63 protein-coding genes, 4 tRNA genes, 1 rRNA gene and 1 riboswitch are annotated in these 55,008 nt (G+C 52.4%); of the genes, 57 read left to right on the forward strand and 11 right to left on the reverse strand.

The features are described 5' to 3' along the window. The 26 genes from rrf to ACFCTO_RS08045 all read left to right on the forward strand — a co-directional run. A 5S ribosomal RNA gene (gene rrf, locus ACFCTO_RS07920) occupies window positions 1-111 on the forward strand; the annotation flags it as partial. A gap of 5 nt (window positions 112-116) precedes the next feature. Beyond that, window positions 117-192, forward strand: a tRNA-Trp gene (locus ACFCTO_RS07925). 37 nt (window positions 193-229) lie between these two features. Further along, window positions 230-306, forward strand: a tRNA-Arg gene (locus ACFCTO_RS07930). 226 nt (window positions 307-532) lie between these two features. Next, window positions 533-940 carry a UPF0158 family protein gene (locus tag ACFCTO_RS07935; protein ID WP_020310833.1) on the forward strand — a complete coding sequence of 136 codons (408 nt, stop codon included), beginning with the start codon at window positions 533-535 and terminating at the stop codon, window positions 938-940. A gap of 12 nt (window positions 941-952) precedes the next feature. Further along, the gene (gene thiL, locus ACFCTO_RS07940) at window positions 953-1,930 is read left to right on the forward strand and encodes a thiamine-phosphate kinase (protein WP_499876682.1); all 978 of its coding nucleotides are present in this window, start codon (window positions 953-955) and stop codon (window positions 1,928-1,930) included. A gap of 12 nt (window positions 1,931-1,942) precedes the next feature. Further along, window positions 1,943-2,413: a tRNA (adenosine(37)-N6)-threonylcarbamoyltransferase complex ATPase subunit type 1 TsaE gene (gene tsaE / locus ACFCTO_RS07945; protein WP_499876683.1), complete on the forward strand. Its 471-nt coding sequence runs from the start codon at window positions 1,943-1,945 to the stop codon at window positions 2,411-2,413. Beyond that, window positions 2,397-3,107: a tRNA (adenosine(37)-N6)-threonylcarbamoyltransferase complex dimerization subunit type 1 TsaB gene (gene tsaB, locus ACFCTO_RS07950; RefSeq protein WP_020310830.1), complete on the forward strand. Its 711-nt coding sequence runs from the start codon at window positions 2,397-2,399 to the stop codon at window positions 3,105-3,107. The genes tsaE and tsaB overlap by 17 nt, the downstream gene beginning before the upstream one ends. After that, window positions 3,098-3,571 (forward strand): ribosomal protein S18-alanine N-acetyltransferase, encoded by a 474-nt coding sequence (gene rimI / locus ACFCTO_RS07955; protein WP_499876684.1) that lies wholly within the window; start codon window positions 3,098-3,100, stop codon window positions 3,569-3,571. The genes tsaB and rimI overlap by 10 nt, the downstream gene beginning before the upstream one ends. 17 nt (window positions 3,572-3,588) lie before the next feature. Beyond that, the gene (tsaD, locus tag ACFCTO_RS07960; RefSeq protein WP_020310828.1) at window positions 3,589-4,599 is read left to right on the forward strand and encodes a tRNA (adenosine(37)-N6)-threonylcarbamoyltransferase complex transferase subunit TsaD; all 1,011 of its coding nucleotides are present in this window, start codon (window positions 3,589-3,591) and stop codon (window positions 4,597-4,599) included. A 27-nt stretch (window positions 4,600-4,626) separates the two neighbouring features. Then, window positions 4,627-6,039, forward strand: coding sequence for a sensor histidine kinase (locus ACFCTO_RS07965; RefSeq protein ID WP_294025570.1), 1,413 nt, complete (start codon window positions 4,627-4,629; stop codon window positions 6,037-6,039). 3 nt (window positions 6,040-6,042) lie between these two features. Beyond that, window positions 6,043-6,633 (forward strand): ANTAR domain-containing response regulator, encoded by a 591-nt coding sequence (locus ACFCTO_RS07970; protein ID WP_292261793.1) that lies wholly within the window; start codon window positions 6,043-6,045, stop codon window positions 6,631-6,633. 136 nt (window positions 6,634-6,769) lie between these two features. Then, the gene (groES, locus tag ACFCTO_RS07975) at window positions 6,770-7,051 is read left to right on the forward strand and encodes a co-chaperone GroES (protein ID WP_020723787.1); all 282 of its coding nucleotides are present in this window, start codon (window positions 6,770-6,772) and stop codon (window positions 7,049-7,051) included. 58 nt (window positions 7,052-7,109) lie between these two features. Next, the gene (gene groL / locus ACFCTO_RS07980; protein WP_292261791.1) at window positions 7,110-8,741 is read left to right on the forward strand and encodes a chaperonin GroEL; all 1,632 of its coding nucleotides are present in this window, start codon (window positions 7,110-7,112) and stop codon (window positions 8,739-8,741) included. A 187-nt stretch (window positions 8,742-8,928) separates the two neighbouring features. Beyond that, entirely contained in the window at window positions 8,929-10,125 is a 1,197-nt protein-coding gene (locus ACFCTO_RS07985; RefSeq protein ID WP_481325221.1) for a sugar transporter, read from the forward strand. Between the two features lie 74 nt (window positions 10,126-10,199). Further along, window positions 10,200-10,275: transfer RNA gene (locus tag ACFCTO_RS07990), tRNA-Asn, on the forward strand. A 1-nt stretch (window position 10,276) separates the two neighbouring features. Continuing rightward, a tRNA-Glu gene (locus ACFCTO_RS07995) sits at window positions 10,277-10,352 on the forward strand. 364 nt (window positions 10,353-10,716) lie between these two features. Continuing rightward, window positions 10,717-11,937, forward strand: coding sequence for a threonine ammonia-lyase (gene ilvA / locus ACFCTO_RS08000; RefSeq protein WP_292299174.1), 1,221 nt, complete (start codon window positions 10,717-10,719; stop codon window positions 11,935-11,937). A 13-nt stretch (window positions 11,938-11,950) separates the two neighbouring features. After that, on the forward strand, window positions 11,951-13,384 hold the full coding sequence (locus ACFCTO_RS08005) for an amino acid permease (protein WP_481325220.1): 1,434 nt from the start codon (window positions 11,951-11,953) through the stop codon (window positions 13,382-13,384). Between the two features lie 81 nt (window positions 13,385-13,465). Next, window positions 13,466-13,852, forward strand: a complete 387-nt coding sequence (locus ACFCTO_RS08010) for a RidA family protein (RefSeq protein ID WP_020309912.1) — start codon at window positions 13,466-13,468, stop codon at window positions 13,850-13,852. A gap of 341 nt (window positions 13,853-14,193) precedes the next feature. Then, complete coding sequence (locus ACFCTO_RS08015; protein ID WP_481325219.1) at window positions 14,194-14,664, forward strand: CBS domain-containing protein; 471 nt, start codon at window positions 14,194-14,196, stop codon at window positions 14,662-14,664. 19 nt (window positions 14,665-14,683) lie between these two features. After that, the gene (locus ACFCTO_RS08020; RefSeq protein WP_499876685.1) at window positions 14,684-15,202 is read left to right on the forward strand and encodes a CBS domain-containing protein; all 519 of its coding nucleotides are present in this window, start codon (window positions 14,684-14,686) and stop codon (window positions 15,200-15,202) included. 104 nt (window positions 15,203-15,306) lie between these two features. After that, on the forward strand, window positions 15,307-16,842 hold the full coding sequence (guaA, locus tag ACFCTO_RS08025) for a glutamine-hydrolyzing GMP synthase (protein ID WP_499876686.1): 1,536 nt from the start codon (window positions 15,307-15,309) through the stop codon (window positions 16,840-16,842). 1,271 nt (window positions 16,843-18,113) lie between these two features. After that, a complete protein-coding gene (locus ACFCTO_RS08030) occupies window positions 18,114-18,440 on the forward strand; it encodes a hypothetical protein (RefSeq protein ID WP_444321583.1) in 327 nt (108 codons plus the stop codon). Between the two features lie 224 nt (window positions 18,441-18,664). Then, the gene (locus ACFCTO_RS08035) at window positions 18,665-19,114 is read left to right on the forward strand and encodes a PPC domain-containing DNA-binding protein (protein WP_370843355.1); all 450 of its coding nucleotides are present in this window, start codon (window positions 18,665-18,667) and stop codon (window positions 19,112-19,114) included. 112 nt (window positions 19,115-19,226) lie between these two features. Beyond that, window positions 19,227-19,329, forward strand: a riboswitch (SAM riboswitch). A 103-nt stretch (window positions 19,330-19,432) separates the two neighbouring features. Further along, entirely contained in the window at window positions 19,433-19,903 is a 471-nt protein-coding gene (locus ACFCTO_RS08040) for a hypothetical protein (RefSeq protein WP_370843356.1), read from the forward strand. Between the two features lie 106 nt (window positions 19,904-20,009). Continuing rightward, window positions 20,010-20,225: a hypothetical protein gene (locus tag ACFCTO_RS08045; RefSeq protein ID WP_370843357.1), complete on the forward strand. Its 216-nt coding sequence runs from the start codon at window positions 20,010-20,012 to the stop codon at window positions 20,223-20,225. Window positions 20,226-20,276: 51 nt separating this feature from the next. On the opposite strand, the gene ACFCTO_RS08050 is transcribed toward ACFCTO_RS08045, so the two are convergent. After that, on the reverse strand, window positions 20,277-20,630 hold the full coding sequence (locus ACFCTO_RS08050; protein WP_292301079.1) for a helix-turn-helix domain-containing protein: 354 nt from the start codon (window positions 20,628-20,630) through the stop codon (window positions 20,277-20,279). Window positions 20,631-20,779: 149 nt separating this feature from the next. Between ACFCTO_RS08050 and ACFCTO_RS08055 the strand changes: the two genes are divergently transcribed. The 3 genes from ACFCTO_RS08055 to ACFCTO_RS08065 are packed head-to-tail and all read left to right on the forward strand — an operon-like array spanning window position 20,780 to window position 22,238. Next, a complete protein-coding gene (locus ACFCTO_RS08055) occupies window positions 20,780-20,992 on the forward strand; it encodes a DUF739 family protein (protein ID WP_292301081.1) in 213 nt (70 codons plus the stop codon). Between the two features lie 31 nt (window positions 20,993-21,023). Beyond that, complete coding sequence (locus tag ACFCTO_RS08060; RefSeq protein WP_292301083.1) at window positions 21,024-21,752, forward strand: hypothetical protein; 729 nt, start codon at window positions 21,024-21,026, stop codon at window positions 21,750-21,752. 18 nt (window positions 21,753-21,770) lie between these two features. After that, entirely contained in the window at window positions 21,771-22,238 is a 468-nt protein-coding gene (locus tag ACFCTO_RS08065) for a hypothetical protein (protein ID WP_370843358.1), read from the forward strand. A 189-nt stretch (window positions 22,239-22,427) separates the two neighbouring features. Here ACFCTO_RS08065 and ACFCTO_RS08070 read toward each other — a convergent pair whose 3' ends face one another. Further along, the gene (locus tag ACFCTO_RS08070; protein ID WP_481325217.1) at window positions 22,428-22,661 is read right to left on the reverse strand and encodes a DUF739 family protein; all 234 of its coding nucleotides are present in this window, start codon (window positions 22,659-22,661) and stop codon (window positions 22,428-22,430) included. Between the two features lie 1,162 nt (window positions 22,662-23,823). Here ACFCTO_RS08070 and ACFCTO_RS08075 point away from each other — a divergent pair. Continuing rightward, a complete protein-coding gene (locus tag ACFCTO_RS08075) occupies window positions 23,824-24,777 on the forward strand; it encodes a lactate/malate family dehydrogenase (protein ID WP_499876687.1) in 954 nt (317 codons plus the stop codon). A gap of 129 nt (window positions 24,778-24,906) precedes the next feature. Here ACFCTO_RS08075 and ACFCTO_RS08080 read toward each other — a convergent pair whose 3' ends face one another. From ACFCTO_RS08080 to ACFCTO_RS08100, 5 genes are all read right to left on the reverse strand, one after another. Next, window positions 24,907-25,554 carry a class I SAM-dependent methyltransferase gene (locus tag ACFCTO_RS08080; protein ID WP_481325215.1) on the reverse strand — a complete coding sequence of 216 codons (648 nt, stop codon included), beginning with the start codon at window positions 25,552-25,554 and terminating at the stop codon, window positions 24,907-24,909. A 130-nt stretch (window positions 25,555-25,684) separates the two neighbouring features. Beyond that, complete coding sequence (locus tag ACFCTO_RS08085; protein ID WP_499876688.1) at window positions 25,685-27,136, reverse strand: DUF2249 domain-containing protein; 1,452 nt, start codon at window positions 27,134-27,136, stop codon at window positions 25,685-25,687. A 75-nt stretch (window positions 27,137-27,211) separates the two neighbouring features. Continuing rightward, complete coding sequence (locus ACFCTO_RS08090; protein ID WP_499876689.1) at window positions 27,212-27,643, reverse strand: hypothetical protein; 432 nt, start codon at window positions 27,641-27,643, stop codon at window positions 27,212-27,214. Further along, window positions 27,627-27,956, reverse strand: a complete 330-nt coding sequence (locus tag ACFCTO_RS08095; protein WP_499876690.1) for a hypothetical protein — start codon at window positions 27,954-27,956, stop codon at window positions 27,627-27,629. The genes ACFCTO_RS08090 and ACFCTO_RS08095 overlap by 17 nt, the downstream gene beginning before the upstream one ends. Before the next feature lie 291 nt (window positions 27,957-28,247). Then, window positions 28,248-29,363, reverse strand: a complete 1,116-nt coding sequence (locus tag ACFCTO_RS08100; protein ID WP_499876691.1) for an RNA-guided endonuclease TnpB family protein — start codon at window positions 29,361-29,363, stop codon at window positions 28,248-28,250. A 212-nt stretch (window positions 29,364-29,575) separates the two neighbouring features. On the opposite strand from ACFCTO_RS08100, the gene ACFCTO_RS08105 reads away from it, so the two are divergent. The 10 genes from ACFCTO_RS08105 (at window position 29,576) to ACFCTO_RS08150 (ending at window position 37,521) form a co-directional block, all read left to right on the forward strand. After that, the gene (locus ACFCTO_RS08105) at window positions 29,576-30,124 is read left to right on the forward strand and encodes a TetR/AcrR family transcriptional regulator C-terminal domain-containing protein (RefSeq protein ID WP_481325210.1); all 549 of its coding nucleotides are present in this window, start codon (window positions 29,576-29,578) and stop codon (window positions 30,122-30,124) included. A 135-nt stretch (window positions 30,125-30,259) separates the two neighbouring features. Further along, a complete protein-coding gene (locus ACFCTO_RS08110) occupies window positions 30,260-30,586 on the forward strand; it encodes a cupin domain-containing protein (protein ID WP_014016268.1) in 327 nt (108 codons plus the stop codon). A 75-nt stretch (window positions 30,587-30,661) separates the two neighbouring features. Next, entirely contained in the window at window positions 30,662-31,306 is a 645-nt protein-coding gene (locus ACFCTO_RS08115) for a flavodoxin family protein (RefSeq protein ID WP_481325209.1), read from the forward strand. 28 nt (window positions 31,307-31,334) lie between these two features. Then, window positions 31,335-31,838 carry a flavin reductase gene (locus tag ACFCTO_RS08120; protein WP_118023021.1) on the forward strand — a complete coding sequence of 168 codons (504 nt, stop codon included), beginning with the start codon at window positions 31,335-31,337 and terminating at the stop codon, window positions 31,836-31,838. Between the two features lie 131 nt (window positions 31,839-31,969). Beyond that, a complete protein-coding gene (locus ACFCTO_RS08125) occupies window positions 31,970-32,449 on the forward strand; it encodes a low molecular weight protein-tyrosine-phosphatase (protein ID WP_481325208.1) in 480 nt (159 codons plus the stop codon). 261 nt (window positions 32,450-32,710) lie between these two features. Then, on the forward strand, window positions 32,711-33,286 hold the full coding sequence (locus tag ACFCTO_RS08130; RefSeq protein WP_418518308.1) for a lecithin retinol acyltransferase family protein: 576 nt from the start codon (window positions 32,711-32,713) through the stop codon (window positions 33,284-33,286). A gap of 377 nt (window positions 33,287-33,663) precedes the next feature. Further along, window positions 33,664-34,257, forward strand: a complete 594-nt coding sequence (locus ACFCTO_RS08135; protein WP_499876692.1) for a class I SAM-dependent methyltransferase — start codon at window positions 33,664-33,666, stop codon at window positions 34,255-34,257. A gap of 106 nt (window positions 34,258-34,363) precedes the next feature. Continuing rightward, a complete protein-coding gene (pepT, locus tag ACFCTO_RS08140; protein ID WP_499876693.1) occupies window positions 34,364-35,605 on the forward strand; it encodes a peptidase T in 1,242 nt (413 codons plus the stop codon). A 267-nt stretch (window positions 35,606-35,872) separates the two neighbouring features. Further along, window positions 35,873-37,183: a C1 family peptidase gene (locus ACFCTO_RS08145; protein WP_499876694.1), complete on the forward strand. Its 1,311-nt coding sequence runs from the start codon at window positions 35,873-35,875 to the stop codon at window positions 37,181-37,183. Window positions 37,184-37,197: 14 nt separating this feature from the next. Further along, window positions 37,198-37,521 carry a winged helix-turn-helix transcriptional regulator gene (locus tag ACFCTO_RS08150; protein WP_499876695.1) on the forward strand — a complete coding sequence of 108 codons (324 nt, stop codon included), beginning with the start codon at window positions 37,198-37,200 and terminating at the stop codon, window positions 37,519-37,521. A 41-nt stretch (window positions 37,522-37,562) separates the two neighbouring features. Here the strand turns inward: ACFCTO_RS08150 and ACFCTO_RS08155 are convergent, their stop codons facing one another. Further along, a complete protein-coding gene (locus ACFCTO_RS08155; RefSeq protein ID WP_444321334.1) occupies window positions 37,563-38,024 on the reverse strand; it encodes a nuclear transport factor 2 family protein in 462 nt (153 codons plus the stop codon). 127 nt (window positions 38,025-38,151) lie between these two features. On the opposite strand from ACFCTO_RS08155, the gene ACFCTO_RS08160 reads away from it, so the two are divergent. The 6 genes from ACFCTO_RS08160 (at window position 38,152) to ACFCTO_RS08185 (ending at window position 43,331) form a co-directional block, all read left to right on the forward strand. Continuing rightward, a complete protein-coding gene (locus tag ACFCTO_RS08160) occupies window positions 38,152-38,619 on the forward strand; it encodes a macro domain-containing protein (RefSeq protein ID WP_499876696.1) in 468 nt (155 codons plus the stop codon). 14 nt (window positions 38,620-38,633) lie between these two features. Continuing rightward, entirely contained in the window at window positions 38,634-39,044 is a 411-nt protein-coding gene (locus tag ACFCTO_RS08165) for a peptide deformylase (protein WP_499876697.1), read from the forward strand. Window positions 39,045-39,359: 315 nt separating this feature from the next. Then, window positions 39,360-40,043 (forward strand): TVP38/TMEM64 family protein, encoded by a 684-nt coding sequence (locus tag ACFCTO_RS08170; RefSeq protein ID WP_292301023.1) that lies wholly within the window; start codon window positions 39,360-39,362, stop codon window positions 40,041-40,043. A gap of 36 nt (window positions 40,044-40,079) precedes the next feature. Further along, a complete protein-coding gene (locus ACFCTO_RS08175; RefSeq protein WP_302485723.1) occupies window positions 40,080-41,402 on the forward strand; it encodes an SPFH domain-containing protein in 1,323 nt (440 codons plus the stop codon). 10 nt (window positions 41,403-41,412) lie between these two features. Further along, the gene (locus ACFCTO_RS08180; RefSeq protein WP_292301896.1) at window positions 41,413-42,531 is read left to right on the forward strand and encodes a TFIIB-type zinc ribbon-containing protein; all 1,119 of its coding nucleotides are present in this window, start codon (window positions 41,413-41,415) and stop codon (window positions 42,529-42,531) included. Window positions 42,532-42,545: 14 nt separating this feature from the next. Then, complete coding sequence (locus ACFCTO_RS08185) at window positions 42,546-43,331, forward strand: TPM domain-containing protein (protein ID WP_499876698.1); 786 nt, start codon at window positions 42,546-42,548, stop codon at window positions 43,329-43,331. Between the two features lie 17 nt (window positions 43,332-43,348). Here the strand turns inward: ACFCTO_RS08185 and ACFCTO_RS08190 are convergent, their stop codons facing one another. Together ACFCTO_RS08190 and ACFCTO_RS08195 are read right to left on the reverse strand one after the other, a co-directional pair. Beyond that, entirely contained in the window at window positions 43,349-44,122 is a 774-nt protein-coding gene (locus ACFCTO_RS08190) for an alpha/beta hydrolase (RefSeq protein ID WP_292261838.1), read from the reverse strand. 292 nt (window positions 44,123-44,414) lie between these two features. After that, a complete protein-coding gene (locus tag ACFCTO_RS08195; protein ID WP_292301987.1) occupies window positions 44,415-44,717 on the reverse strand; it encodes a twin-arginine translocase subunit TatC in 303 nt (100 codons plus the stop codon). Between the two features lie 39 nt (window positions 44,718-44,756). Here ACFCTO_RS08195 and ACFCTO_RS08200 point away from each other — a divergent pair, with 39 nt between their 5' ends. The 4 genes from ACFCTO_RS08200 (at window position 44,757) to ACFCTO_RS08215 (ending at window position 47,658) form a co-directional block, all read left to right on the forward strand. Then, window positions 44,757-45,083, forward strand: coding sequence for a hypothetical protein (locus tag ACFCTO_RS08200; protein ID WP_302485721.1), 327 nt, complete (start codon window positions 44,757-44,759; stop codon window positions 45,081-45,083). A 69-nt stretch (window positions 45,084-45,152) separates the two neighbouring features. After that, window positions 45,153-45,305 carry a hypothetical protein gene (locus ACFCTO_RS08205; protein ID WP_292301983.1) on the forward strand — a complete coding sequence of 51 codons (153 nt, stop codon included), beginning with the start codon at window positions 45,153-45,155 and terminating at the stop codon, window positions 45,303-45,305. A gap of 114 nt (window positions 45,306-45,419) precedes the next feature. Next, on the forward strand, window positions 45,420-46,751 hold the full coding sequence (brnQ, locus tag ACFCTO_RS08210; RefSeq protein WP_499876699.1) for a branched-chain amino acid transport system II carrier protein: 1,332 nt from the start codon (window positions 45,420-45,422) through the stop codon (window positions 46,749-46,751). 130 nt (window positions 46,752-46,881) lie between these two features. Further along, complete coding sequence (locus tag ACFCTO_RS08215) at window positions 46,882-47,658, forward strand: ZIP family metal transporter (RefSeq protein WP_499876700.1); 777 nt, start codon at window positions 46,882-46,884, stop codon at window positions 47,656-47,658. A 14-nt stretch (window positions 47,659-47,672) separates the two neighbouring features. Here ACFCTO_RS08215 and ACFCTO_RS08220 read toward each other — a convergent pair whose 3' ends face one another. Then, the gene (locus ACFCTO_RS08220) at window positions 47,673-48,530 is read right to left on the reverse strand and encodes a type 1 glutamine amidotransferase domain-containing protein (protein WP_499876701.1); all 858 of its coding nucleotides are present in this window, start codon (window positions 48,528-48,530) and stop codon (window positions 47,673-47,675) included. A 115-nt stretch (window positions 48,531-48,645) separates the two neighbouring features. Between ACFCTO_RS08220 and ACFCTO_RS08225 the strand changes: the two genes are divergently transcribed. The 7 genes from ACFCTO_RS08225 to ACFCTO_RS08255 all read left to right on the forward strand — a co-directional run bounded on the left by ACFCTO_RS08225 (window position 48,646) and on the right by ACFCTO_RS08255 (window position 54,993). Then, complete coding sequence (locus ACFCTO_RS08225; protein WP_292300116.1) at window positions 48,646-48,996, forward strand: winged helix-turn-helix transcriptional regulator; 351 nt, start codon at window positions 48,646-48,648, stop codon at window positions 48,994-48,996. A gap of 10 nt (window positions 48,997-49,006) precedes the next feature. Then, the gene (locus tag ACFCTO_RS08230; RefSeq protein ID WP_499876702.1) at window positions 49,007-50,083 is read left to right on the forward strand and encodes a CdaR family transcriptional regulator; all 1,077 of its coding nucleotides are present in this window, start codon (window positions 49,007-49,009) and stop codon (window positions 50,081-50,083) included. Window positions 50,084-50,196: 113 nt separating this feature from the next. Then, window positions 50,197-51,342, forward strand: coding sequence for a glycerate kinase family protein (locus ACFCTO_RS08235; RefSeq protein ID WP_499876703.1), 1,146 nt, complete (start codon window positions 50,197-50,199; stop codon window positions 51,340-51,342). A 45-nt stretch (window positions 51,343-51,387) separates the two neighbouring features. After that, complete coding sequence (pyk, locus tag ACFCTO_RS08240) at window positions 51,388-53,136, forward strand: pyruvate kinase (protein WP_499876704.1); 1,749 nt, start codon at window positions 51,388-51,390, stop codon at window positions 53,134-53,136. 19 nt (window positions 53,137-53,155) lie between these two features. Further along, entirely contained in the window at window positions 53,156-53,953 is a 798-nt protein-coding gene (locus ACFCTO_RS08245; protein ID WP_499876705.1) for an MBL fold metallo-hydrolase, read from the forward strand. 355 nt (window positions 53,954-54,308) lie between these two features. After that, window positions 54,309-54,602 carry a nucleotidyltransferase family protein gene (locus ACFCTO_RS08250; protein ID WP_499876706.1) on the forward strand — a complete coding sequence of 98 codons (294 nt, stop codon included), beginning with the start codon at window positions 54,309-54,311 and terminating at the stop codon, window positions 54,600-54,602. Continuing rightward, a complete protein-coding gene (locus tag ACFCTO_RS08255) occupies window positions 54,586-54,993 on the forward strand; it encodes an HI0074 family nucleotidyltransferase substrate-binding subunit (protein WP_499876707.1) in 408 nt (135 codons plus the stop codon). Before ACFCTO_RS08250 ends, ACFCTO_RS08255 begins: the two co-directional genes overlap by 17 nt. The last annotated feature ends 15 nt before the right edge of the window (window positions 54,994-55,008 follow it).

A 55,008-nucleotide genomic window follows, 5' to 3' on the forward strand; every position in this document is an offset into this window, starting at 1 on the left:
GGCGATAGCTGCGGGGATCCACCTGTTCCCATGCCGAACACAGCAGTTAAGCCCGCAAACGCCGAAAGTACTTGGGGGGAGGCCCCCTGGGAGGATAGGAAGCCGCTGATTTTTGTAGGGGTATAGCTCAACTGGTAGAGTAGTGGTCTCCAAAACCATTGGTTGAGGGTTCGATTCCTTCTGCCCCTGCCAGAAAAAACGGAATGAAGGTCCGCCTTCATTCCCACATGACTCGGTAGCTCAGCTGGATAGAGTGACTGACTACGAATCAGTAGGTCTAGGGTTCGAATCCCTACCGGGTCACCATAGGAAAAAGCTCACGCATTTTGCGTGAGCTTTTTTTATAGTTTGTAGTACGGAGTTTGTAGAAGGTGGCTTTAAATTTAAAAACCTTCACTACAAACTACAAACTGTAAACTTAAAACCCAAAAAGAGGCTGTCGCACGAAGACAGCCTCTTTTGCCCACTTTAGGCCCGGCCCTATCCATGCTATAATAGAGACATCGCAAATTGTGAAAAGGAAGTGTAAGCTATGACAGTACAGCTCGAAGAATTATTGAAAGCCTTTGAACTGAATAATCCCTATCTCAAGTTCTATTTAAATAAAAATGACGGCCATATGGCCTTGGTCACGGAAATCCCCGGTGACGACAAGGCGGAAAATGAAGTCACAGCCAATCCCGATGCGTATATCAAGCTGCCGACCCAGGCCGACCTGGATCTGCCGGAAATGATCAAGGGCTTCGTCCCCATGATGAAAGACCCGAAGCAGAGGGCGGCTTTTCAGCAGTCCATCGAAGCAGGCAAGACCGTTTCCCAGCTGGAACGGGAATTGAAGGACATGGGCCTGGTCCAGTTCTGGTATACCTTCCAGCGCATGGAATTCCGCAAAATCGCCAAGAAGTGGTGTGAAGACAACCACATTGATTATGAAGAATAGGGGAGCTCGGAAATGACGAAGATTTCAGATATCGGTGAATTCGGATTCATTGATGCTATTAAAGAGCATACCCTCTTCCATCCGGAAAACGTCGCCGTCGGCATCGGCGATGACGGTGCCGTCTACACGACGACGCCGGGCTGGCAGCAGGTGGCTGTCATCGACACGATGGTCCAGAACAGTCATTTCATCATCGGTCAGACGGCGACCTGGCATGACGTCGGCTTCAAGGCCGTAGCCTCGAACCTCAGCGACATCGCCGCCATGGGGGCCGTGCCGACCCATATCGTCCTGTCGACAGCCCTGGCGCCGCAGATGGACGTCGATGACGTCATTGACATGTACCGCGGCATCAAGGATATTTGCCGCACGTATGAAGTCAATATCCTCGGCGGCGATACGGTCATGTCCAAAGAAGGCGTCGTCATCACTGTCGCTGCCTTTGGCGAAATCGAAGCCGGGAAGGCCCTGCTGCGCAGCGGAGCCCAGGCCGGCGACGTCATCGCCGTATCCCATACGATCGGCGATTCGGCAGGCGGCCTCGACGTCCTCCTGGCCGGACAGGACGGCTATGAACATTTGAAGAAAGCCCACCAGTATCCGGAACCGCAGATTTCCCTGGGACGCTTACTGGTACAGCATCATTGCCACAGCCTGAACGACATCAGCGACGGCCTGGCCAGTGAATCCAATGAAATTGCCAAGGCCAGCGGCGTCGAACTGGTCATCGACCTGGACCAGGTTCCGACGAGCGCTGAGCTGAAAGCCTGGGCTGCGGCATCGGGCAAGGATATTTGGAAATTCGTCTTTAACGGCGGCGAAGACTATGAACTGGTCTTTACCATGGCGCCGGACGATTTCCAGGCTTTGCAGGCCGTCTATCCGGCTGTGACGCCTATCGGGACGGTCCGCCAGGGGCCGGGCCGGGTCCTGCTCCGCCACGATGGGGGCGAACAGGTCCTGCCGCCGACGGGCTGGACCCATTTTTAGGAGGAGGATATCATGAGCTTTGATGTAGCAACTCATTCAGAAGCGGACACCATCGCTTTGGGCAAAGCCCTGGGGCCGGTCCTCAGCGACGGCGATGTCCTGGCCCTGCGCGGCGACCTCGGCGCCGGCAAGACCCATTTCGTCCAGGGCATCGCCCAGAGCATGGGCATTGACGACGTCGTCGTCAGTCCGACCTTTACCATCCTGAATTATTATGAAAATACTATTCCTCTCCAGCATTTCGATTTTTATCGCTTGGAAGAGGAATATGAATTAGACGATTTGGGATTTGACGACTATCTCGAAAGCGGCGTGACCGTCATCGAATGGTCGGAAAAATTCCCGGACCGCCTGCCTGACGATGCGGCTGTCGTCACCATCGAAAAGACGAGTCCCACGGACCGCCTGTTCCATTTTGACTTCCACGGCAGCCGTTGGCAAGCTGTAGAAAATGAGGTAAAAAAATATGCTCTTAGCCATTGAAACATCGAGCCTCGTATCGAGTGTCGCCTTGCTCCATGACGACACGCTGCGGGCTGAACTCACCATCCAGGCACGGCTGACCCATTCGGAACAGCTCATGCCCCATATTGCCGACATGCTCGACAAGGCGTCGGTCAAGAAAAGCCAGATCGACGGCGTCGCCGTTGCCGTCGGCCCCGGTTCCTTTACGGGCCTGCGCATCGGCCTGGCCACGGCCAAAGGCCTGTCCTTTGCCTGGAACGTGCCTATCGTCGGCGTCACGACGCCGGTCAGCCTGGCCTGGAACTTCGTCGGCGTCTCTGACCGCATCTGCACCCTCATCGACGCCCAAAAAGGCAATGTCTATGCCGGTGTCTATCGCTGGGACCGGACGACGCTGACGACGGAAAAAGAAATCTACATCGCGCCGCGGACGGAAGTCCTGGATACCTTGGAAAGGGAAGGCCAGCCCGTCGTCTTCTGCGGTGACGGCTCCCTCAAAGGGCGCCGGGATATCGAAGGCCGGAGCCCCTTATTCCGCATGGCGCCGCCGACGATGGTCATTCCCCGTGCCGGCAGCGTCGCCCTGGCAGCCAATGTCCGTTTTGCCGCCGGTGACTACGACGACTGCATGACCCTGACGCCGTCGTACCTGCGCCGAAGCGAAGCCGAAGTGCTCTGGGAAAAACGCCACGGCGGTGCCCCATGTCAGTAACGGTCCGTCAGGCCTGCCGGGAGGACCTGCCGGATATCATCGCCATCGAAGAGGCGTCCTTTTCCGTGCCCTGGTCCCATCAGTCCCTGGCGGCGGAACTGGACAATCCCGTAGCCCGCTATTATGTCCTGGAAAAGGAAGACGGGAGCGTCGCCGGTTATGCCGACGTCTGGCTCATCGCCGATGAAGGCCAGCTGGCCAACATCGCCATCCATCCGTCAGCACGGAGCCTGGGCTATGGCGAGATTCTCCTGCGAACGGCCATGGAAGCCCTCTTCCGGGAAGGCTGCACGAGTTTCTTCCTGGAAGTCCGCCAATCCAACGCGCCGGCCCAGGGCCTGTACCGCAAGCTGGGTTATGAAGCCGTTGCCGTCCGCAAGGACTATTATTCCCAGCCTGTGGAAGATGCGTGCATCATGCATTGTCAAAAAGAGAAGTATCAATGGCTCGGCCATTCACTATAGAAAAAAGGATGAAATCTATGTATACCTTAGCTTTAGAAACGAGTTGTGACGAAACGTCGGCTGCTGTCCTCAAAGATGGCCGCCACATCTGCTCCAACATCATATCGACACAGGTGCCGATCCACCGGAAATTCGGCGGCGTCGTACCGGAAATCGCGTCGCGCCAGCACATCGAATACGTCATGCCCATCATCAAGGAAGCCCTTGATACGGCTGGCGTCACCTTGGCAGATATCGACCATATCGGCGTCACTTACGGTCCCGGCCTGGTCGGGGCCCTGCTGGTCGGTGTCGCAGCGGCCAAGGCTATCAGCTTTGCTGCCGATAAGCCCCTGGTCGGCGTCAACCACATGGAAGGCCATATCTTTGCCAACTTCCTCAGCCATCCTGATTTGGAACCGCCGTTCCTGGCTCTCGTCGTGTCCGGCGGCCATACCCAGCTGGTCCAGATCAATGGCTATAATTCGTTCAGACTCATGGGCCAGACCCGCGACGATGCCGCCGGCGAAGCCTTCGACAAGATCGCCCGCGTCATGGGCTATCCCTATCCGGGCGGTCCGCAGATCGACAAACTGGCCAAAGAAGGCGATCCCGACGCCATCGCCTTTCCCAAGGCCCTCCATGAAAAGCACAATTTCGAGTTCAGCTTCAGCGGCCTCAAATCGGCAGTCCTCAACTACCTGCACACACAGGAACAGCGGGGCCAGTCCTATAATGCCGCCGACGTGGCGGCCAGCTTCCAGAAGACCGTCGTCGAAACGCTTGTCGAAAAGACCATGGATGCCGCGGCCTACTGCGGAGCCAGGAAAATCGCCGTCGCCGGCGGCGTCTCGGCCAACAGCGGCCTGGCTGCGGCCATGAGTGCGGCCTGTGCCGACAAGGGCTATGCCTTCTACCGGCCGGAACCGATACTCTGCACCGACAACGGCGCCATGATTGGCTGCCGGGCATATTATATGGCCCTGGACGGCCGCTTTGCCGACTTGACCCTCAACGCCAAGCCGGCCCTGCCGATTACATCGGACTAATCCTGAGAAGAGATGGGGGAATCTTCTATGGCTACACTCGAAGCGGTCTGCCGGACAAGGAGCACCTTGTCGCCCGTGCAGATCCATATTTTACAGAACAGTGAAGAACTCTTGCAGTTCGCCAGCGACTTGTCGCACCGGGAACTCTTCGTCTATGTGCCCGGGCGGGAAGCGGGGACGCTGGTCCTGGCCGCGCACCGGACGCCGCTCCTGCAGAAGGGGAGGCAGACGGAGGCGACTGATCCTGGCGCTGCCTTTTCCCGTTATGAAGAGCCGCTTAATTATCAGGTCTTCCAGGCGGGAACAGCCATGCGCGGTGAGAAAGAAATCGAATACGGCCGCATGGCGCCCATCGTGGCTTATCCCTTCGTCGATAACGGCGGCGGGACGATTGCCGTCATTTCCTTTGTCGGCACAGTCGAAGACAATCGGGAGATTTTGACGGAAACAGCCTTCTTGTCCTTGCAGGTGCCCATGGATTTCCATTCCATGTACCGGCCCTTATCCATCCAGGATGGCGTCGTCCTGGTCAACTGCAACGGCGTCGTCATCTATGCCGACGATATGGCCGACAGCATCCTGCACATGTGCGGCCAGCGCGGGGCCATTACGGGGACCAATATCTATAATACACGCCTCGACCTGACCGGTGCCAAGAAAGCCCTGTCCCAGGCTGAGGGATTGGCCGATGACGTGACCTTAGGCGATGCCGTCGTTTCCCGCCGGGTCATCCCTATCCTGCAGCGCGGCAAAGTGCGCCGGGTCATTTCCATTCTGACTGAGCGGACGGAACTGCATCGCAAGGAAGAAGAACTCATGGTCAAGACGTCGGTCATCAAGGAAATCCACCACCGCGTCAAGAACAACCTGCAGACCATTGCCAGCCTCCTGCGCATGCAGATGCGGCGCACGACGAGCGACGAAGCGCGGGATGTCCTCAACGAGAGCCTGAACCGGATTCTCAGCATTTCCCTGGTCCACGAGACGTTGTCCCATCACGATGAAGAGAACATCGACATTTCCGACGTTGCCCAGAAACTGCTGGGCCTCCTGGCGCACAGCCTGGTCAGCAAGGACTGCCACGTGGAGACGAAGTTTTCCGGCGACACCCTGCCCATGCCGTCTGATGCGGCGACATCCCTGGCCCTGGTCCTGAACGAACTCATTACCAATGCCATCATCCACGGCTTTGAAGGCCGACGGGAAGGCCTCCTGGCCGTCACCATCCGCCGCGACGGGCCGGACGGGGTCATCATCGTCTGTGATGACGGCGTCGGCATGTCCCACGCACCCGTCGATACGGGGCGCAAACATCTGGGCATGGCCATCGTGCGCACGCTCATTGAAAAAGATCTGCAGGGGACGATTGATTTCGATGACGGCGTGCCTGAAGGGACCGTCGTCACCATCCGTTTTCCGTTACCAGAGAGGGGAGAATAACCAATGGGATATCGCGTTGTAATAGGGGATGACGAATCGATCATCCGTATGGATTTATGTGAAATGCTGGAAGATGCCGGCCATACCGTCGTCGGAGAAGCCGCCGATGGCGTCGAGGCCCTCGATTTAGTGCGCAAAGAAAAGCCGGACATCGTCCTCCTGGACATCAAGATGCCCCGCCTGGACGGCATCCACGCGGCCCGCATGATCGGCCACGAAGGGCTGGCACCGGTCCTGCTGCTCACGGCGTACAGCCAGCAGGATATCGTCGACAAGGCCAAGGACTCCGGCGTCCTGGGCTACCTGGTCAAACCGGTCAGTCCGGTCAATCTCTTCCCGGCCATCGAAATCGCCATTTCCCAGTTCCGCCACCAGCGCGAAGTGGCACAGCAGCTCGATGACATGAACGAACGCATCGAGACGCGCAAAGCCGTCGACCGGGCCAAGGGCTGCCTCATGGACCTTTATCATATACCGGAACACGAAGCCTACCGCCGGCTGCAGCAGTACAGCATGAAGAACCGGAAATCCTTGAAAGCCGTGGCCGAGGCGGTCATTGCCAGTGCGGAAAAGATAAAAAGTCAAAAAAAATAAAACGTTTGATGAAAAAGTCAGGGTGAAAGCCTTGACTTTTTTACCTTTAATGGCTAATATATATATTGTAAGTTAGCACTCGGAAGTATGGAGTGCTAATAAAGAGTAGCAACTTACTTTTAAGGAGGAATATAAAATGTTAAAACCGTTAGGAGATCGCGTAGTTATCCGTGTATTGGAACAGGAAGAAAAAACTGCAAGCGGTATTTTTTTACCGGACACTGCTAAAGAAAAACCGAGCCAGGGTGAAGTCGTAGCCGTAGGTCCGGGCAAACTGCAGGACGACGGTAAACGCGTTGCTTTGGATGTCAAAGTAGGCGACAAGATTATTTTCTCCAAATATGCCGGCACAGAAGTCAAGTTCGAAGGCACTAAATATTTGATCGTCAGCGAACGCGACATCTTGGCTATCATCTAATAAATCATTTCGAATCAAACTAAAAAATACTTAACTTTCACATAGGAGTGTGTTCAACATGGCTAAACAGATTTTGTTCAACGAAGATGCACGCCGCGCTCTCGGCAAAGGCGTAGACGCTTTGGCAAATGCCGTAAAAGTTACCTTAGGGCCTAAAGGCCGCAACGTCGTTCTCGACAAGAAATTCGGCGCTCCGACCATCACCAACGATGGTGTCACCATTGCCCGCGATATCGAATTGGAAGACCCCTTTGAAAACATGGGCGCTCAGCTCGTCAAAGAAGTCGCAACCAAGACCAACGACGTCGCTGGTGACGGCACGACGACAGCTACTATCCTGGCCCAGGCCATGATTCAGGAAGGCATGCGCAACGTCGCAGCCGGCGCTAACCCGATGATCCTCAAACGCGGTATCGAAAAAGCCGTCGCTAAACTCGTCGAAGAAATCAAGAAACGTTCCATCGCCGTATCCGACAAGGCTTCCATCGCTCAGGTCGCTTCCATTTCGGCAGGTGACGAAGAAGTCGGCGGCCTCATCGCTGACGCTATGGAAAAAGTCGGCAAAGACGGTGTCATCACTGTCGAAGAATCGAAGACCATGGGCACACAGCTCTCCGTCGTCGAAGGCATGCAGTTCGACCGCGGCTACATTTCCCCGTACATGGTAACGGACCCGGATAAAATGGAAGCTGTCATGAGCGAACCGTACATCCTCATTACGGACCGCAAGATCGCTTCTATCCAGGAAATGCTCCCGGTTCTGGAAAAAGTCGTCCAGGCTGGTAAAGAACTCCTCATCATCGCTGAAGATGTCGAAGGCGAAGCACTGGCTACCTTGGTCGTCAACAAACTCCGTGGCACCTTCAAAGCCGTCGCTGTCAAAGCTCCGGGCTTCGGCGACCGCCGCAAAGCAATGCTCCAGGATATCGCAACCCTCACGGGCGCTACGGTCATCACGGAAGATGTCGGCCGTAAACTCGACAGCGTTACCATGGAAGACCTCGGCACTGCCCGTCAGGTCCGCGTAACCAAAGATGAAACGACTATCGTCGAAGGCCACGGCGATCCCCAGGCCATCAAAGACCGTGTCGCTCAGATCAAAGCTCAGATTGCGGAAACGACGTCTGATTTCGATAAAGAAAAATTGCAGGAACGTTTGGCTAAGATGTCCGGCGGCGTAGCTGTCATCGAAGTCGGCGCTGCTACGGAAGTCGAATTGAAAGATAAGAAATATCGCCTCGAAGATGCCCTCAACGCTACGCGTGCAGCTGTTGAAGAAGGTATCGTAGCCGGTGGCGGCACGACCCTCATCGACATCCTCCCGGCTCTTGACGAATTCGACGAAGACGGCGACGTACAGACCGGTATCAACCTGGTTAAACGCGCTATCGAAGCTCCGCTCCGCCAGATCGCTGAAAACGCTGGCCTCGAAGGCTCGGTCATCGTCGCTAAAGTCAAAGCTTCCGAAGACGGCGTAGGCTTCAACGCCCTCAAAGAAGAATACGTCGACATGGTCAAAGCTGGTATCGTCGACCCGGCTAAAGTAACCCGTACAGCTCTCCAGAACGCAGCTTCCATCGCAGCCCTCGTCCTCACGACGGAAACCCTGGTTGCTGATAAACCGGAACCGGCTCCGGCAGCTCCGGCAGCCCCGGCTGGCATGGGCGGCGGTATGCCCGGCATGATGTAAGATTAGTGTATAGTTTGTAGTTTTCAGTTTGTAGAAGATGGTTTTAAATTTTTAGTCATCCACTACAAACTACAAACTCCAAAAGGCTTGTCGTATAACGACAAGCCTTTTTTTTGCCCTCTTGACTTTTTCCCGGGGACAGCGTACGATGGAATCGTTCTAAATCTATGCAAAGGAAGAATGAATCATGTTTCACGCTATTCCCCTGAAATATGTATTGCCCCTCCTGGGCCTGACTGTGTCGGCGTTCATCTTCAATACGTCGGAATTCATGCCTATCGGCCTGCTCATGGACATTTCTCAGTCCTTCGCGATGACCGAGTCCCAGACGGGCATTATGATCACTGTCTACGCCTGGGTCGTGGCCCTGCTGTCCCTGCCGCTCATGCTCCTCGTCTGCCAGATGGAGATGCGGCGCCTCCTGCTGGGGACGATGGGGCTCTTTGTCCTGGGACAGCTGGCATCGGGGCTGGCCCTGAATTTTCCCATGCTCATGGCAGCCCGCATCGGCGTCGCCTGCGCCCATTCTATTTTCTGGTCCATTGCGGCCCCGATGGCGACGCGCCTGGTCACGCGGACTCATCGGCCCCTGGCCTTGAGCATGATCGTCACTGGCTCGGCTGTCGCCATGATCTTCGGCCTGCCCCTGGGACGGGTCATCGGCCTCTATGCCGGCTGGCGCATGACTTTTCTGGTCATTACGGTAACGGCCCTGGCCGTGCTCATCTATTTGGCCTTTGTCTTTCCCAAGCTGGCCAGCGACGCCTCTTTTTCCCGCGACGACTTGCCCAAGCTGCTCAAGAATCCCGTCGTCATCAGCGTCTATGTCCTGTCCGTCCTGTTTGCGACGGCCTATTTCACAGCGTACAGCTATATCGAGCCCTTTCTCAAGACCGTTGCGGCCTTTAGCGACCAGGGCATCACGTCGACGCTCATGCTCCTCGGCGTCAGCGGCCTCCTGGGGAGTTTCGTCTTTTCCCGGTTTTACAATCATTTCCGCTATGGCGTCATCCGGGCCGGTCTGTTGGGCCTGGTCATCCCGTTCCTCCTGTGGCAGGCCGCTGCGGGCAGGGCAGGGACGATGGTCGCCACCTGCCTGGTCGTCGGCTGTGCGTCGACGCTGTTCAACGTCACCTTCCAGGCCGAACTCATCCGCCACGTCCCGATGGGGGCAGCCCCGGTGGCCATGTCCATCTTTTCAGGCATCTTCAACGTCGGTATCGGCGGCGGGACCTGGATCGGCGGGCAGGTCACGGCCCATGGCCTGCTGCCGTATATCGGCTATGCCGGCGCAACTATCGGCTTAGTCGCTGCCGTATATTGCTTTACGGCCTATTTCCATTTCCTGGGCAGGGTCGGAGAAAGTCATCAAAAAAATTCGTAAAAAAGACTTGCATTTTTCTATCTCTTCAAGTATAATATTAATTGTTCCGATTCGGAACGAGCTTGAAGTGATATTCCTCAATAGCTCAGTTGGTAGAGCAATCGGCTGTTAACCGATTTGTCGTAGGTTCGAGTCCTACTTGAGGAGCCATGGCCCCTTGGTCAAGCGGTCTAAGACATCGCCCTTTCACGGCGAGAACATGGGTTCAAATCCCGTAGGGGTCACCATACGAAAAGGTCCTGTCGCATATGCGACAGGACCTTTTGTTGTTCGTGGCTAGTGATTAGCAAAGTGCTTACGAGTTACTAACGGCTGACTGCTAACTGCTAACTGCTTACGGTTGACTGCTGATTACAAGTCACGAAGAAACTGCCATAAAGGAAACTTCTTCCTTTCGCATCGTTCGATGCCAGCTTATGCAAAATAAGCAATGATGGTTTCTGGTTCAGTAAACACGAATCTCTTTACAACGGACAAATACGCAAATACTCTATTGACAATGGACAGATAAAGGCGTATAGTAAAGGCATAAGCAAACCGTATTTATTCTAACTAACGAAGGAGGGACGCTGCTATTTAGCAGCACATACCATGAGTGAAGAAAAAGTAACCTTACAAATGATCAAAGATGCCCAGGAACGCTTGAAGGGCGTCGCCCAGAAGACAGGCTTGTCGTACAGCAATTCCGTCAGTGACCTAGCAGGCTGTGAAGTCTATTTGAAGCTGGAAAACCTCCAGCGGACAGGCTCCTTTAAACTGCGCGGTGCCTATAACAAAGTCGCATCCCTGACACCGGAAGAACGGGAAAAAGGCGTCATCGCCGCTTCGGCCGGCAACCATGCCCAGGGCGTTGCCCTGGCAGCCAGCGAATACGGCTGCCAGTCCGTCATCTGCATGCCGAAACACGCTCCCTTGAGCAAGATTACGGCAACCCGCGGCTACGGTGCCAACGTCGTCCTCTACGGGGACTTCTTCGACGAAGCCGCTGCCAAAGCCGTTGAATTGACGACGGAACACGGCTACACCTTCGTCCATCCCTTCAATGACCCGGAAGTCATCGCCGGCCAGGGGACGATTGCCCTGGAAATCATCGAACAGCTGCCTGAAGTCGATGCCATCGTCGCACCGATTGGCGGCGGCGGCCTCATTTCCGGCCTGGCCGTAGCAGCCAAGAGCGTCAATCCGAAGATTAAAGTCATCGGCGTCCAGACGGAAAATATGCCGTCCATGAAGGAATCCGTCGAAAAGGGGCAGGTCATCACCTACAACGGCAAGGCTACCCTGGCCGATGGCATTGCCGTCAAGACACCGGGCGACCTGACCTTTGATATCTGCAAGAAATATGTCGATGAAATCGTCACCGTCGATGAATCGGAAATCGCCAGCGCCATCCTGCTCCTCCTCGAACGGGGCAAGACTGTTGCCGAAGGGGCCGGTGCCGTACCGGTAGCAGCCCTCATGAGCGGCAAGATTTCCGGCATCCGCAACAAGAAAGTCGCAGCCCTCGTCAGCGGCGGCAACATCGACGTCAATAATATGACCCGCGTCATCAACCAGGGCCTGATCAAGTCCCAGCGCAAGATTTTCTTCCAGACCGTCATCCCCGACGTACCGGGCGAACTGGTCAAGCTCCTGACCCTCATTGCCGGCACCAATGCCAACGTCCTTTCCATCACCCATGAACGCAGCCAGCACGGCATCGACATGGGCATGACCGCTGTTTCACTGGAACTGGAAACGGCTAACGAAAAGCACGTTGAAAAATTGATGACTATGCTCAAAGACCATCATTATTTTGTTACCTTGAAGTAGTGGAGGCCTGATCATGGAACAGCAGAAAATGGAACGCGGCCTGAAGCCGCGTCACGTAGAGATGATCGCTCTTGGGGGGACGATTGGTGTCGGCCTGTTCATGGGGTCGGCCAACACCATTCAGATGGCGGGACCGTCGGTATTGCTCTGTTATGCCGTAACGGGCGTCGTCATGTTTTTCATCATGCGCATCATGGGGGAAATGCTTTATCAGGAACCGGTTACGGGCTCCTTTGCCACGTATGGGCATAAGTACATCAGTCCTTTCGTCGGCTACCTCACTGCCTGCTCCTATTGGTTCTTGTGGGTCGTCGTCGGCCTGTCGGAAATCACAGCCGTCGGCATCTATGTCCACTACTGGTTCCCATTGCTGCCGCAATGGATATCGGCCCTGGCCGGCATGGCCATCGTCGCTGCGGCGAATATGGCGGCCGTTAAATATTACGGCGAATTTGAATTCTGGTTCGCCCTGATCAAAGTCGTCACCATCATCGTCATGCTCATCGTCGGTGCGGCGGTCATCCTCTTTGGCTTCGGCAACGGCGGCGTCCCCGTCGGCATCAGCAACCTCTGGGTCAACGGCGGCTTCATGCCTAACGGCTGGGGCGGTATGCTGGCGGCCATGTGCGTCGTCGCCGCGTCCTTCCAGGGCGTCGAACTCATCGGCATAACGGCCGGCGAAGCCCAGGACCCGAAACATACTTTGAAGAAGGCCGTCAACAATATCGTTTGGCGTATCCTCATCTTCTACATCGGCTCGATTTTCGTCATCCTCTGTATCTATCCCTGGAATGAAGTCAGCTATATCGGCAGTCCCTTCGTCATGACCTTTGCCAAAGTCGGCATCTCGGCAGCGGCAGGCATCATCAACTTCGTCGTCCTCACGGCGGCCCTGTCCGGCTGCAACAGCGGCATGTACAGCTCAGGCCGTATGCTCTATACGCTGGCCCAGAACGGCCAGGCGCCGAAGATTTTCGCCAAATTGTCACCGACCGGCGTGCCGCGCAACAGTATTGCCGTCACCATCGTTGTCCTGGCTATCGGCGTCATCCTCAACTATCTCATTCCGGACTCCAAATTGTTCCTCTATTTATACAGTGCCTCCGTTTTTCCGGGCATGGTCGCCTGGTTCGTCCTGGCCTATGCCCAGAAAAATTTCCGCAAGGCCTGGGGACCGGAAGTCATGGCGAAACATCCTTTCAAATCGCCGCTCTATCCTTATTCCAATTACTTCTGCATCATTTTCCTGATTCTCGTCACCATCGGCATGATTTACAATCCTGATACGCGCATGTCCATCTTCTCGTCGTGGGTCTACATCGCCGCCGTCATCATCGCCTGGTTCGCCTGTGGTCTGAACAAGAAACAGTACGATAAAGAAGGGCACCTCATCGAAGGGGCTGGAGGAGATGCGGCGACGGTCGCCAAAACTGAATCGGAATCGTGATTATCTGTCGCAGGTCTATGGCTTTCCCTGGGCCTGCGATGTATAATACAGTTAGATTAAAATTAAGGAGATGCATCTATCATGGCAGTTAATGTTATCAGCACGACCAAAGCTCCGGGCGCAGTAGGCCCGTATTCCCAGGCTATCAAAGCCGGTGATTTCCTCTTCGCATCCGGTCAGATTGCCATCAACCCGGAAAAAGGCAAGATCGTTTCCGGCGGTGTCGTCGAACAGGCTGAACAGTGCATGAAGAACGTCGGCGCTATCCTCGAAGAAGCCGGCCTCTCTTACGATGATGTCGTCAAGACGACGGTTTACCTGACGGACATCAACTTCTTCGGCGCCGTCAACGAAGTCTATGGCAAATACTTCCAGAAGAACCTGCCGGCCCGTTCGTGCGTCGAAATCAGCCGCCTCCCGAAAGACGTCTTCGTAGAAGTCGAAGTCATCGCCTATTGCGGGAAATAAGCTGGATTTAGTGGCTCGTGATTCGTGGCTCGTTGTTCGTAGGGCGGCCCGCTGTGCCTTAAATTTAAAACCATCCGCTAACCACTAACAACTAAAAGGGACTGTCGCATGAAGGCTTCTGCTATCATGCAAAATCCTTTAGACTTAAAATTTTTTCGTTCGTAGTTCATCGTTCATCGTGATAGGTTGATATTTTTCATCCCGTACGACAAACGATGAACGACCTACGACCAACGTAAAAAAGCGCTGTCTTCATGCGACAGCGCTTTTTTTACCTCCCAAGCAGGAAATCGGGGGTCTCACGTCTAATACTTATAATATAAGGAAAAGGAGTGATAACTATGTCTAAACGTACGGCATCGGATATTATGGAAAAGAATTTCGTTACGGCAACACCGGAAACGTCGGTCTTCGATTTGGTCAACATGTTCGTCAAGAACCACATTACGGCCATTCCCATCACCAATGAAAAAGATGAGCTCGCCGGCATCGTCACCGATGCGGATTTGCTCTACAAGAAGGTCAAACCTCATGTCCCTCACTATGTCAATCTTTTGGGAGCCAGCATTTATTATAACGGCATCAGCGAATACGACAAGGGGTTCAAGAAACTCATGGCCTGCACGGCGAAAGATATGATGACCAAAGACGTCATCATTGCCGCACCGGATGCGGAAGTCGAACAGATCGCCGGCGTCATGGTGGCTGAACATCTGAAGGTCATTCCTATTGTCAAAGAAAAACACATCGTCGGCATCGTCACCCGCGGCAACATCCTCGATGAATTGTACCGTGAATATGGCGACGACTAGGGAAAAGGGGGGATAGACAATGGCTGAAAACATCAATAAAGGTCCGGGACCGGGCGAAGACAAGGAAGCGGAACGCCCTGTCGTCCGCGTCAAAGATGTCATGGAAAAGGTTTTCGTCTCGGTGACACCGGATATTCCCATCCGCGACGTCTTCCGCATCTTCATCAAGCATCGCCTGCTGGCTGTGCCCGTCGTCGATGAAGAAGACCACCTCATTGGCCTCATTTCCAGCGCCGACCTCATGTACCGCAGCTCGAAGCCGCATATTCCGCGCCTGCCCTTCATCGGCACCAAGATTTATACCAGCCGCGTCGGCAAATACGCCAAGGAATTCAAGAACCTCCTGGATCAGTCCTGCGAAAAATTGATGACCAAGAACGTCATGATTGCGACGCCCAAGGCCGACGTAGAACAGGTCGCAGCCGTCATGATTCTGGAACACTTGAAGGTTCTTCCTGTCGTGGACAACAAGCGCGTCGTCGGCATGATTACCCGGGCCTGCATCCTCAAAGATTTGTATCGGGAATGGAAGTATTAGACCTTTGTGACTAGTCACTCTCTGCCTCGTGTGCTATAATATTATAATCGAATGATTTAGGCAGCGGCCGCTGCCGCAGAAAGTATTTCACGAGGAGGCACTTAATGGATACCAAAGAACTCGTCATCGTTGTCGATTTTGGTGGTCAGTATAACCAGCTCATTGCACGGCGCGTCCGTGAAAACCACGTATACTGTGAAGTATACCCGTATCACAAAGCAGTTGCAAAGATTAAAGAACTTCAGCCCCAGGGCATCATCTTTACCGGTGGTCCTGGCAGCGTCTATGAAGATAATGCGCCGAAGATCGAAGAGGAAGTCTTCCATCTCGGCATCCCCGTCCTCGGCCTCTGCTATGGCATGCAGTTCATGGCTCAGACCTTAGGCGGCGAAGTCAAACACGCCGACATGCGCGAATTCGGCAAGACCGAAATCGATGTCAATACGGCTTCGCCTTTGTTCAAAGGCCTGCAGGAAAAAGAAATCGTCTGGATGAGCCATCAGGACTACGTCGCTTCCATCCCGGAAGGCTTTGAAATCGTAGCCTGCACGGCCAACTGCCCGGTCGCTGCCATGCAGAACCCGGCTAAGAAGCTCTATGCCATGCAGTACCATCCGGAAGTGCTCCATACGGAACACGGTAAGGAAATGCTCCATAACTTCCTCTTTGAAGTCTGCGGCTGCACCGGTTCGTGGACCATGGCCAACTATGCCAAGACGGCTATTGCCAATATCAAAGAAACCGTCGGCGACGGCAAAGTAGTCCTGGCCCTTTCCGGCGGCGTCGACAGCTCTGTCGCAGCAGCCCTCATCTCCAAAGCCGTTGGCAGCCAGCTGACCTGTATCTTCGTCGACCACGGCCTGCTCCGCAAGAACGAAGGCGACGAAGTCGAAGCGGCCTTCAAGGACAGCGGCATGAACTTCATCCGCGTCGATGCATCGGAACGCTTCCTGAAGAAACTCGAAGGCGTCAGCGACCCTGAACGGAAACGGAAAATCATCGGCGAAGAATTCATCCGCGTCTTTGAAGATGAAGGCCGTAAAATCGGTTCCGTCGATTTCCTGGCCCAGGGGACCATTTATCCCGACGTCATCGAATCCGGTGCCGGCGATGCAGCCGTCATCAAGAGCCATCACAACGTAGGCGGCCTTCCGGCTGTCGTCGATTTCAAAGGCCTCATCGAACCGCTCCGCAACCTCTTCAAAGACGAAGTCCGCGAACTCGGTGCCGAACTGGGCCTGCCGGAATACCTCGTATGGCGCCAGCCTTTCCCGGGACCGGGCCTGGCTATCCGCGTCATGGGTGAAATCACCAAAGAAAAACTGGCCATCCTCCGCGATGCCGATGCCATCTTCCGCGAAGAAATCGCCAATGCCGGCATGCAGCGCGATATCAACCAGTACTTCGCCGTCCTGACCAATAACCGCTCTGTCGGCGTCATGGGCGACTTCCGTACCTATGACTACACCTTGGCCCTGCGCGGCGTCACCACGACTGACTTCATGACGGCTGACTGGGCGCGTATCCCATACGACGTCCTCGATAAAATTTCCAGCCGCATCGTAAACGAAGTAGACCACATCAACCGCATCGTGTACGACATCACCAGTAAACCACCCGCAACGATTGAATGGGAATAGTTGCAAATTGCCTCACAAATCGCTTAACCAAGCCGTTTGTGAGGCTTTCTTTTTTTCAAAAGTTCCAAAAGTGTACCAAAAAATTAAAAAAAACTTTTTTGGGGGCCTATTTTTGCCAAATTTCTCGAACAAAAAAAGTGCATTTTTATACGTATGAAATAAAATGGTTACAAAAGCCGAGTAGATTTGCAATGTAAAAATATACACGGCCAACGGCCTTGTGCGTAGGGGCTGCCCCAGACAAGGCGGCCCGCTGTGAGATTTAAATATAGCCTGTTCTGATATAATGGCAGGTCTTTATGAATTTGAAATGGACAAAGCAAACAGGCGCTGTCTTCGCGTGACAGCGCCTGTTATACTAGATTTTTGATGATTGAATTTTTCAAGTAGACGGCAATGTCTGCCTGTGATATACTGAATCCGAGGTTTTGCCTAAAACGGTAGGCGGTTGGTCCCTTGCTTTTCCCGGAGGGACTTTGTGTGCCCCTCCAATCCAAATGGAAAGGAGGGGAGGACAATGACTTTAACGGTGGATCTGTTTATCAGTATACTATCTTTCGGTATGGCCGCATTTGCAATTGGTTATGCCCTAGGTCAGAGTTCAAATAAAACACAAAAATAGCCGCCAGAGACCCCCATCTTAAGCGACTATTTTTGTTGACTTATCGGGGCCAACCGTCTATCGGCAGGACCTCTTTTCATGTCTATTATAACGTCATTTATTTATCTTCGTCAAGCGGATACTATGTGATGGATTTAGGCAGTTAGCCTTTACTGTACAGTTGTGGAGTCGGACTCATATGCGGCTTAGCCGCGAGATACTCAAATCGTATTACGAATATGTGCCACTCGTCATAAATTCCGGCTATGCACAAAATTCATGCGGCCTTTTTGGCCCGTCAGGCGCCGACCATAAGAAGGCGCCTGACGGTTGCCAAAACGGACAGTTGTGGCTGTCCGCCTTTATCAGGATGGCCCCTACAGAATCGTAGCCAGGCGATGAAAAAGGAACGTCGGTTACCGATTACAAAAAAATATACACGGCCAACGGCCTTGTGCGTAGGGGCCGACCCGGACAGGGCGGCCCGCTGTGAGATTCAAACATAGCCTATTCTGATATAATGGTAAGTCTTTACGAATCACGAATCACATGACGTGTCATTAATTCTGAATTTACAAACTTCCTTTGCAGGACTTTATAAGTTTTTTGTAGAATCTATATAGCATATCTTGAGATTGAGAGGTAAGCTTTTTTAAGGAGGATGAGGCATATGATGAAACGAATTGTAAGTATGTTGCTATTTACTGGAACTTTATTGATAGGAAATACAGTGTTTGCCTTTTATGCAGATGAAAGCTCTGCTGTTAATCTTGGGATGGTTCAATCCTATAGCCGTTCAGCAATCAACGTTATTGATGATGACGGCACGGCGTATACTTTTGTTTATGATAATAGGCCTCATTCGGACTTAGGTTTTTGGAAACTTGAAAGCGAAGACCAGTGGCATCAATGGGAATTCGGCTTGCAACAACAATCTCACATGGAACAATTGGCTAGCTGTGGTTTCTATGCGTTGAAGACTCTTGGAAAATTGTAAGCGCTTGTGAAACGGGAAGGGCGTTATTATGAAGAAATTACTTATTTTCACTCATCCTTCGGGAATGTGTGGATTGAGCTTTGGTGTGGAGAATGGTAAAATCGTTTCGATTACAGCCTATATGGATCAATAGAGAGGGTACTCTACAAACGAACTAACAAGTCTCTTTTCTGGTGCCGGTCTTACAGTGGCAGTAGGTTATGATGTTACAGGAGGAATGACGTATGGATTATCGCAAATTTGGTGAAACTTATTATATTCGGATGGACAAGGGGGATGAAATCATCAGCACGATTCTGGGAATTTGTCAGAAAGAACAGATTGCATCGGCCATTTTTTCGGGCATCGGCGGGTGCCGTTCGGCAGAAATACAGACGTTCATCCCAGAAACGGGCAGTTTTGAAGTTCAAGAGCTGAAGGGGATGCTGGAGCTGGTTTCGTTGACAGGCAATATCGTCAGCGATGATGATGGAACTTATTTTCATCATACTCACGCTGCTTTTTCTTATAAACAGGATGGGGAACATCACGTTGCGGCAGGGCACATCAAATCGATAGAAGTACTGTACACGGCAGAAATCGAATTGCGCCCCGTTATAGGAGGACGGATTCGGCGGAAATATGACCCAGAAACGGGGACCGGCTTTTGGGATTTCGGGCCAGAAACGGATTAAGCTGGCCACTGTCTTGTACCTCCCGATGGTCGGCACTTCTGAGGATATTTTCACTTTATACCTAATAGTGTACTATTTGAGTAAACATTTTATATGTTTGATGAATGAATATCAATCATCCAGAGCAGTTGAGGGACTGGCCCTATGATGCTGCGGCAACCTCCGTGGGGACGGAAGGTGCCAATTCCAGCGGGAGTTTTCCCGGCAGATGAGCGAGAAATGGAAGGGATTTTGCGCGTCATCTGTAGCTGATGGCGCGCTTTTTTTATGGCTTTGTCATCGGCACGTCTTTATTTATTTTGTAAAAGGGGTGTTCGTATGAGTAACGAAGTATCTGCACAGGCCGTCAACCGGTCGGGCCTGTTGCGAAGCGAAGACTGGTGGGCCGTATGGCTCGGATTATTTATCGTCGTCCTCGGTGCCGGACAGATCTGGCACGTCGATTTGCTCGGCTGGGCTGCTAAGTTCGGTGTCTGGATTATCGTCTGGTTCATTTACCATCTCAATGACCCGCGGGCAGCCGTCGCATCCGGGGCTGGCAAGGTTTCCAAACGGGAAATCTGGGAACGCTTCCCGAAATTCATCATTGGCTTCGTCCTGGCCCTGGTCGTCATTTTTGCAGCTGGCTGCAGCCGGGCATCGTCGACGCTGCGAAAGCCGGCGCCGGACAGGCTAACCTCCTGCGGGCCGTCTTCTTTGGCCTCTGCTTCTTCTCTATCGGCCTGGTCACGAATGTACGCAAGCTCTGGAAATCCGGCCTGGGCCGTGTCATCGGCGTCTATGCCGTAGCCCTCGTCGGCTTCATCATCTGGGTCGGCCTGTTCATTTCTTACATCTTCTATCACGGCATTGTTCCGCCGACATTATAACTTCATCATAGAAAGGATTGATTGCTATGGCATCGCGAATCACTTCTGCCGCTTCGACGGCTGACGAATATTACTACAACCAAACCGTAACCCCGACAGACGCTGCGACCCATACGGGCCAGCTCGAACGGGATGCAGACGAATATTTCCCCTTGCAGCCCATCGAAAAGAAACTCTGTGCCTATTCCCTGGGATTGGGCCTGATGGCCTTGTTCATCGTCATCTTTGAAGTCTTCGGCTGAGGCTTATTATGGAAAAAGGGCTTGTCGCATGTGCGATAAGCCCTTTTTTATTTATTTTTCGTTGTCGAGATTTTTGAAGCGGACGAAGTCGAGGACGGCCTTCTTATTGGCATCGTCTAAGGTACGGTAGAGGGATAACAGCTGGGTTTCGTCAGGCGAGAGCGTACTGGTCAGGGAATCCGTGTCCGGTTCCATGCGCACGTCGTACCCCATGAGCCAGGATTCGGAGACATGGAGGGCACGGGCTATGAGCATGACATTGGTTTGTTTTGCTTTCCAACGTCCATTTATGTAGGAACTGATGATACCGCGGGTCAGGCCGGTTTTGCGGGCCAGGTCTACAGCGCGCATTTGACGGTATTCAAGGGCTTGTTTCAGGCGTTTTCCAAAAATATTATTTTCCATGGGGTAACCTCCTTTTTCTTCCACAAGTATACAATAAACGTTTAGAAATCTCAACATTTTGTGCAAAAAGCCTTGACGATAGGCTGTTTTTATAGTACTATTTTTTTGTGAAGAAAAGTACAGATTTCAAATCAAAAAAGGAGGACCCTATGACGTATGATTATTCTAAACTCTACGGCCGCATGGCAGAGATGGGCATTACCCGTGAAGAATTGGCAAGACAGTTGGAAATAAGCCGCTCTACGCTGTATTCTAAGCTGACTTCGCGGACTGAGTTCACGCAGGATGAAATCCGTAGATGTGTAGAGATTTTACGTCTGGATGTACGCGATTTGTCACTGTATTTTTTTAAGACTAAATAGTTTCGATACCAAATCAACAGGAGGGAAAAAGATGCTGAAAAAATGGATTTCCACAGGTGTATTTCTATTGTGCCTGATGTGCAGCCCTATGGCTTTTGCCTATGTCGATGATGCCGGTGTCATGAACCAGTTCGACTATGACAATGCGACACCCCTTTGGGATTACATCAATGCCAATGGTTATCGTTTCTATGGACAAAGCTCGATGGATGACCAGTACATCAAGACCGATAACAGCATGTTCATCACCATCAGCCGCGGCGGCTTCTTGGGCGATTTTTACAGTTATCCTGCTGGGACGCTGACACAGTTGATTTTCTTGAAGCCCGGCCCGATGACCGATAAGGGCATCCAGGTAGGTGACAAGGCGGAAAAGGTCATCAAAGTGTATGGGCAGGCATATCCTGCTGACCGGAAAGACGTGTACAGTCATGATCCGAATACCGGGTTCTGGGTACAGGGGACGAGTAATTACAAGACGAACTATGGCGACCAGCAGAAATTCCACTATATGGTCCTTACCTATTATGACCGCCAAGGTCATCACCTGCATTTTCTGGCCGATAAACATTCGGAACGCATCAAAGCCATCATTTACTGGAAAGGCCGGCCTAATTTAGGAGAAACGACGTATGCGCAAGGTATCATGTATGGGCTGTCGAACTTAGGACTGACGCGGTTCGTTTTAGAAAGTGAAATGAAAGAACATCCGTTGAAATCAGGATGGCGCGCTATAACCGATGCTTGGCACGGGATTTAAGATAAGGAGGAATTTGCTATGAAATGTTATAATCATCCGGACCGGGATGCAGTAGGGACGTGTGTGGATTGTGGAAAGGGATTGTGCCAGGAATGTATGGACCTTTGGACCATTCCAGTCTGTACGGATTGCAATTTGAAGCGCTGGCAGGCCACGAAGCATGAGGTATTCAAAGAATTTGCCATTACAGCGGTCTTCGCCATCATCGGTCTTGTCTTTGCGTTCCATGGATATAATGGGCTGTTCAACGCCATCGCAGTCATTTGGATGATGGCCGGAGTTTATCCGGGCTGGAAGATGCTGACCCGGATTACGCCGAATGTTTTCTTGATATTGCCGCTCATCGGCTGGGTCTTATACTTTTTCGTAAAATTCTTTATAGCCATGCTGATTGGCTGGATTTGCCTGCCTGTCCGGCTGTTTAAGAATATACGGACCTTGAAAGAGGCCAAAAAGGTAGAAATGGCGGCGGCTTCATTAAAATAAATGCAGCTTAGGGGACTATCGCATGAAGGCTGGTTCCATCGTGCGAAGTCCCGTTCTCTTTAAAGGTTGTAGTACGGAGTTTGTAGAAGAGAGCTTTAAATTAAAAAAACATTTACGAAAAACTACAAACTGTAAACTTAATGCTCAAAAAAGGCTGTCTTTGTGCAACAGCCTTTTTTTGCATGTGTGTTAAATTTGCAGAACCGTGAAGAAATAGTGGGCTATTTCTTCTGGCGGGATGTGGAGTACAGATACGATTTTTCGGATTTCATCCTGCGTGAAGTCACTTTGGGAACGCAGTTTCTTGGCGAGTGATTCAGGACTGATGGAGATTCTTCTGGCCAATGCTGGAATTGTCAGTGAACGGCTTGTCATGAGGTCTTGTAAGGCGCTGTAATCGTAGATGTCGTTTCTTTGTTTCATGAGAGCTCCTCCTTCCATGTTTTCTTTTTTTTTGCGCCTTACAAGGAAACCGCCTGCGGCCAGGGAACAAGGGCGGCGTAGCCGTGCTATTTACCCTTGTTCCCTGGCCGCAGGTGGTTAGGCTCTTAAGCAAAAAAAATTCCGTTAGGTCTTTTTATTTTCGTTAGGACTCTTTTCGGCCGGCGCACGTTAGTGCGTACGGCCGCGATTTTTTTAGGCAATTGTTAACCCCATCTCGATGAGATTATGGTCATGTATCATTCGTTATCTCATACAGGCGATAGGAAAAGAACACAGGCCGAAAAAAATCATGGCCAGTGGTCTTGTGTGTAGCGGCCAAAGCCTCCCATGTTAAGGGGAGGGGGACCACGAAGTGGTGGAGGGGTTCTTTACGGCAGCCCGCCAGAGAGAGTTCATCACATCTCATTCGAGTATAACGGCAGGTTTTTACGAGCTACAAGCCATTTGTCATGAAAACTGGGTATACACAGGCTTTACGGCGGGACGGCTTTTATCCGTCCCCTACGGAATCGCAATCAGGCGATAGAAATGAACGAAGGTCCCAGACGGGGCATTTTTTACGAGCCGAGGGTCACTCGAGGCGATGTCGTTATTCTGAATATGTTGCCGCAAAGCGGCATCTGAGTCCGAGGCGGCCTGCGAACTGCGGTCTGCGACCGGCGGGGCCGTCGGCCCCGAAATTCGATGAACGACTTTACGCCTGGCCGTCAGGACTCTATCAAAGTTAAAAGGACTAGCGCATGAAGGTTTCGGCCATATCATGTGCTAGTCCTTTTTTTGAGGAGATAATCGGATTTTACCGCGTCTTATATCCCTGGTATTTGTCTTTTAACGTAGTTCGGCGAATCTTTGCCGTAAGCCGCGATGAAGTCGTTGATTCCCTGGCGGACTGTAGCGTCCCAGCGGGGGCTTTGGACGGCTTGGGCTTGTCATGATTCCTGGCCTCCTGTACCGTAGTTGACATTTTTACATACTGCATTATAGGCCCGGATTTTTTTGGATTTGTATAAAGTATGAAATAAATAGGTAAAATTGAGAGCCTAGGGATTGTTGTAATTACAACGGACAAAGAGGGTGTTTTTTTGATATAATATATAAATAGACTTTTTCTATATGCTATAGTGAACAGGAGGCGTTTTGTATGGCTTTTAAGAAACGTGTGGTAGGGGTCATCGGCTTAGGTCATGTCGGGGCTCATGTAGCTTTTATTTTAGGGGTCCTCGGGATTGCCGATGAAGTCAAGTTATGCGAAGTGAAGTCGGAAAAACTGGTCAGTGAACGGCAGGATATGATGGATGCCGTCATGTTCATGCCTCATCGTGTCAATTACACGATTGCCAGCTATGAAGAATTGGCAGACTGCGACGTCATCGTCAATGCTATCGGCGACATTACGCTCTGCGCATCGGGGAACCGCGACGATGAAATGCATTTCACTGTGCCTCAGGTCGCTGATTATATCCCCAAGGTCATGGCCGGCGGTTTCCAGGGCATCATCATCAATATCACCAACCCTTGCGACGTAGTTACGGACCTCATCGCTAAGAAGAGCGGCCTTCCGAAAGGCCATGTTTTCGGTACCGGCACGGGGCTGGACAGCTCGCGCCTGGTCAGTGCCATTTCCCAGCAGACCGGCCTGGATCATCATTCCTTCTCGGCCTACATGATGGGGGAACACGGCAATTCCCAGATCGTCCCCTGGTCGCTCATCAAGTTCGGCGGCAAATCCCTGGCAGAACTGGAACAGAATCCGGCCTATGTCTTCGATAAGGCCCGCGTCCAGGATGAAACCATCCATGCCGGCTGGGTCACCTATTCTGGCAAGCACTGCACGGAATACGGCATCAGTATGACGGCAGCTACCATGGTCCGGGCCGTCCTGCGGGATGAACGGAAAATCATGGCAGCCAGCGCGCCTTTAGATGGTGAATACGGCGAAACGGGCATCTTCTGCGGTGTCCCGTCGGTCATCGGCGCCAATGGCATCGAAGAAGTCATCGAATATAACCTGCCGGAACAGGAAATGAAGGACTTCAAGGCCTGCTGTGCTACGATTCGCGCCAACATCGCCAAAGCCGAAGAATTTTGGAAATAATGTGGGTATTTTAAGCTGTTAGTGGCCAGCTGATGGATTTAAATTTAAAATCATTCACTGAAAACGACAAATGATGAACGACCTACAACTAACGTAAAAAGGCGCTGTCTTCATGCGACAGCGCCTTTTTTATCGCCCTTCGACGCAGATCCAGCGGTGGTCTTTTTCGATGTGGACCTGGACGGAAGAGAAGCCGGCATCATGGAAAATGGTTTCAAAGGTTTCCGGCGTCGGGTTATAGAGGTGGTAGCGTTCGATGTTTTCCCGGACGTCAGCGCTGAGGCCGTCGTGGCCGTAGATTTCGGCGATGAGCAGGAATGTGCCGCCTGGTTTCAGGACGCGATGGACTTCCTTCAGGTTTTCCGGTGGATTGGGCCAGAAATAGAAACTTTCGACGGTCGTGATTTTGTCAAAGGTGTGGTCGGCAAAGGGCAGGGCTTCGACAGAACCTTCGCAGACTGTCATTTTTCCGGCAGCTATATCGTCAGCATTCGTCTGGCGTGAGGTCTGGACCGACGTCGCTGAATAGTCCACGCCAGTCAGATGGCCCGTCGTGATGTGGGCGCTCATGCGATGGAGATTGGCCCCGCCGCCGCAGCCGATGTCCAAGACCGTTTCATCGCCGTGCCAATGGAAATGAGACAGGCCCCATGCTGTGAGGGCGGCATGGCTCTCATTCATGCGCGCCAGCATCTGCTGCCCCGCTTCCCCGGTCGGTTTGGCCGGATTGCCGGCCGTCGTAATGGCTTTTTGCCGTTCTTTTTCTGTATTGGTCATGATGATAACTCCTTTCGTAATCCTATCATCAAAATCATACCACGATGTCACAGTCAGAGAAAGGGTCGGCGGGCCAGAATTGGAAAATGTGCAGAACTTTGGCTGACTTCATGCGCCAGACTCTTTCCTTTTACTTGCATCCTCCTTTTTTATCGGAGAATTTTTCTCTTAGCATCTGGTTGATTTCATTTCTTTCTTTTCCCTGTTTTTCCATTTGTTTGATCAATTTATACGCATGAAACAGTGGGGACGGAGCGATTTCAGAACTGAAGAAGCCGATGCCCATGTTCCAGGCCAGTTGTTCGAATACGTCGTCCAGGGCTCTGGAGTCCAGGCCATTGGCATAGGCTTTCAGCAGTTCCCGCATGGCCTGCCGCATCCGTCCGGCACCGACGGCATTGGCCAGCGAAAGCAGGAGGCGGATGTTATAATCGAGATATCGTTTTTCGCTTTTCCAGGTCATATCCCAAAATTCGACAGCCAGTTCGCCCAGCTTTTCATCGATCATGGGATAGTTCGTGATGACCGCCGGCCGTTCTGGCGCATCTTCTACGTTCCCTTTTTCCTCGGTCCGATAGAAATAAGCGTGATATTCATGTTCTGCTGTTTTTTCTGTATAATGCTCATATCCCAGCATTTCCATGATCTCATAGAGGGGGATTGGTTCAAAACTTTGAATGACTTCCATCCCTTCGCCGACGGGAAGCTTGGCTGCCTGTTTTTTCAGCCCATCAAGGAAATTACCGGCGATGCCGCGCACATCAATTTTTTTAAAACTTGCCACTTTATCTTTCCATTCTATATTTTTCATGAGGTCTGCCCCTTTCTGTTGCCTGTTCATGATACGGTCATTACAGGCATTTTTTATTGTTTTCTTCGTCTTTCTGGAATGAGTATAGCATGGCAGGGGAGACAAGTATGTTGGTTTTATAACATAATTCGATAATAAACCGCACTCATGCTGAACTCCATTCTGATAAATAAAAAAATAGCCCGGCAAGGATACATCATCTTGCTGGACTATTATGCGCAAATTTGTAAAAACTAGAGAAACGTTGTGTACTGAACGGTACGCACGGTGGTGGGAGAGGTCGGGATTTAAAATAAAAAATCCCGATTTATTATTTACCCATAAGCCTTCATTTTTTCCATTACCGGCAATCCATACTGGATCTATGGTTTTCACTGAATAGGATATATCATAATAATTCTTATCCATTCCATCACTGTCCCTGATTTTTATTGGCCCGTCAATTCTATTAATTGTATAATCAAAAATTTTATTTTTAGTGAACAATCTTTCAGATTTATAATGGTCAAATTCACGAATTAATATTTTATTAACAATTTCTTTTTCTGATAATCCTTCTGCATCTGATACTGCTATACGATTACATTGAATCGGTTCTACTAGTATGGAGTCATAAGAATAGAATATTAAATATACAACTCCTATTAGTATAATTGCTATATTTTTTCTTCTCCCTTTCTTTGTCCGGATGTATTTATAAAAGGAAACTGCCGCCACAAAAAAAGCAAAAATATATAAGATAAATAAGGCATCACTTATAAATGTAATCATCTTAATCCCTCCGGATTATTGAAAGACGGAAATCCCGATAAATATAAACATTAAAATTATATTTATCCTGGTAATCTATTTTTCTGCTAGTAAATAACTCAAACTTCCCACATGAAAAACACAGTCATCTTCTTCGCTAAGGTTCATATCGGTGCTGATGAGGGCAATCCAGTCCTTGCGGTTATGCCGGTTACGCACACAAACAATTTTGGCCATCGCTGTTTCTTCGCTGACGTCTTCTTGCTTCACATGAATTTTCACGGGGACGGACAGCAGGTATTTGGAACGGCCGCGGCGCTTCTTGCAGGCTGCAAAAATCTGCTTGACCGTCATGCGCTTTCCCTCAAATTCGTAATAGCACTTAGCACTCCGCTTGATCATGGCAATTGCATGGAGTTTAAGACCCAGGATATCGAGTAGCTGCCTCGGGTTAGAGAACCAGCTGTCGAAGAGGACATACTTGGCAGAAATCCCTTCACCAAGCGCTTCCTTAAGTAGGCGAATCATGACCGTAGTCCCTTTTTCCTTGAACATCTCCTGTCGCTTGTGCGAGAGTGTCCGATGGTCGAAGGAAGGTTTCTTGATACGTATTCCTGGAGAAACGTTTCTGCCATTTGGAATCTCGTTGCTGCATATAGAAACTGGAAGCACGAAAGACATTGCTGAGAATGTAGGCAAAAAGACATTCAACGGAAATTCCTTTGGCTTTATCGCCACCACAGGCACGAAATAAGCGGATTACCTGAAAATTTGAAAGAAAGTTAGAAATAGAATGAGAAATCTGGTTTTCATTGAGGCGATTTGATGATAAAATAGACATAGCGTAAAGCTCCTTTCGAGTAGTGTTGCCTATATCTATTTTCGACAAGGATAGGTTTTACGCCTTTTTTTGCTTCAAAAATCTTTTATAAATCATAGTTGACTAGCATTTGAGATGTGGGAAGTTTGAGTATAGGAAAAGAACCACTGTTGTGAACGTACTCCCGCCTATAGAGGCGGGAGCTTCCTGCTTCAACGAGAACAGCGCCACGGACTCCAAAGAGTTGCGGCGGCTTACACTCTCTCCACAGGCGTAGATTCCCGTGCGCCCCACGGTATGTTATGGATTATGTCAGGCAAATATCCGCCTGGCTTCTTCCCGAATATTGATGGCCGCGTTTTTATCGCGGTTATGGTGACTGCCACATTTAGGGCAATCCCATTCCCTTACAGATAAGTCCTTGGTTTCGTGATTCTGATATCCGCAAACATGGCACAGCTGGCTGCTTGGATACCACTTGTCTATCTTGATAAGCTGTTTGCCTTGCCAAGCCAGTTTATACTCCAGCATGTTCGTGAACATATTCCAGCCATTGTCGGCTACGGATTTGCCAAAGCTGAACTTGCCACCCTTTTTCCGCTTGGCCATCGCTTTGACGCTAATATCCTCAATGCCAATGGCATCATAGCGATCTGCAAGGTAGCGAGCCTTCTTATGCAGGAAATCCTGACGTTGATTGGCCACTTTCTCATGAAGAATAGCTACGCGCAGTCTTTGTTTTTCTCTGTTGTGACTTCCTTTCTGCTTTTTGGATAGCTTTCGCTGTGCCTTAGCCAATCTTTTCTCTGCCGTTCTCAGGAAATCGGGATACTTAGCATCCGCCTCATCGGAAGCCACATACAAGCCGTGCATCGCAAAATCTAGCCCCAGGAATGTCTTCGGTATGACCGGGAGTATTTGGTTTTCATACTCCACCAGCATACTGATATAGTACTTTCCTGATGGCGTCTTGCTGATGGTTACGGTCTTTATGATACTGTTTTCCGGCAAGGGACGATGCTGACATAATTTCACCCAGCCTATTTTCGGCAGTTTCACCTTATGGCCCTCGATTCGGACAGAGCCTTTCTGGTTGTTCGTGGAATACGAAGCACGACAACTCTTCTTGGACTTGAAGCGCGGCTTGCCGAAATGCTGGCTGTCATTCCAAAAGTGGCTGTAAGCCTTATTGAGGTTCATTTGGGCATTGGCAAGGGCTAAACTATCTACTTCCTTTAGCCAAGGGAATTCTTCCTTGTACTGCGCAGGCGTGTTATTCAGCTTTTGGCCGGTTTCTTTATAATAGTCAATGCGGTCACTCAGCATCTTGTTGTAGATGAATCGGACACACCCAAAGGTCTTGGCAAACATAATTTTCTGTTCCGTTGTCGGATAGATTCTGTATCGGTATGCCTTATTCACTATCATCACCTGCCTTGACTTTCCCAATCCTTTCACTCTTACTATTGATTATACTGCAAATCAACTTGTGAAACCATTGCTTTTCTGATGGCATCGAGCCCTCAGAAAAACCTGCAATTCATCTCACCGCCTAAAGAGGCGGGAGACTTCTTGCAGAATCAGGTTAAATTATATTTGATTGTAATCATATTTCATCCATGAATGAAGGGGAGACTTTTATGATTGAACGGCCTACCACGAAGCAGTTATTGGCTGCTTCCCTCATTGAACTTGCTGGGAAGAAATCCGTTGACAAGATTTCGGTCAAAGAAATTGTCACCAACTGCGGCATGACAACGACAACCTTTTATAATCATTTTGCGGATAAATATGTACTACTGGCTTCTATCTATAACAAAGAAATTGAGCCGGCTTTCAGCCAACTCGGCAGCAAAATCATCTGGCGTGATGCGTTGCGCATATTCTGTACTACCCTTTCGGATAAACAGTCGTTTTTTCTAAATGCGTTGAAAAACACATCAGGGCAGACCTCCTTCCGCTATGCGACTAATGACTACGCCATCGATTTACTGCGTGAGCGCCTGCGTATTTTAGGTAAAGAAGATGAACTTCCCATAGAAATTGATTTTTTGGCTAAGTATTATATGCGTTCTATCTCTGAGATGATTCAGGACTGGTTTATTGGTGGGCAAAAAATTGCTCTCGATAATTTTATCGAACTACTTGTCCTCGCCATGCCAGAACCATTAAAGAAGCATCTGCTTTAATGGCAGGTTGGCGTTCTGCACAAAATGACAAGTTCGTTTAGAAACACACGATTTTCTAACGAGATTCTGCCTTCCTCCCGTGCTATAATAATTCAGTCGAAAAAAACAAGAAACCTACTCAGGAGGATTATCCATATGTCTGTTTTTCCAGAAATCATCCGCCATATTCCACAACGTGACTATGGTATAGAAGGGCTGACGGTTCGCGTGGACCATACGTCTACAGGCACGGTCTACTTCGTCAGTGCGGAAAAAGAAGTCCATTTCCCAGAGCATGCCCATGCGGAACAGTGGACAATTGTTGTCAGCGGTAAATGCCTGTTGACAATGGATGGCGCAACCAGGACGTATCAGCAGGGCGATACATACGTCATCCCAGGCAATAAGAAACATCAAATCACACTTTGCGCTGGCTATGCGGAAGTCGATTACGTCGACGATCCGTGTGACGGCGAAGCATAATCTATTTTTGCGCGGCCTGCGGTTATGAGTACATTGGCGATATCAACAAAAAATCATAGAGGAGGAGAGATTCCTATGAAAAAGATACTGATACTGAATGGTGGCCCCCGGAAGAACAACAACACTGCAAAACTCCTGGCATCTGCCAGGGAAGGTGCTGTTTCTGCCAGAGCCGGCGTCGAGACTATTGACTTATATAATCTGAACTTTACCGACTGTCGCAGCTGCCTAGCATGTAAGAATAAAAAGATTGCCGTGCCTTGGAAATGCTATTGGAAGGACGGCTTGACGGAAACGCTGGAGAAAGTCTATGAGGCAGATGCAATTATCATCGGCTCGCCAATTTACTTCGGGGAACCAACGGGCGAGGTCCGTTCCTTTATGGTCCGCTCGACCTTTCCGGCACTATCCTATGATGATTATAAGAGCACGTTTACGGGAAAAATCGATGTCGGCATTATCCTTACGATGAATGCAGACCAGAACTACTACGATGAGCACTACAAACCGCGCATGGAAGAATACTTCTGGCCGTTCCATTTCCTGAACGGGAAAACGGAAATACTGGCTTCCTGCGATACGCTGCAGGTACCGGATTACAGCCGATACCGTATGGCATCGTGGGATGAAACGAAAAAGAAAGCGCATCACGCCGAGCAATTCCCGAAAGACCTGCAGGCGGCCTTTGATCTTGGAAAGAGACTGGCCAGCCAGCAGTAACTGTTTTGTTGTGAAAGGATAAACTTTTATGAATACGAAAGATTTTCAGCCAGAGATTTTCAAACTCTTTGATGACCAGTGGGGCATCCTGACCGCCGGCGATAAAGACGCCTTCAATTCGATGACGATTAGCTGGGGTATGCTGGGAACACTCTGGTGTATGCCTCACAAGGGGAAGAATGTCTGCGCAGTATTTGTCAATCCGGCGCGTTATACGTATGGTTTCATGGAAAAGAGCGACTACTACACTGTCTCGTTCTTTGACAACAAGAAGTATCAGAAAGCTCTCGGTATCATGGGAAGCAAATCCGGCCGGGATATGGATAAAGCAAAGGCCAGCGGTCTCACCCCAAAATATCTGGAGCATGGCGTGACCTACGAAGAAGCAGAGATTACTTTTGTCGTCCGGAAAATCTACCGCCATGAGCTTCAGCTGGGGCAAATGCCAGCGGATGTCATCGAGGGATTCTATACCAAAGGCCGTGTGCCGCACACGATGTATATCGGAGAAATCATCGAGACCATCCGGTAAATCCCGGCTATCAACCCTATAAGCTTCACATAATCATAATCTCCCTTTTCTGTTATAATTATAGGGGAAATTTCACCTACAAAAATTACGGTGTAGGAATCATAGCCTTTTACGGCTTTGAGAGGAGTTAAATGATCTTGATCAGGATACTTTTCATTTGCCATGGCAATATCTGCCGATCGCCCATGGCGGAGTTTGTATTCCGGCAGATGGCAGAACAAGAGGAAATGGCGGACCGGTTTGACGTGGCTTCGGCGGCTACGACGGATGAGGAAATCTGGAATGGCTGTGGCAATCCGGTCTATCCGCCGGTGGAACGGCTGCTCCGGGAGCACGGTATGAATCCCGATGGGAAGCGGGCTGTTCTGCTGACGGCTGAGGATTATGATTTTTATGATTATTTCATTGGCATGGATGATGAGAACCTGCGGGACATGAAGCGCATCTTCCATGGCGACCCGGACCAGAAGTGCCATCTTCTCATGGATTATACGGCCAATCCCCGGCCCGTAGCCGACCCGTGGTATACGCGGGATTTCCAGCGGACCTGGGACGATGTCCAGAAAGGCTGTCAGGGACTGCTGAACTTCCTGCAGGGACTGCCAGGATAGAAAAAGCCCCGGAGCGGGAGGTCTCCGGGGTTTTTTCTGATTCTATGATACCAAGTTTAGCGGCACGCTGGCCGGTGGACAGTACGGCGAACCTCTCCGATTCGGGTCGGGAGGCCATCCTGGCAGAGGGGTTCGGTAACGGGCCGGTGGGTTGCCGCCGGGGATAGCTGACTTCGTTTACAGTTATTACTATAACGGCATTATGTAAAAGAATGGTGACAGCCTGGTAAGAGTTGGGCAATTTTGTAGGGAGTGACGACGATGGCCATTGATTTGAATTCGATTTTGTCCTTATTGCAGGACGATGGGGCGCCGGAACATTGGGCCCGGCAGGCACCGGTCATGGGCGACCATATCCGCGTGCGCCGGCTGGGCGGCTTGTATTATCATCACGGCATCTATGTCAGTGATGATGAAGTCATCGCTTTTGCCGGAGATGACGACTACAATCCCATCGACTGGTGGGATACGGAAATCCGGTCGACGTCGTTCGATGAGTTCCGCCAGGGCGGTGACGTGGAAGTGCGTCAGTATACGCCGGAAGAACAGGCGCAGCTCTGTTCTGTACCCGAGACGATTGCCTTTGCCCGGGCCTGCCTGGGCAATAAGAAATACGACCTGCTCTTCCATAACTGTGAACACTTTGCCAATGCCTGTAAGCTCGGTGTCTACCGCAGCCGTCAGACGGAAGATATCCTCTTCGGAGAGGCCATCCCCAAGGCCCTGGAATGTATCGGCGACGAAGCGCAGCGGGACCAGTGGCTCCAGGATGCCTGGCACGATTTGACGGCCCAAGTCCTGGATAAACTGCGCCGGGACCTGGAGACTCATCAGTAAAGAGTCCATTCGTCGATTTGTTGGAAGTGGTTTTCGCATCTATATAAATAGTAGGTTCATTTTGCGTAGGTACTGCGTAAGAAACTGTGTAAAAATTGTGTCTTCTCTAGCCACTAGTTGCTAGCCACTAACCACTTAAAAGGGCTTGTTGTTGTATGGCAGCCTTTTTTATGCGGGAAGTGGTCTGGCAGCTTGTAGGGGCTCGCACGTGGCGAGCCCGTCAGGTATTGTGCGATACTTGTGAACCGGATTTGAGTGAACGGGCGCCCCACGTGGCGCCCCTACAGAAAAAGGCGCTGTCTTCATGTGACAGCGCCTTTTGCTATTCCCTGGAAGCGAGTATAATAAGGTATCATATAATTATGGAGGGCATAACGATGGATGAACGGGAATGGGAACAGTTATTGCATATCAAGACGGCTGGCCGTGACGACAGCCATTCCGATGGGGAGCACCATCCTTATGAGCCGACGGATTATAGTGTCCTCGAACGATTGGCCAACAGCGGCTATATTGGCAAGAAGGATACGCTCATCGATTACGGCAGCGGCAAAGGACGGGTCAGCTTCTTCCTGGCTTATCAGACGCGCTGTCAGGCCATCGGTGTGGAATACGACCGGCGGCTGTGGGAAAAAGCCCTGGCCAATGGACAGACGGCGGCGTCCCGGCGGCGCGTGACCTTCGTCCTGGCCGATGCCGTGGAGTACGAGGTCCCGCCGGAAGGGACTTGTTTCTTTTTCTTCAATCCTTTTGCCCTGCACACGCTGAAGCGGGTCCTGGGGAAACTTTTCGACGCCCATTACCAGGCGCCGCGGCCGATGCACCTGTTTTTCTATTATCCTTATGAAGAAACGGAAGCTTTCCTGACGCATCATCCCAACCTCGTCGTCGAAGACGTCATCGACTGCCGGGACCTGTTCGATGAGGACGATGACCGGGAAAAAATCCTGGTCCTGCGGCTGCGTGACTGATTATCGGCAATTTATCTTATGAAAATATTCAAGTTGAACGATTGATAAATTGCCGATAACGGCATAAAATTGAATTAACGATTCTTAAAGAAGGAGAATGATTACTATGATAGACACGGAACACGTTGTACAGCGTTTTTTGAAGTATGTTTCTTTTGATACCCAGTCCGATGAAGACAATGATGCCGTCTGCCCGAGTACACCGGGACAGCTGGTCTTTGCCAAGGCCTTGGCAGAGGAACTGAAGGCAATCGGCTTGTCCGACGTCACCTTGGATGAACACGGATATATCATGGCCACGCTGCCGGCCAACGGGGCAGAAGGCCCGGTCGTCGGCTTCATTTCTCATGTCGATACCAGTCCCGATGCATCGGGGAAGGACATCAAGCCCGTCCGGGTCACTGATTATGACGGGAAGGACGTCGTCCTCAACGAAGCACAGGGCATCGTCTTTTCGACGAAGGCTTTTCCAGAAGTCCTGAAATACAAGGGTCAGGACATCCTTTTCACGGATGGGACGACCCTCCTCGGGGCCGACGATAAAGCGGGCATCACGGCTATCGTCAGCGCTATGGAATACCTCATCCAGCACCCGGATATCGCTCACGGAACGATCCGCATCGGCTTTACGCCTGATGAAGAAACGGGGCGCAGTGCGGCTTTGTTCGATGTGAAGCAGTTTGCTGCCGACTTTGCCTATACTGTCGACGGCGGCGAACTGGGCGGTCTGGAATATGAAAACTTCAATGCTGCCAACCCGGTCATCACCTTCCATGGCCGCAGCGTCCATACAGGCGACGCCAAAGGAAAGATGGTCAACGCATTGTCGATTGCCGCAGAATGGCAGCAGCTCCTGCCGGCCGGGGAAAAACCGGAATACACCGAAGGCCATGAAGGCTTCTTCCACGTCTATAAACTGAATGGCGACGTCGAAACGTGCACGATGCACATGCTCGTCCGCGACCACGACCGCCAGCGTTTTGAACGGCGCAAGGCCCTGCTGCAGCAGATGGCTGATTTCTTCAATGAAAAATACGGCGATGGGACCGTTGTCGTCACGCCGCATGATGTCTATTATAATATGCTGGAAAAAATCGAAGACGGCCATATGGATGTCGTCGACTTGGCCAAAGAAGCCATGGAAGCAGTCGGCGTCACGCCGCAGGTCGCTCCTATCCGCGGCGGTACGGACGGAGCCCAGCTCTCGTTCCGCGGCCTGCCGTGCCCGAACTTGTTCACTGGCGGCGCCAATTTCCACGGCCGCTATGAATACCTGCCCATTCCGTCGCTGGTCAAGGCCTGCGAAACGGTCATCGAAATCGCCAAGCGGGCAGCCCAGCGTCCGTAGGCGCCGGATGGTCCTGCAACGATGAACAACCTGTGACAAGAAGAAAAGACCTTCGTAGGGGCCGTCCCAAAGGGCGGCCCGCCTGATATGATGGTGTATACGTAATGCATAACGGGTGATGTGTGAAAACATTCCTCATATACCTGAATAGTTATATCCAAGATTCACAGCGGGACGCCTTAGCAGGACGTCCCCTACGGAGCGGTTCAGGCGATGTGGCGATTCTCGTCATTCTCAGGATGGGGAATGATAAAAGGGGGAATTTTGATGAAAGAGATTACTCATGATATGTTAGCCCAGTTCCGCACGGCTTATGAAGCCGACGGGCAGGCCCAGGTCCTTCATTCGGCCCTGGCCAAGACGGACATGGCTGACCTGGCTTATGTCCCCGTGGCCGGTGCCCGCCTTCAAGGCGCTTTTTCGGTCGAAGTGAAGACGCGGGGCATTACGGCCCAGCAGAAATCCGGCCGTTGCTGGCTCTTTGCGGCTTTGAATATCCTGCGGGAAAAGGTGGCCGAAACGTGCCACCTCGACCAGTTCGAGCTGTCCCAGAATTACTTGTCTTTTTACGATAAATTGGAAAAAGCCAACAATTTCCTGGAAATGGTCATCGACAACGCCCAGGAACCCATAAAAGGCCAGCTCATGCAGTACGTCCTGCGGGGCATGACTGACGGCGGCTATTGGAGCGAAGCCGTGGACCTCATCGAAAAATACGGCGTCGTGCCCAAACAGGTCCAGCCGGAAACGTATCAGTCCAACCACACAGACCGCTTTGTAGCGACATTGAACCGCCTCCTGCGCAAAGATGCCATGGAGTTGCGGGAACTCGTCCAGGCCGGTGCGGACCCGTATCCGCGCAAGGCGGCCATGATGGCCGAAGTCTACAAGGCTGCCTGCATCGCCTTTGGCCAGCCTGTCCAGAACTTTGACTTCGCCTACCGCGATAAAGACGGCAACTACCATGAAGAGCGGGACCTGATGCCGCAGGCTTTCTATCAGAAATACGTCGGCCTGTCCCTGCGCGATTATGTCGCCGTCATCAATGAACCGACGGCAGATAAGCCGCTGGATACGCCCATCCAGTTCCATGCCGTCGAAAATATGGCCGGCTGCGACATGAAGGCCCTGAACCTGTCGCAGGAAGCCCTGGAAGAACTCTGCGTCAAACAGTTGAAAAACGGTCAGGCCATCTGGTTCGCCTGCGATGCCGGGGCTTTCGGCGCCCGCAAGGAAGGTATCTGGGACCCGGCCAGCGTCCAGTACGAAGCCCTTTTGGGCGGCTTTTCGACGGCCATGCCCAAGGGCAAACGGCTGGAGTATAACAGCAGTTCGGCGACTCACGCCATGTTGCTCACAGGCGTCCATTTCGACAAGGAAGGCAAGCCGGACCGTTGGAAAATCGAAAATTCCTGGGGCAAGGATGTCGGCGACAAAGGCTATTTCGTCTGCTCTGAAGCTTATTTCAAGGAATTCGTCTACGAATCTGTCATCGACCGCCGTCATTTCAGCCCGGCCCAATTAGCCATGCTGGAAAAGGCCCCTGTCGTCATCAACGCCTGGGACGAAGATTATTAGAAGGGAAGGCTTTTATGTATACGTTTGATGGCAAGGCCTATGACTGCCCTTTCGATTGTTTCATTGACATCATCAAAGGCAAATGGCGGACGTCTATCTTACTGGCCCTGGCAGATGGACCGGTGTTCTTCGCCAATCTGCAGCGGTGCCTGCCGGGCATCAGTGCCAAAGTGCTGACGGAGAACCTCCACGTCTTCGAGCGCAACGACCTGGTCCGGCGGAACGTCCATGCCACGGTGCCGCCGACTGTCGAATACAGCCTGACCGACAGAGGGGAAAAGCTGATCAATGTCATGCAGGGCATCAACGGCTGGGTCGATGGCTTTTTTGGCAAGTGAAGAGGCACTGCCTTGATGCGACAGTGCCCTTTTGAAAAAATCTAGAACATCGTATTGTCGTTGGCTGCTTTTTCCGGGATATCCTGGATGACATCCCAGTGTTCTACGATTTTGCCGTCTTTGATGCGGAAAATGTCGACAGCAGCCTGACCACGGTCTTCTTTATTGAGTTTGATGTGATTGTGGATGAAGACCAGGTCGCCATCGGCGCCGATGTGCTTGATAACGGCCGAGCTGTCCGGATAGGCTTTCAGGAAGCCCGTGACGCCATCTTTAAAGGCCTGTTTGCCATCGGCGAATTCCGGGCTGTGCTGCTTGTATTTGGGACCGACCATCGTGTCGATGACGGCTGTGTCGTGTTTATTGAATACTTCATTCCAAAAATATTCAGCTGCGGCTTTGTTGTTTTTAAAATGGGGCGTATCGGCTGCCAGTGACGTCCCCATGGGCAGGCAGCCGACAAGGGCCAGGGTCAGGCCTAAAAGGATTGATTTTTTGTTCATGTAAAAGGACCTCCTTGATTGATGATTTTATTATAAAGAATATTTCTCAGTTACGGAAGAAGGCACTTTCAGGTCAGGTCCTTACGTAGAGGTAAGTATTGGCTTTTTCACTCAAGGAGGGATTTTCATGGCATTTTCTATCGTTCACGGCGATATTGTCCAAATGGAAACGGATGCTATCGTCAATGCAGCCAATTCTGGCCTTCTCGCCGGCAGCGGTGTCTGCGGGGCCATTTTCCACGCTGTCGGGCCGCGGGCCCGGGAACTCCAGGAAGCCTGCCTGGCCCAGGCGCCCTGCCCGACGGGGCAGTCGGTATTGACGGACAGTTACGGATTGAAGGCGAAATATATCATCCACACCGTCGGTCCCATCTGGCAGGGCGGCCAAAGGGGAGAACGGAACCTACTGGCCAACTGTTATGCCACGGCCCTGGCGTTGGCAGCGTCGCACGGCTGCCGATCCATCGCCTTTCCCCTCATTTCGGCAGGCATCTTTGGCTATCCGAAAGCAGAAGCCTTGGACGTCGCCCGGGAAGCGGCAGCGGCTTTCTTGAAAAATCATGACATGGATATTTACTTGGTCTTATATCCCTAGGAGAGGAAAACATTATGATTCGCAATATTGTACATGACGTCATCTTCTTGGGCCGTAAGTCCGAAGCGGCGACGAAAGAAGATTTGCCCGTCGTCCAGGACCTGCTCGACACGCTGAAGGCCAACCGCATGACCTGTGTCGGCATGGCGGCCAATATGATCGGTTCTTTGAAGCGCATCATCGTCGTCCACACGGATAGGGGCGACGAAATCTTCATCAACCCGGTCATCGAAAAGAAGGCCGATCCTTTTGAAGCCGAAGAAGGCTGTCTATCCCTGGTCGGCACGCGGAAGACAACGCGCTACCGGAAGATACAGGTTTTCTACCAGGACCGCCGCTTCCGCAAACACCGCCAGACCTTTACCGGCTGGACGGCCCAGATCATCCAGCACGAATGTGACCACCTGGACGGCATCATCATATAGAAAACGCCTGCAGGACATCCGCAGGCCGCAGGGTATCGCACGAAGGTTTCTGCCATCGGTCTCGGTCCCTTTTGCTTTTTTATGTAAAATCCTTCGCTAACCACTAACAACTAGCTACTAACAACTTAAAAGGGGTTGTCGTCATGCGGCAAGCCCTTTTTGCGCGCAGTATGGTATAATAGGCTAGTGGCTAGTGGCTAGTGGCTAGTGGCTAGTGGCTAGTGGCTAGTGGCTAGTGGGCCGTAGGGGCCGTCCTGAAAGGCGGCCCGTTGGGGTCACCTTGGATTTATGAGTACTTTTCAAGAAAGTGAGACAATGATGAATCGATCGATGATTGCGAATTTGATGAAGCCTTTGACGCTGGGGCTGATCGTGGCCTTGTTTTTGGCGATCCACTGGGCCATTCCTTCGTTTTACAGCACTTTATGGCAGCTGACGGTGAGCCATGATATTCCGGGGCTGACGTCGTATATTTCTTCTTTTGGCAGTATTGCCGTGGTCCTCATGATCCTGCTCATCGTCCTGACCAACATGACCGGCCTGCCGTCGGTCCAGTTCGTCACGGTCAATGGCATCTTGTTCGGCCTCCTGCCGGGCATCCTCATTTCCTGGGCTGGTCAGGTCATCGGCAATATCCTGGCCTTTGTCATCATGCGCTATGTCTTCCGGCGCAAGGCACAGGTCCTGGTCGATAAGAGCCGCTGGCTGTCCAGGCTGAATCGCGGCATCGATTTTCGGCTCATCTTTTTCTTCCGGGCCATTCCCTATTCTCCGAATTTCGTCGTCACCGCTCTCTGTGCCCTGAGCCGTGTCCGCTTCGGCGAACATGCGGCGGCGACGATGACCGGCAAGTTCCTGGCCGTCTGTATGGAAGTCTGGCTGGGTTACGACCTCATCCACTTCAATCCGCACGGCCTCATCGTAGCCGGTATCATGGTCTGTCTGCTGGCAGCGGGTCTCTTTGGCAGCCGCCGTTGGCAGAAGAAAGACGAAAAATAGACATCTTATCATATTATATAATGGGAGGGATTCTTCATGGGTTTGATCAAAGCAGCTATCGGTTCTGTCGGCGGCGTCCTGGCCGACCAGTGGAAAGAGTTTTTTTACTGTGACAGCCTGAATGAAAATATCTTGATGGCCAAAGGTCAGAAACGGACCAGCCGTCATGGCCGCAGCGGCAATACGGACGGCGAAGACAATATCATTTCCAACGGCTCGCGCATTGCCGTCAACAACGGCCAGTGCATGCTCATCGTCGAATCGGGGAAAATCGTCGAAGTCTGCGCCGAACCGGGCGAATATACATACGATGCGTCGACGGAAGCGTCTATCTTCGACGGCGACTATGCCGGTGACCTGGGCGAATCGTTCCGCCTGCTCGTCCGCCAGATGAAGGAACGCTTTGCCTTTGGCGGCGATACGGGCAAGGACCAGCGCATCTACTATGTCAACCTCAAGGAAATCATCGGCAATAAATACGGTACGCCCAGTGAAGTGCCCTTCAAGTCTTATGACGATACGACGGGACTGGCCCTGCTCATGCGCCTGCGCTGCTTCGGGGAATACAGCTACCGCATCGTCAATCCCATCCTGTTCTATACGAACGTGGCCGGCAATGACGTCGACGTCTACGAACGGAGCCGTCTGGACAGTCAGCTCAAATCGGAACTCCTGACGGCCCTGCAGCCGGCCTTTGCCAGGATTTCAGCCTTGCACATCGACTATTCCCAGCTGCCCGGCCATACGCCGGAACTGGCTCAGGCCCTGAATGAAGTCCTGTCGCCGAAATGGCGCAACCTGCGGGGCATCGAAATCGTATCTATCGGCATCAACAGTGTCAAAGCCAATGAAGAAGACGAAGAAAAGATTCAGAAAGCTCAGATGGGCCTGACCATGTCCCGGTCCGATATCGGCCTGGGGACCCTCGTCGATGCGACGGCCGATTCCATGCGCACGGCTGCAGCCAATGAAGGCGGCATGGGTGCTGCCATGGGCTATATGGGCATGAATATGGCCAATCAGGCCGGCGCCGGCCTGCCCCAGGAACTGGCAGCCCGCCAGGCGGCCCAGGCGCCTTCGCCGATGCCGCAGGCTGCGCCGGCCGGCAGCTGGACTTGTGCCTGCGGTCAGTCCGGCAACACGGGGAACTTCTGCACGGCCTGCGGCCGTCCCAAACCGCAGACCGCCGCTGCCTGGACCTGCCCGAAATGCGGCCAGGCCGGGAATACGGGCAATTTCTGCAGCAACTGCGGCGCGCCGCGGTCCCAGGTTCCGGCCAACTGGACCTGCCCGTCCTGCGGGACTGTCAACACGGGGAATTTCTGTATGAACTGCGGTGCAAAGAAGCCGGAAAGGTAAGGTGAGGGTCATGGCGGATACATCGGTCAGCTATCAATGCCCGAACTGTGGCGCACCGCTGCAATTCAAGCCGAAAGACAAGACCGTCACTTGTGACTATTGCGATACGAAGTTCGACGTCCAGACCCTGGAAGCCATCTATGCCCAGAAAGAAGCGCGGGCTGCCGAAGCCGATGCGGCCCGCAAGGTCCGTTGGAAGACGGAAGCGGCAGGCCAGGATTGGAGCGACGACGAAGCGGCTCATTTACAGACCTACACGTGTTCGTCGTGTGGCGCCGAAATCGTCTGCGATGAGAATACCATGGCCACAGAGTGCTGTTACTGCGGCAATCCGACTCTCATTCCCAGCCGCTTTTCAGGGATGCTCAAGCCCGATTACGTCATTCCTTTCAAAAAGACGAAAGACGAAGCCGTAGCGGCGCTGAAGAAGTTCTATCAAGGGCGCTGGCTCCTGCCTAAGGCCTTTACGGCTGACAACCGCGTCGAAGCCATCCAGCCCATGTACGTTCCGTTCTGGCTCTTCCATGCCCAGGTCACGGCGTCGGCAGCTTTCCGGGCCGAAGACGATGCCGTCTTTGAGACGCCGGACGAAACGATTATCGAGACCAGCATCTACCACTGCGACCGGACGGGCTCTCTGGCTTTCCATCGCATCCCTGTCGACGGCAGCCAGAAGATGGACGATACATATATGGAAAGCATCGAGCCCTTTGACTACGGCGAAATGGTCCCGTTCAGTCCGGCCTATTTCGCCGGTTACCTGGCCGATAAATATGACGTCGACGCCGACGCAGCCGTCCCCAGGGCCGATGAACGGCTGTCGCAGAGTGCCTTCGCCATGTTGGAAGAGACAGTCGACAACCATCAGCGCCGGACCTTTGAAGACGGCGTCGTCCATAAAGACGAAGGGACCGTGGAATACGCCATGGCGCCGGTCTGGATCTTGACGACGCGCTATGACGGCAAAGCCTACACCTTCATGATGAATGGCCAGACTGGCAGGATGGTCGGTTCCCTGCCGTATGACAAGGCCAAGTCCTATGAATACGGCGCGGCCCTGGCCGCCGTCCTGGTACCAATCCTGTATTTCCTGGTGAAATTCATCATGGTCTGGTCGGGCCTGTTATGAAGGGAGTGAGTACGATGTGGAAATGGTTGAAAGAAACAATCCTTGCCGTAGTTGTCGTGGTCCTGACGACGGCTGGTGCCGCAGCGGCAGCGCCGAGCCTGTCCGACGGCGCCCATCTGCTCACGCCGGCAGAACAGGCTGAAGTGACGGCTGTCTTGCAGGATACAGAAGCAAGATATGGCGTACGCGTCGCTGTAGTCACCGTCGCCTCGACGAAGGGGGTCAAGGCCGGGACTTATGCCAATCAGCTCCTGGACCGGGACTATAAGGACGGCCAGAACGGCAATATGGTCCTGCTCCTGGCCATGGACCGCCATGACTGGTATGTCGCGACGGATAAGGCCATGAAGGAGAAAATCAGCAATAAAAAAGGCATCCCTTATCTCAGGGATGCCTTCCTGCCGGCCTTGAAGGACGGTCATTATGCGAAAGCCTTCGAGGCCTATGGCCAGTCGTCGGCAAAACTATTGGCTTATTACCAGGAAAAGGGCAAGGCCTATGACCCGGCCGATGCTTTCAGCCCCCTGGCCCTGGCCGTGGCCCTCGTCCTGGTTGTGGGTGGCGGCGTGGCTTTCCGGGCCTATCTCATCAGCCGGATGAGCAATGTCCGCCAAGCCGCGGCGGCTGATGCCTATGTCGACGCCGGCAGTTTCCATCTGACCGACAGCCGCGATACGTTCGTCTTCATGACCGTCCAGCACATTGCCAAGGCCCGTCCGGCCGATGATGACCTGTCTGACTTCGACAGTGACGCTGACTGCAGCGACGACGACCACGGCGGCGGTGGCGGCTCGTTCTAGGAACGGCGGTGGCGCCATCAGGCCTTGTCGTCATGGAAGAATTCGATGATCTTGTGGATGGCCAGGGCCATGTGGTTCGGGTTCTGGAAGGGGTGGTTGGCCCCTTCGACGGGAACGAATTCGATGACGTTGTTTTCCGCGAATTCCCGGACGAGGTCGATGGGAATCATTTCATCCTTCGTGCCGTGGAGGATGAGGATGTCGTCGGCAAAATCGAAGTATTCGTGGTCGCGGACGTCGAAGCTCTTCAAATCATCCATAAATGCCTGGTCGATTTTCATCTTGCGTTCGAAACCGACCTGGATTTCCTTGCCCTTCTTCAGTTTGGCAAAGCCTTCGTCGGAGACATGGTTGCTCATGCTTTCATACATGTTGACGCCTGGGCTGCGCAGGGCGATTTTCTGGAAGGGATTGCCCTTTTCGATGAGGTAGCGCAGGGTGATGTAAGCGCCGAAACTCGTCGAATAGTTGTAGATGTGTTTGGCCTGGAGCTCGGTCTTGGCGTAGTCGACGACCCAGGTCAGATAGTTCATGCATTCCGGTAGGGATAACTTCTTGCGGGCGTCGGCGCCGTGGCAGGGCCAGTCGAAAGCGATAACGGCGTAGTTCTTGTATTTGCTCGTCAAGTGTTCAGCGAAATGAACCGTCCCGGCCGTGTCCTTGTGGCTGCCGAAGCCGTGCGTGACGATGACGACATTGTCGAAAGTGCGCGTCTGTTTATCATTATCATTGATGAGCAGCTTGCAGCGGATGCTGTAGCCCTGCTGATTGATGTCAAAATTCTTTTCCATGCTGTCATTCCTCTTTACCCTAAATTCGTCAAAATGACGTACGTCGTTAGTATAGCACAAAAAAGGCGCTGTCGCACGAAGACAAGCCCTTTTTCTTGTAGGGGCTCCCACGTGGGGCGCCCGCTCTGGGATATGTACGATTTCCCGACCCGTTTGCTAGAAGAATTATCCCAATTCCTAACGGGTCGCCCACGTGGCGACCCCTACAAACTCCGTACTGCAAACTATAAAGACAACCTCCTACGGACCACGAGCCACGAGCCACTAGCCACTAGCCACGAGCCACGAACCCTTACCGATGCAGGCCATAGCGGATGATGAGGCGGCTGATTTCCAGGAGGGCGATCATGGGCAGGGACAGGAGGCACTGGGACAGGATGTCTGTCGTCGGCGTGATGACGGCGGCTGCGATGAAGGCCAGGAGGATGATGTATTTCCGTTTCTTGGCCAGCATGGCAGACGTGATGAAATCCAGCTTGGCCAGGACGATGAGGACCAGTGGCAGGTTGAAGAGGACGCCGAAGGGCAGGACCAGCATGAAGACGAAATTCAAGTCATCCATACGTATGAAGACGTCTTCTGTTATGACGTCCACACGGACATCGCCCTGGCCGGCCGGCTGCTTCACGATATCATGAAACCCTTTGTCTTTCAGTGGCAGCCCGACGGTTCATCCCTGAAGGAATATACGATTGCCGGCCAGGGGGCACATCACGTCATTTTCATCGCTGAATCGATGTACCACAGCCTGCCGCCGGATGTCGTCGTCGCTCAGGCCTGTGCCCATGGGGCCCCGAATGATGCCAAAGGAGAAGCAGACGTCGTGGCCTGGTTGAAAGCGGCAGCCATCGTTGCCCAGAAAGATCCCGTCGCCTATGGCGTTCTCAATAAAATGGGCAATGGCCTGCCGTCACCACATCACCAGGAAGGCTATATCGTCCATCTCGGCGATCACGACTGAGTCCTCAGCTCGCCAGCCGGCCAGAAGACGTCGGCCCTGCTCAAGAAAATCGCTGTCCAGCAGTATGGCATGAGCGATGGCGACAGCCAGGGGGCGAAGTTCAATTATTTCAAGAATTATATCGAATCCCAATTATCCTGCATGTATCTCAACATGCTCCAGGCCGAACCGGACGGGGAACGCCTGGTCGCTCAGGCTGTAGCCAAGGTCATCGTAAAATAAATCGTTTAACTTTTTATAATAGCAGATATTGACAGAAACCACTTAAAACTTTACAATGTAACAATAAAGATTTACAGGAACAAATTAAAATTGTAAAGGAAGTGTTATCTGCTCATGTTAAAAAATGGTGCACAAGTCGGACTTTTATTGTTCGGCATGTTTTTCGGGGCGGGGAACCTTATTTTCCCGCCTTCTTTAGGTTTTCAGGCAGGCTCGTCGTTCACGCCGGCCGTCCTGGGATTTCTCCTGTCCGGCATCGGTATGCCTGTCATTGCCGTCATCATGGGGACTTTCAACCCCGGCGGTTTCCGGGCGGAAATGAACCATAAGATTTCGCCGCTCTCTTCGCTGGTCATCCTGACGCTCATGTATCTGGCTATCGGGCCCCTCATGGCCATCCCGCGGACGGCGGCGACGTCCTTTTCTATCGGTATCCTGCCCATCACGGGCGATGGCATGCTGCCGCTGGCCATCTTCACGACGCTCTATTTCATCTGCGCCTGGTGGCTGTCGATTACGCCGTCGAAACTCCTGGACCGCGTTGGCAAGGTATTGACGCCTATCTTTGCTATCATGATCGTCCTGCTCATCATCGTCGGCATGGTCGCCTATACGACGCCGTCTACAGCAGCTCCTATGGGGAAATACGCCGCTTCGGCTTTCGGCAACGGCTTCGTCGAAGGCTATAACACCGTCGACACCCTGGCCTCCTTTGCCTTTTGCATCATCGCCCTGGGTGCCATGAAGCGGATCCACTTCGCGTCGGAAAAGGAACACGTTGCCAGCGTCTGGATGGCCGGTGCTGCCGTCGCCGTCCTCATGGGCGGGCTCTATCTGGGACTGGCCCTCTTGGGCAATCATTTTCCTATTCCCCAGTCGGTCTATGAAGACGCCAGTGTCAATCTCGGCGCCTATGTGTTATCCCAGACGTCATTCCAGATTTTCGGGACTGTCGGCATGGCCTTTTTGGCTGTTATGGTCACGCTGACCTGCTTCACGACGACCGTCGGCCTCATCGCCGCCGTTTCGACCTTCTTTGCCGAAGAGTTTCCAGTCCTGTCGTATAAGAAATACGTCACTCTCATCTGCCTGGTCAGCCTGGTCCTGGCCAATCTCGGCCTGAACCAGATCATCCAGGTCACGCTGCCCCTCTTGTTGTTCGTCTATCCCATTGCCATTTCCGTCGTCATGCTGACTATCATCAATAAATTCGTCGGCTTGTCGAAACTGGGCATGCGCTGTACTGTCACCGCTGCCGGCCTGGTATCGGCCATCGACATTGCGGCTCAGTTCTTCCATCTCGACGGGGCGGCTGCCCTCATCCAGGGCCTGCCCTTAGGCGACAGCGGCCTGGGCTGGCTCGTACCGGTCCTGATCTGCCTGGTCCTGTCCCTGGTCCTGCCCGGGAAAATCAGCGGCGAAAGTGCGTTAGATGAAAGTTTGTAATATAAGCGTTCATAGTTTGCAGAAAAAAAGAGGCTGTCTTTGTACGACGGCCTCTTTTCGTGTATAATGGAATTATAACGATATTGAGTATCAGATATAGCTAAATGAGATACAGGGAGGGAAAGTTATTATGGAAAATGCTGTTATAGGGATCCTTATCCCCTTTGCCGGGACGTCTTTAGGGGCGGCCTGCGTCTATGCCATGAAACAGGAATTGGATCGTCAGGTCCAGCGGGGGCTGACCGGTTTTGCGTCGGGCGTCATGATTGCTGCCTCTATTTGGAGCCTCTTGATACCGGCTATGGAAGAAGCGGCACCGTTAGGGAAGTTCGCCTTTGTGCCGGCTGTGGCCGGATTCTGGTTGGGCATCTTCCTGCTCCTGGCCCTGGACCGGTTGGTGCCGCATCTACACATGTACAGTGAAAAAGCCGAAGGACCGCACAGCCACTTGCAGCGGACGACGATGCTCGTCCTGGCCGTGATGCTGCACAACATCCCCGAAGGCATGGCCGTCGGCGTCGTCTATGCCGGCCTTTTAGCCGGGCAGACGGGCATCAGCGCCGCCGGGGCCCTGGCCTTGTCTCTGGGCATCGCCTTGCAGAATCTGCCCGAAGGGGCCATCATCTCCATGCCCCTCAAGGCAGCCGGCGTCGGAAAGCACAAAGCCTTTCTCGGCGGCGTCCTGTCGGGCATCGTCGAACCCATCGGGGCGGCCCTGACCATTGCCCTGACGGCCTTCATCGTACCGGTCCTGCCCTATCTCCTCAGCCTGGCTGCCGGTGCCATGTGCTATGTCGTCGTCGAAGAACTCATCCCGGAAATGTCGGCCGGCGAACACTCTGACATCGGCGTCCTGTCTTTTGCCTTGGGATTTACCCTGATGATGGCTTTAGACGTGGCTTTGTAGTGAGGTGGAAATCGTTATTTTTCCAGCATGGCGAGGAGGGTCTGGGCTAAGGCCATGTCGCTGGCCGGGTTCTGGCCGGTGACGACTTCCCGGTCGCGGACGACGTTGCTCTGGAAGAGATTTCCTTCATCCATATGGGCGCCGGCGATTTGCAGGGCCTGTTCGACGTGGAACGGCATGGCACCTCCGTGGATTTCAACAGGCCATTCTTCGGCATCGGAAAAGGCCGTCATGCGATAGCCTTTATAAATCCAATCGGAAGCGGTTTTCTGGGCTGCCGGGAAATCGTCGCTGACCAAGGCTTTGCGATAAGCCGTTGCGTCTGGCAGGGCTGCCAAAGCGGCAACTGGGCCGTGGCAGATGAAGGCCGTCGGCTTGTTCTTGGCGTGGAAATCGCGCAGGGCTGTACCGAGTTGCAGATCCTGCATGAGGTCCGTCATGGGCGCATGGCCGCCGGGGACGAAGAGGGCCTGGTAGTTGTCCAGATGTTTCACGGCTTCCTTTAGGGAAATGACCGGTAGCTGGTCGACGAACTGGACGGCTCTGGTACGGGCTGTATCGTCGTTATTGAAGAATTTCTTGTCATTCGAGCTGGCATCTATGAGTGGTTTCTTGCCGTTCGGTGTGGCCAGGACGATGCGGTAGTTGTGGTCTGCCAGGTATTTCGACGGCACGGCCAGTTCATTGAGATAGAAGCCGACGTCGCGCTGCGATTTGTCTTTCATTTCCATCTGGGCCTGGCTGGAAGCGACGACGAGAATCGTTCCTTTCGGGGTCGTCGAAATTGCGCCGGTTTCCTGTGATTGGGCCGAAGCAGCTCCGCCCAGGGTGAACATACAAAGCATGGTGAGTGCGAGTCTTTTCATTTTCATTTCTATATCCTCCTTTATTTTTTCTGAGAATTATTATAGAATAATTGGGAGAAAAAGATAAGTATGCACTTTTTAGTAAACTAGTTCCTAAAAGATAGTACCGGGGGTCTTATTTATGAATAATGAAAAAGTGAAAATGTTCCACTGTCCCGTAGAAGCGACATTGAGCCTCATCGGCGGCAAATATAAATGTATCATCCTCTATTATCTGGCCGAGGAGGGTGTCCTGCGCTTTTCCGAATTGCGCCGCCTCATCCCGCAGGCGACGCCGAAGATGCTGACCCAGCAGCTGCGCGAATTGGAAGCGGCCGGCATCATCCACCGGAAGGTCTATCCCGTCGTGCCGCCCAAGACCGAGTACAGCCTGACTGAATACGGCCAGACTCTGGCGCCCCTCATGAAGGCCATGTGCGAATGGGGCGAAGCCCATCTGGCCGATTATATTCTGCCCAAAGATGGAGAATGAGGTGATTTTAGTGAAAGTACGCATTACGGATGAATTGGCCCAGCAAATCGTCGATTCGGCCAGGGCTGTCGTCGGCTGGAATATCAACTTCATCGACCGTCATGGGCGTATCATGGCCAGTACGGATAGCGGACGTATCGGAACGTACCATAAAGCCGGTCACGTTGCGGCCCGGACCGGGCAGGTCCAGACTGTTCAGGAAGACCGGCTTGAGGACGGCGTCAGCCGAGGGGTCAATTATCCTATCATCATGGATCATCTGGTCCTGGGTGTCATCGGGATTACCGGGGATCCGGTTGTCGTCGGTCAGTACGGTTTCTTGCTGACGAAAATTTGTGAAGTCTTCCTCAAGGAATACCGCCTGAGTCAGGAGGCCTTCAGCGAAGAAGCGCATCGCAGCCGCCAGGTCATGGCCTTGATTTATCGCGATGAAGATACGGTGCAGCAGCTGGCTGAAGATCAGCCTGAATTGGCGGGAAGCTGCTATACGGCCGTCGTCTTCCGTTGGCATGATGGTTTCCGGCAGGCTGGAGTGTTTCGCCAGAAAATGGCCGGCTTCTGTCAGAAGTTGGGGGTTTCCTTATATACTTATATTTATCCGAATACTTTCGTTGTCCTCGTTCCCAGCAGGGGCTATGCAGAATGGGACAGAAAACTGCCTCAGTGGAAAGAATGGTTCTATCCGGAAATCCTGGCCGGTATCGGGACGGAAGAAGCTTTCCACCGTATCTACGAATCGTACCGTTTTGCCAAAATGGCTTTGCAGGCAGCCGGGGACCGGCAGGTCTTTTGCGTCCACGCCGATGATATGAAATTGGCCTTTTTGCTGCAAAGTCTGGATGGTGCCGTGCGCCGCCGCTACTGTCAGGATATTTGTCACCTTTTGACGGACAGCGATATCCATTTACTCCAGGTCTATTATCAGCGGGATTTGTCCATCCAGGAGACGGCACGGATTCTCTGCATCCACAAGAATACCCTACAATACCGGCTGAAGCGGATCGCTGGGAAGATCGGCCTCGACCCACGGGTATTCTGTGATGCCGTGCCCCTTTACATTGCCACTCTTCCTTGGTTTAGAAAATAAAAATAATGACAATATATTATGTCTCATAACATAGAAAGGGACGGCCTCTTTTGCTACACTATAGGCATAGAGAAACACAGTCTTACGAATTTGCAGATAGAGGAGAGATTATCATGAAAGTCGTTGTAGCCATTGATTCCTTGAAAAATAGCCTGACTTCCGTCGAAGCCGGCCGGGCCATTGAGGCCGGCGTCCGTAAAGCCTATGGCGGCCATCCTGTCCAGGTCATCGTCAAACCCTTGGCCGATGGTGGCGAAGGAACCGTCGAAGCCCTCGTCGACGGATTGAACGGCCAGCTCCGCTATGTCGGCGTCCAGGGGCCTTTAGGTGAAGCTGTTTCCTGTCCTTATGGCTATCTGCCGGGGATGGAAACGGCCGTCATTGAAATGGCTGGTGCAGCCGGGCTGGGATTGGTGCCGGAAGAACAGCGTAATCCCCTGTACACGACAACATATGGCGTCGGCCAGGTCATGGCGCAGGCTATAGAAGCGGGTATCCGCCATTTCATCATCGGCCTGGGCGGCAGCTCGACCAGTGACTGCGGCGTCGGTATGCTCCAGGCTCTGGGTTATATTTTCCGAGATGCCCAGGGCCAGCCTGTCGGTTTAGGCGGACAGGAAGTGGGGCACATTGTTTCTGTCGATGATTCCCAGGTCCTGCCGGCTCTGAAAGACTGTACCTTCGATGTCGCCTGTGATGTGACCAATCCGTTGTACGGAAATTGGGGCGCCGCCTATATCTTCGGGCCCCAGAAAGGTGCATCGCCGCAGGATGTCAAAGTCCTGGACGATGCCAGCCGGTCTTTTGCCACCGTCACCCAGACTTATACCGGTCATGACTATAGCCAGACAGCCGGTGCCGGTGCAGCCGGTGGTATGGGATTCGCCTTCCTGGCTTATCTGAACGGCCGCCTGCGTTCGGGTATCCAGATCGTCCTCGACTCCATTCGCCTGGCCGATGCCGTCAAGGATGCCGATTACGTCATTACCGGCGAAGGCCGCCTCGACGCCCAGACGGCTATGGGCAAGGCACCGATTGGCGTAGCGAAACTGGCTAAACAATACGGTGCCAAAGTCATCGCCCTGGCAGGCTGCACGACCGCCGACGCTGCTGAATGCAACCGGCAGGGCATTGATGCTTTCTTTTCTATCGTCGATAAGGCCATGCCGCTGGAAGAAGCCATGAATAAAGAAACGGCCCTGCGCAATATGACCAATACGGCCCAGCAGGTCTTCAACCTCATCCGCGCCGTCAGCTGAACGAGAATCATCCGATTACATTAAATAGAAGCAAGGAGAATAGATATGCTGAAAAAAACAAAGATCGTCTGCACCTTAGGCCCCAGTTCCAATACCCCGGAAATTATCGAAAAGATGATTAAAGCCGGCATGAACGTTGCCCGCTTTAATTTCTCCCATGGTTCTCATGAAGAACATAAACAGCGCATCGACATGGTCCGTGCTGCCTCTCAGAAACTGGGTATCCCGGTTGCACTGCTCCTGGACACGAAAGGCCCGGAAATCCGTTTGGGCAAATTTAAGAATGGTTCGATCATGATGGAAGCCGGCAAAGATTTCACCTTGACGGCCCGTGACGTAGAAGGCGATGAAACTATTGCCTCCATGAACTATAAAGAATTACCGCAGGACGTCAAAGCCGGCGACCACATCCTCTTGTCGGACGGCCTGGTCAACTTGGAAGTTGTCAGCGTCGAAGGCCAAGACATCCATACGAAAATCCTCAACAGCGGCAAGATGAGCGACCGCAAACGCGTTGCCGTACCGGGCATTGCCATCAACCTGCCGGCTGTTTCCGATACAGACGCCGACGATATCGAATTCGGCTGCCGCATGAACATGGACTGGATCGCCGCTTCCTTCATCCAGCGCGGCAAAGACGTCCTGACGATCCGCAAGATTTTGGAAAAACACGACAGCCATATGAAGATCATCTCCAAAATCGAATGTCAGGCAGCTGTCAACAACATCGACGACATCATCAAGATGAGCGACGGTATCATGGTCGCCCGCGGTGACCTTGGCGTCGAAGTCCCGGCAGAAGAAGTGCCGATGCTCCAGAAAGTCCTCATCCATAAATGCCAGGCCGCAGGCAAACCGGTCATTACGGCTACGCAGATGCTGGAATCTATGTGCAACAACTCGCGTCCGACCCGTGCTGAAACGAGCGACGTCGCCAACGCCATCCTCGACGGTACCGATGCCATCATGCTCAGCGGCGAAACGGCTGGCGGCCTCTATCCGGTAGAAGCGGTAGAAACCATGGCCCGCGTCGCAACCTTTACGGAAAGCAACTTCACGCCGAAGTCCTATGAAGACGTCGACGCTGAATCGGCTACGACGACGGAATTCATCGGCAAAGCCGTTGTCAAGATCGCCAAAGACCTCCACGCTGCAGCCATCATCGCTTCGACTGAACGCGGCGGCACAGCTCAGATGATTTCTAAATTCCGTCCGGCCTGCCCGATTGTAGCCGTATCGCCGCATGAAGCCATCGTCCGCCGCCTGCAGCTCAACTGGGGCGTCCAGGCTGTCACCGGTAAAGAAGCCAGCGACACCGATGCTGTCGTCGACAATGCTATCTTTGCAGCCCTCGACAACGACCTCATCAAAGCCGGCGACCTCGTCGTCCTCACGGCAGGTGTCCCCGTTGCCAAAGCCGGTTCGACCAATATGATCCGCGTCCAGGTCGTCGGTGACGTCCTCCTCCGCGGTACCGGTATCGGCCGTAACTCGGCTATCGGCAAAGTCTGCATCGCCGAATCGAAAGAAGACCTGGAAAAGAACTTCACTGACGGCTGCATCCTCGTAGTCCGTTCGGCCCGCGCTGATTTCGTCGACTACATGAAACGGGCCAGCGCCATCGTCTCCGAAGAAGCCGGCCTCACCAGCGAATCGGCTATCGTCGCCATCACCTTTGGCATCCCGACCGTCGTCGGCGCTGCCCATGCTGCCGATATCCTGGAAAACGGCGAAGTCGTCACCGTAGACGCCAGCCGTGGCACCATCTTCCGCGGCGAAGCCAACGCACGATAAACCATCGGGAGGGATAGTCATGAATCTGACCTTGTTAGGGACGGGGAACGCAACGGTGACCCATTGTTATAATACTTGTTTCGTCCTCCATGAAAGCGGTCAATATCTGCTCGTCGATGGCGGCGGCGGGAACGGACTCCTGTGTCAGCTGGAAAAGGCCCATTTTCGCTGGCAGGATATGCGGACGGTCTTCGTCACCCATAAACACATGGATCATCTTCTGGGCATCCTCTGGCTCATGCGCATGATGTGTCAGTCCTGGCGGCGCGGGACCTACGATGGAGAAGCCGTCATCTACGGCCATGAGGAAGTCATTTCCCTGCTGCGTACGATGGGCATGGCCCTGCTGTCCTCGAAAGACAGGGCCTTCCTCGATGACCGCCTGCATCTCGTCACGGTGAATGATGGGGAAACGCGTCAGCTCATGGGCCACGACGTGACTTTTTTCGATATCCGCTCGACCAAGGCCAAGCAATTCGGCTTTTCCCTGGAACTTGCCGACGGCAGACTGACCTGCTGTGGCGATGAACCCTATCAGCCCTGGGAAGAAGCCTATGTCCGGGATAGTAAATGGCTCCTTCATGAAGCTTTCTGCCTCGATGCCGAAGCGGATATCTTCCATCCCTATGAGAAACACCATTCGACCGTCAAAGACGCCTGCCAAACGGCAGCCCGCCTGGGCGTACAGAATCTGATCCTCTACCATACTGAAGACAAGGACCTGGCCCATCGCCGCCAGCGTTACCATGCCGAAGGAAGCCGGTATTATCAGGGAAACCTGTATATCCCGGACGATTTGGACGTCATCGCTTTATAGTTTGTAGTACAGCGTTTGTAGTTTGCAGAGTAAATCTTTAACTTTAAATCCATCTGCTAACCACTTAAAAGGGGCTGTCGCACATGCGACAGCCCCTTTTCATTGTACAACCTATCCGATTCTGGTAGAATAGACGTAAGGCCATAGCCTTGAAAGGATTGGCGATTATGGGAGAGAATGTCATAGAAGCGGTAAAGAAGTGTGTATTGTCGCATTTTCAACAGGATGATGTACAGATTTATTTATTCCCCGCTGGGTAGACGTCGTTGATATGAATCATGCGGGACGAGCCCCGTGTCAGCGCATCAGCAAGGAAGGTATCTTGTGGAAAAAATTCCAATAAGGGGGAAATGCGATGAAGTTCCATATTCCAGATCAAGTTTTTCAGGATATTACGGCATTTGCCAAAAAACACGACATTAAACAAGTCATCCTATTTGGGTCCCGGGCCAGGGGAACGCATACGGAACGCAGTGACGTGGACATCGCTGTCCGTGGCGGCGATTTTGACGGTTTTTATTGGGACATCAAGGAAAATGTTGATTCGCTGCTGATGTTCGACGTCGTCAATCTGGACGAGCGCATTTCCCGGGAGTTAGCGGAAGAATTGGCTAAAGAAGGAGTCATCATTTATGAAAAAAATGGATAATTTTTTGAATTGTTTGGATGTCCTGAAACAAGCCGACTTTTCCTTAGCTGCAGAGAATGAAATTTACCGGACGGGAATCGTCGGCCAATTCAATTTGACCTTTGAACTGGCCTGGAAAGCTTTACAACAGGTTTTACGCGTTCATGGGGTTCAGGAGGCTGAAACAGGTTCTCCGCGAGAAATCTTGCAGTTAGGATATAAGGTCGGCTTCATTGAGGATTCATCTGTTTGGCTGTTGATGCTGAAAAAAAGGAATTTATCGGTCCATCTTTATAATGAAGCTGAAATTGATGAACTGTTGATTCTCATTCGGGATAAATTTATCCCTGCGTTTTGGCAGCTTGGGAAAATATTGCAGCAAAAATTATCCGAAGTTGAAGAAGATCATTAAGGGATAGAGTAAGGA

The organism is Megasphaera indica (genome assembly GCF_046614755.1).
GTDB lineage: Bacteria > Bacillota > Negativicutes > Veillonellales > Megasphaeraceae > Megasphaera > Megasphaera intestinihominis.

Bases quoted from the DNA above. Each gene is read 5' to 3' on its own strand.
- ACFCTO_RS08115 (WP_481325209.1), top strand. From the start codon at position 30,662: ATGAAAAAGATACTGATACTGAATGGTGGCCCCCGGAAGAACAACAAC.
- ACFCTO_RS07965 (WP_294025570.1), top strand. From the start codon at position 4,627: ATGGCTACACTCGAAGCGGTCTGCCGGACAAGGAGCACCTTGTCGCCC.
- ACFCTO_RS08060 (WP_292301083.1), top strand. From the start codon at position 21,024: ATGCTGAAAAAATGGATTTCCACAGGTGTATTTCTATTGTGCCTGATG.
- ACFCTO_RS07970 (WP_292261793.1), top strand. From the start codon at position 6,043: ATGGGATATCGCGTTGTAATAGGGGATGACGAATCGATCATCCGTATG.
- ACFCTO_RS08035 (WP_370843355.1), top strand. From the start codon at position 18,665: ATGGATTATCGCAAATTTGGTGAAACTTATTATATTCGGATGGACAAG.
- pepT (WP_499876693.1), top strand. From the start codon at position 34,364: ATGATAGACACGGAACACGTTGTACAGCGTTTTTTGAAGTATGTTTCT.
- ACFCTO_RS08040 (WP_370843356.1), top strand. From the start codon at position 19,433: ATGAGTAACGAAGTATCTGCACAGGCCGTCAACCGGTCGGGCCTGTTG.
- ACFCTO_RS07985 (WP_481325221.1), top strand. From the start codon at position 8,929: ATGTTTCACGCTATTCCCCTGAAATATGTATTGCCCCTCCTGGGCCTG.
- ACFCTO_RS08250 (WP_499876706.1), top strand. From the start codon at position 54,309: ATGAAGTTCCATATTCCAGATCAAGTTTTTCAGGATATTACGGCATTT.
- ACFCTO_RS08030 (WP_444321583.1), top strand. From the start codon at position 18,114: ATGATGAAACGAATTGTAAGTATGTTGCTATTTACTGGAACTTTATTG.
- groES (WP_020723787.1), top strand. From the start codon at position 6,770: ATGTTAAAACCGTTAGGAGATCGCGTAGTTATCCGTGTATTGGAACAG.
- ACFCTO_RS08080 (WP_481325215.1), bottom strand. From the start codon at position 25,554: ATGACCAATACAGAAAAAGAACGGCAAAAAGCCATTACGACGGCCGGC.
- ACFCTO_RS08020 (WP_499876685.1), top strand. From the start codon at position 14,684: ATGGCTGAAAACATCAATAAAGGTCCGGGACCGGGCGAAGACAAGGAA.
- ACFCTO_RS08010 (WP_020309912.1), top strand. From the start codon at position 13,466: ATGGCAGTTAATGTTATCAGCACGACCAAAGCTCCGGGCGCAGTAGGC.
- ACFCTO_RS08180 (WP_292301896.1), top strand. From the start codon at position 41,413: ATGGCGGATACATCGGTCAGCTATCAATGCCCGAACTGTGGCGCACCG.
- ACFCTO_RS08045 (WP_370843357.1), top strand. From the start codon at position 20,010: ATGGCATCGCGAATCACTTCTGCCGCTTCGACGGCTGACGAATATTAC.
- ACFCTO_RS08090 (WP_499876689.1), bottom strand. From the start codon at position 27,643: ATGATTCGCCTACTTAAGGAAGCGCTTGGTGAAGGGATTTCTGCCAAG.
- ACFCTO_RS08120 (WP_118023021.1), top strand. From the start codon at position 31,335: ATGAATACGAAAGATTTTCAGCCAGAGATTTTCAAACTCTTTGATGAC.
- ACFCTO_RS08110 (WP_014016268.1), top strand. From the start codon at position 30,260: ATGTCTGTTTTTCCAGAAATCATCCGCCATATTCCACAACGTGACTAT.
- ilvA (WP_292299174.1), top strand. From the start codon at position 10,717: ATGAGTGAAGAAAAAGTAACCTTACAAATGATCAAAGATGCCCAGGAA.
- ACFCTO_RS08105 (WP_481325210.1), top strand. From the start codon at position 29,576: ATGATTGAACGGCCTACCACGAAGCAGTTATTGGCTGCTTCCCTCATT.
- ACFCTO_RS08005 (WP_481325220.1), top strand. From the start codon at position 11,951: ATGGAACAGCAGAAAATGGAACGCGGCCTGAAGCCGCGTCACGTAGAG.
- tsaE (WP_499876683.1), top strand. From the start codon at position 1,943: ATGAGCTTTGATGTAGCAACTCATTCAGAAGCGGACACCATCGCTTTG.
- ACFCTO_RS07935 (WP_020310833.1), top strand. From the start codon at position 533: ATGACAGTACAGCTCGAAGAATTATTGAAAGCCTTTGAACTGAATAAT.
- ACFCTO_RS08130 (WP_418518308.1), top strand. From the start codon at position 32,711: ATGGCCATTGATTTGAATTCGATTTTGTCCTTATTGCAGGACGATGGG.
- ACFCTO_RS08070 (WP_481325217.1), bottom strand. From the start codon at position 22,661: ATGAAACAAAGAAACGACATCTACGATTACAGCGCCTTACAAGACCTC.
- ACFCTO_RS08125 (WP_481325208.1), top strand. From the start codon at position 31,970: ATGATCTTGATCAGGATACTTTTCATTTGCCATGGCAATATCTGCCGA.
- ACFCTO_RS08095 (WP_499876690.1), bottom strand. From the start codon at position 27,956: ATGTCTATTTTATCATCAAATCGCCTCAATGAAAACCAGATTTCTCAT.
- groL (WP_292261791.1), top strand. From the start codon at position 7,110: ATGGCTAAACAGATTTTGTTCAACGAAGATGCACGCCGCGCTCTCGGC.
- ACFCTO_RS08245 (WP_499876705.1), top strand. From the start codon at position 53,156: ATGAATCTGACCTTGTTAGGGACGGGGAACGCAACGGTGACCCATTGT.
- brnQ (WP_499876699.1), top strand. From the start codon at position 45,420: ATGTTAAAAAATGGTGCACAAGTCGGACTTTTATTGTTCGGCATGTTT.
- ACFCTO_RS08100 (WP_499876691.1), bottom strand. From the start codon at position 29,363: ATGATAGTGAATAAGGCATACCGATACAGAATCTATCCGACAACGGAA.
- pyk (WP_499876704.1), top strand. From the start codon at position 51,388: ATGCTGAAAAAAACAAAGATCGTCTGCACCTTAGGCCCCAGTTCCAAT.
- ACFCTO_RS08065 (WP_370843358.1), top strand. From the start codon at position 21,771: ATGAAATGTTATAATCATCCGGACCGGGATGCAGTAGGGACGTGTGTG.
- ACFCTO_RS08085 (WP_499876688.1), bottom strand. From the start codon at position 27,136: ATGATTACATTTATAAGTGATGCCTTATTTATCTTATATATTTTTGCT.
- guaA (WP_499876686.1), top strand. From the start codon at position 15,307: ATGGATACCAAAGAACTCGTCATCGTTGTCGATTTTGGTGGTCAGTAT.
- ACFCTO_RS08175 (WP_302485723.1), top strand. From the start codon at position 40,080: ATGGGTTTGATCAAAGCAGCTATCGGTTCTGTCGGCGGCGTCCTGGCC.
- ACFCTO_RS08225 (WP_292300116.1), top strand. From the start codon at position 48,646: ATGAATAATGAAAAAGTGAAAATGTTCCACTGTCCCGTAGAAGCGACA.
- ACFCTO_RS08050 (WP_292301079.1), bottom strand. From the start codon at position 20,630: ATGGAAAATAATATTTTTGGAAAACGCCTGAAACAAGCCCTTGAATAC.
- ACFCTO_RS08165 (WP_499876697.1), top strand. From the start codon at position 38,634: ATGATTCGCAATATTGTACATGACGTCATCTTCTTGGGCCGTAAGTCC.
- ACFCTO_RS08150 (WP_499876695.1), top strand. From the start codon at position 37,198: ATGTATACGTTTGATGGCAAGGCCTATGACTGCCCTTTCGATTGTTTC.
- ACFCTO_RS08055 (WP_292301081.1), top strand. From the start codon at position 20,780: ATGACGTATGATTATTCTAAACTCTACGGCCGCATGGCAGAGATGGGC.
- ACFCTO_RS08135 (WP_499876692.1), top strand. From the start codon at position 33,664: ATGGATGAACGGGAATGGGAACAGTTATTGCATATCAAGACGGCTGGC.
- ACFCTO_RS08145 (WP_499876694.1), top strand. From the start codon at position 35,873: ATGAAAGAGATTACTCATGATATGTTAGCCCAGTTCCGCACGGCTTAT.
- tsaD (WP_020310828.1), top strand. From the start codon at position 3,589: ATGTATACCTTAGCTTTAGAAACGAGTTGTGACGAAACGTCGGCTGCT.
- ACFCTO_RS08155 (WP_444321334.1), bottom strand. From the start codon at position 38,024: ATGAACAAAAAATCAATCCTTTTAGGCCTGACCCTGGCCCTTGTCGGC.
- ACFCTO_RS08185 (WP_499876698.1), top strand. From the start codon at position 42,546: ATGTGGAAATGGTTGAAAGAAACAATCCTTGCCGTAGTTGTCGTGGTC.
- ACFCTO_RS08170 (WP_292301023.1), top strand. From the start codon at position 39,360: ATGATGAATCGATCGATGATTGCGAATTTGATGAAGCCTTTGACGCTG.
- ACFCTO_RS08235 (WP_499876703.1), top strand. From the start codon at position 50,197: ATGAAAGTCGTTGTAGCCATTGATTCCTTGAAAAATAGCCTGACTTCC.
- ACFCTO_RS08255 (WP_499876707.1), top strand. From the start codon at position 54,586: ATGAAAAAAATGGATAATTTTTTGAATTGTTTGGATGTCCTGAAACAA.
- ACFCTO_RS08160 (WP_499876696.1), top strand. From the start codon at position 38,152: ATGGCATTTTCTATCGTTCACGGCGATATTGTCCAAATGGAAACGGAT.
- tsaB (WP_020310830.1), top strand. From the start codon at position 2,397: ATGCTCTTAGCCATTGAAACATCGAGCCTCGTATCGAGTGTCGCCTTG.
- rimI (WP_499876684.1), top strand. From the start codon at position 3,098: ATGTCAGTAACGGTCCGTCAGGCCTGCCGGGAGGACCTGCCGGATATC.
- ACFCTO_RS08215 (WP_499876700.1), top strand. From the start codon at position 46,882: ATGGAAAATGCTGTTATAGGGATCCTTATCCCCTTTGCCGGGACGTCT.
- ACFCTO_RS08200 (WP_302485721.1), top strand. From the start codon at position 44,757: ATGAAACCCTTTGTCTTTCAGTGGCAGCCCGACGGTTCATCCCTGAAG.
- ACFCTO_RS08220 (WP_499876701.1), bottom strand. From the start codon at position 48,530: ATGAAAATGAAAAGACTCGCACTCACCATGCTTTGTATGTTCACCCTG.
- ACFCTO_RS08015 (WP_481325219.1), top strand. From the start codon at position 14,194: ATGTCTAAACGTACGGCATCGGATATTATGGAAAAGAATTTCGTTACG.
- ACFCTO_RS08075 (WP_499876687.1), top strand. From the start codon at position 23,824: ATGGCTTTTAAGAAACGTGTGGTAGGGGTCATCGGCTTAGGTCATGTC.
- ACFCTO_RS08190 (WP_292261838.1), bottom strand. From the start codon at position 44,122: ATGGAAAAGAATTTTGACATCAATCAGCAGGGCTACAGCATCCGCTGC.
- ACFCTO_RS08205 (WP_292301983.1), top strand. From the start codon at position 45,153: ATGAGCGATGGCGACAGCCAGGGGGCGAAGTTCAATTATTTCAAGAAT.
- thiL (WP_499876682.1), top strand. From the start codon at position 953: ATGACGAAGATTTCAGATATCGGTGAATTCGGATTCATTGATGCTATT.